A 40484-nucleotide genomic window follows, 5' to 3' on the forward strand; every position below is an offset into this window, starting at 1 on the left:
ACCCCCACCCCTTATAACGACCCGCCTCCGGCGTAGGGCTCTGCTTGCAAACTACGTGCGATCATGTCCAGCCGGGTGACGACCGTCCCGCGGACTGCTCTAGGCGCATGGTCGGGGATTCTGTGGCTCAGCGTGCGCTCGGGGCGCGAATGCACGGCGCTGTCCGAGGACTCCTAGGCGGTCTGCTCCCGGGCGGTCGGCGGGCAGCCGCAAGCGGCGCCCGGAGCCGAGCGAGGCTAGCAGACCGCCCCTCAGACACCGCGCAGTCGCGCCCCGTAGGGTTAAGCCCTCGCCGGGAGAAACCCCCGCCGAGCAGGAAGAAGTGTCACAATCCGATGACAGTCTTGCCCGCGCCGTTCGGGCCGACCAGGCCGTAGAACGATCCGGCGGGCACCGTCAGGTCGACGTCGTCGACCGCGACGTGGTCGCCGAACGCTTTGCGGAGCCCGGTGGCGGTGAGCGCGGCGGGCCGTCGTGGTTCCATGCCCCGAGCATCGCGCCGGGCGCGGCTGCCGGGATCGCCCGCGCGGCGGCCGCGACGGTGGACGCCCGCCCGACGATCGGTCGCGCTACCCGTCGACGCGGCGCCGGAGCAGGCAGAACTCGTTCCCCTCCGGGTCCGCGAGGACGTGCCACGACTCGTCGCCGGTCTGGCCGACGTCGGCGTGCCGCGCGCCGACGGCGAGGAGGCGTTCGAGTTCGGCGTCCTGGTCGCGGTCGGTGGCGTTGACGTCGAGGTGCAGCGGCAGCTTGCCCCTGCGGGGATCGTCGCTGCGGCTCAGGACCAGGGTGGGCGGTCGGTTGCCGGTTCCCTCCGGCGGGCCGATCTCGATGACGCCGTCCTCCTTGTCCAGCTCCACGTAGCCGAGCACCTCGCACCAGAATCGGGCGAGTTCCTCGGGGTCGCGGCAGTCCAACACGAGTTCTGTGATGCGGCAGGCCATGAGCCGTGCTTACCCCAGCCGGTTCTCCGCACGCAATCTCTTTCCCTGCGGACGGCCGCCGGTGCGTGGTTCCGCGGGCTCCGGCGCCCGGTCGCCCACCGGGCGCCGGAACCGGGCGTCACCGCACGTTCACGTCGATGCAGGCGTAGAAGGCGTTGGCGGTGTCGGCGACGTTCCACACCGCGAGCACCTTCTGCCGTCCGCTCACGCCGCCGAGGTCGACCGTGTGGGTCACGGTGGCGGGCGGCTGCTGACCGTGGCCGTCGACGACCGCGACCCGCCGTCCGCCGACGTAGTACTCGTAGGTCGAGGTGCGGTGCCGCGCGGTGAACGTCCAGGTGAACGTGGTCGTGCGGCCGACGCTCGCGGCCTGCCACGGCCTGCCGTCGTCGTCGAGTTCGGCGAAGCGCGCGTTGCCGCCGCTGCAGCTGCGCAGCCCCTTCGGCCCTTCGACGCTCTGCGGCTCCCACTTGATGGGGCCGCAGTCGACGATCCCGGCCGCGCACTGCGCCTGGCGGCTCATCGGGGCGGAGACGTAGCCGTGGGCGAACGCCGAACTCGCCGGGACGACCGCGACGAGCGGGGCGATGCCGATCCCGGCCGCGACGGCCGTGAACCTGCGTGTCGATTTCTTCATGCGGGGGGTCCTTGTCTTGCGAGGGGTGGCTTTCCGCCGCGTCACGGAGGTTGGGAGCGCCGTGGCGCGGGGCGGGGACGTGACCGACGGTGCGGGCCGCGGCGTCCGCTCGGGCGCGGCCGCTTCCACCGGCGGCGGAGGGGAGCGGGCCATCGGATCTCCAGTGGATAGGAAACTTTCCTATCGGTTTCTCGGGACGCTAATCCGGGCCCCCGGCGGCGGTCAATACCCCGCCGGATCCGCGGCGGACGCCCGGATCGACCAGTGCAGATCGGCGACCGAACCGGCGACGGGCCGTCCGGGAAAACGTGAAGAACCGACAACGGCCCCGCCGGACCGTCGGCGACATATGCCCGTGGCCCCTACCGGTCGAGGATCAGGTCGGCGCCGCGGGCGATGACCTCCGTCCTACGCCACCGCGCCCAGAACGGTCCTCCCATCCCCGCATCCCTTCGGTGAACCCACACCCCTTTGACCACGTCAGATGGCCATGCGCCGCCATCTCTTCACCTGTTCCCTCGTCGTCGGCTTCGCCGTGTGGGGTTTCTGGCCGGCCGTTTACGCGTACACGTTCGCGTACGGCGAGCGGGCCTCCGCCACCGTTGAACGGTGCGAGCGGCACGGGTCGGGAAGGTTCACCGGGGTGACCTGCCACGGCACCTGGCGCACCGGGGACGGCGAACGCGGTGCGGGCGAGATCTACGGGCTGAAGGGCGAACAGCGTGAGGGGACCGTTCCGGTGCGCATCGGGCCCATGGGCCCTTACGCGAACGGGTGGGACCGCGCGTGGCCGCTTCCGGTGGTGACCGGGGCCCTGACGCTGATCCCGATCACGGTGTTCGCCTGGGTTCGCCGCAGGTACGTGCTGCCCGCCCGAAAACTCTCCGAGGCCCTGCAGGCGGTTCCGGGCGACATTTTCGTGATTTCGTCGCGGGACGGGGTGCGCCGCCCCGACGGCTCCTCGTACGCCGTCCCCGTCGGTATCGGGCCGGAGCCCCCGCCCGGCCACCGTTACCTGGATTTGCCGGGCCGCCCCCGCACGGACCGCGCGCAGCCCGCACTGGCCTCGAGGGAAAGCCTGCACCGGTTCGAGACGATCGCGGACACCGCCGGACGGCCGCTGATGCATGTGGAGCACCGTTCGGACCGTGGCCTGCATCCCGAGCATGTGCTGCTGGCCCCGTCGGGCGCCCCGTCGATCCTGGTCCGCACCGATCCCGGGCGGGCTCACGCGTACCGCCTGCTGGACGGCGCCGGCACCGTCATCGCATCCGCCGGGCCGGTCGAGGGCCGCAACGTGTTGACGCTCGGGCTGTCCGACGCCGCCGGCAGGCCGGTCGCCACCGCCGCCAAGAAACGGGGCCGGTGGGTACTGCGAGTCGAACCGGAGACATCGCCGTTGTGGCGCGACGCCGCCATCGCCCTGGTCCTCATCCGAATGCTCGTCATCAACTGACCGCCCGCCGGGAGGCCCCCGTCTTCGGTGAGGAAGGCCGGATCGGCGGGACGGGGGGCGGCGACGGGAGTGAAGATCGCCGCGGAACCGGAGGATCCACGGCCGCGTCCAAGCTGGACAAACGACGCACAAGTAGCAAAGAGGGGCCAATGCGCCAAGCAACACGGAGCCGGATGGCCCATCGAGCCGCAGCGGGAATGCTGGCGGCGCTGTTCGCCGCAGGCTGTTCATTCAGCGTGGGCGGCTCGGAAGCGGTGAGCAAGGACGAGGTCGCCAAGCAAGCCGCAACGGCTCTGGGGGAGCAGGTCGGGCGAGAGCCCGACGACGTCACCTGCAAAGACGACCTCAAAGCAGAGGTGGGGGCGACCGTACGCTGTGAACTCACGGTGGACGGCAGAAAGCTGGGCATGACGGCGACCGCGACCGCGGTCGACGGCGACAACGTGAAGATGGGCTTCAAGGTCGACGACGCTCCCGGGGGCGCCCCGTCCGCCGCGCCTTCCACTCAGCCCGTCCAGCCCACCGATGTGCCGAGTTCCGGTGGCGGGGCGGGGACGGTGGACAAGGCGGAGGTCGCCCGCCAGGGCAAAGCCGCCCTGGCGGCCCAGGTAGGCCAGCAGCCTGACGCCTTCATCTGCCGTCAGGACCTCGCGGCCCGGGTGGGCGCCACCGTGCGATGCCAGCTCGCCGCGGACGGCAAGCAGTACGGCGTGACGGCCACCGTGACGTCGGTCAACGGCGGTAAAGTCCAGATGAACTTCAAGGTCGACAACAGCCCGAACGGCGGCTGACGTCGACCTTGCGCGCGAGGCCGGTCGGGCCCTCAGCGACCCGACCGGCCCTCCGTCGTCACGGCCACCAACGATCTAACCCCGGCGGCCGGGTGCGGCCGGGGGGTAACGCTCAGCGTTGCTTGAGGTCGTTCACGAGTGCGCGGAACGCGCTCCGGTCGAGGACGAGCTTGGGTCCGTCCGGGTCCTTGGAGTCGCGCACCCCCACGCCGCCCGACAACGCTGCCAGCTCCGCGCACTCGTGGCCCTGGTCGTTGCTCTGCTCAGCCTTACGCCACTGGCCGGGGGCGATGCGCGCGACCTCCACGCAAGCACCGCCCTTGTCGTCACTGTAGTGGGACACGCGCCACTGCTCAGGGGAGATGCGGGCGACTTCGCCGCAACTGCCGCCATGCTCATTGCTTTGGGTGGCTTTGCGCCAGGTGATGGGGTCCATGCTGGCCCGTCCTCGCGAGTTGCCGACGATGAGTCGAGCGTAAGCGGGACATGGGGGTGGGGCCAGAGCCCCGGCCGGGTGCGGCCGGGGCTGACGCTCAGCGCTGCTTGAGTTCGTTCAAGAGCGTGCGGAAGGCACTGCGGTCGAGGACGAGCCTGGGGCCGTCCGGGTCCTTGGAGTCCCGCACTCCCACGCCGTCCGCTAGTCCCGCCAACTCCACACAGGAACCGCCGTGGTCGTTGCTCTGACGAGCTTTCCGCCACTTCAAGTTGGGCTGTTCCATCGCTCCAACGCAACCTTCCGTATGGTTTCGCGCGACTCGCTGACGTTCAGGGTCGCGGGCGGCGGCAAGGTCGTGTGGGCGCTGCTGCCCGAGGAGGACGGGTGACCGACATCCTCCCCGTCCTGCACCTGGCTCCGGCGAGCGGCGGGAGCGGGACCGACGCCGCGGATGTCGTCCCGATGCTGAATGATCCTCGGGACCGATCGTCGCCGCCGTCTCCGAGGAGCGCCCATGCAGCCCACGTTCGCCGACTTCTCCAGCGATCCCGCACTGCTGGCCAACGGCGAGGCGGAGTACCGCGGCTGCGTGTTCGGCGGGAGCCACCTCAAGCTCGAAGCGGGCGGGTCCGTCGGGTTCGTGTTCGCGGTGGAGGAGGGCGAGGAGATCCTGGAGGCGACGCTCAAGGTGACGGCGCTCGTGTCCAAGATGGGGCCGTCGCCGGGGCACGCGCCGCTGAGCATCCTCGTCAACGGCGAGCCGCTGGTGGCGCAGATGACGATCCCCGGCGGCGGGGACCTGCCGCAGACCTGCGTGTTCGCCGTCCCGGGCCGGTGGCTGCGGCCGGGACGGAACCAGGTGCAGGTGCGCAGCGTCGTGGACGCCCGCACGATGCTGTGGCTGTACCGGATCACCGTCGACTCCGTCTACGAGCGGGACCGGTCGGAGCGGGCGCTCGCCGCGGCGTCCGCGCGGCGTTCGGTGTTCGCGTTCACCACCGAACGGCAGGCGCACGGTTCGGCCTCGGGGGCGCCCGGCTGGACGCCCGCGGGCAGGCTGCTGGTCCACATCGACCGCGGTGAGGAGGCGCTGCCCGCGCAGGTGTCGTGGCGCGCCGCGGACGGGGCGGAGGCGGCGATCAGCTTCCAGTCGGCGATGACCGACTTCCACGGCTACCGCCGCGACCCGGACGGCGGGCTGGCCGAGTTCCGGGGCCGCCTCGCGGACCGCTGGGAGTACCCGGACGGCGTCCAGGGCGCTCCGCTGCACCGGTTCCGCACGCAGGAGGGCTGGGGCGGCCGCTGGCACACCTCCGGCGAGCTGCGGCTGCTCGTGGCGGACGGCGGCGCGCCGGTGGAGCGGATCACCTGGCGCGACCAGCGGGAGAACTCGGGGTCCGTCGCGTTCGAGCCGGGCGCCGCGGGCTTCCTCGGCTACTACCAGCGCGTCAACGAAGGGCCCATCGGCTACCGCGGGACCGCCGCGCACTGAACGTCGGGCGGACGGGCGGGAACCGATCGGGCACGCCGATCACCTCGCTCGGTGACGGCGCTGGGCTGGACGGCTCGTGGAAGAGCACGTTCTATCGCCATCGGCGGCGGTGGGGAGACCGGCCGCCTGTCGCTGGGTGCGGGGCCGGCCGCTGTCGGTGCCCGCCCCTACGGTGGGCGCCATGGACGATCTTCCCCCCGCTCTCCCGCGCGTGCTCGCCGAACCGCCCTGGTCACGGGCGCGCGGCGCCGCGACCGCTCCGGCCCCCGTCCCCGGCCTGACTCCGCCGGAGCCCGGCCCGCTCAGGTGGGAGGAGAACGAGCAGGACGGCTGGCGCGAGCGGGCTTCGCTGCTGGTCTTCGTGAAGCGCCCGGACGATCATCCGTTCTGGGACGACGCTCGCGAGCGGTTCCTGTCGGGCGAGACGGACTTCCGCCACCAGGCGAAGGAGCTGGTGATCGGCCCGGAGCGGGCGTTCGGCGACCTGCTCCCGCTGTGGCTGGAACGCGCCGACGAGCCGTCCCCGTACGGCACCCCCAACCTGGACGGACTCGGCGACTACGAGATGACGCCGCTCGTCGCCCACTTCGGCGTGCGGGTGCGCGATCTGGTGCTCCGGGCGGCCCGGAAGCGCCCCGCGGACCTCGGCGAGGCGCTGCTTCCCTACCTCGACGCCGAGGTCGCGCGGCTGATGGCCGACTGGCTCGTCCGGCTCAAGAAGGCGGGCGAGACCGCGCGGCGGTGGCTGCTGCGGCACGGGGCGGACGCCGTCCCCTACCTCGTCCCGGACGCGCTCGGCACGGCCCGCGCGGCGCGGGACCGGGCCGCGGCCGGGCTGCGGCTGGTCGCGGAGCAGTACGGCCGGGACGCGGTCGTCGAGGCGGCGCGCGTCCACGGCGAGGCGGCGGCGGGCGCGGTGGCGGAGCTGGTGGCCGCCGGGGGGCCCGTCGTCCCGGTCAAGGAGCCGCGTATCCCGCGCTGGCTGGACGCCGCGTCCCTGCCCCGTCCGGCGACCGCCGCGGGCGCCCTGGACGACGCCGCGTTCGGCAACCTCGTCAAGCTGCTGATGCTCCCGGAGCCCGATCTGGACGGCGTCCGCGCGGCGTGCACCGGGCTCCCGGAACTCGCCTGGGCGGTTTTCGAGGCGTGGCGCGCCGCGGACGAGCCGAACGGCCACGGCTGGGTGCTGACCCGGCTGGGCGACCTCGGGGACGACGGGACGGCGCGGTCCGCGGCGCCGCTCGTCCGGGAGTGGACCGCGGCGCGCAAGCGCGCCAAGGCCGACCGGGTGGTGGAGGTTCTCGCGCGGATCGGCACCGACGCCGCGCTGGAGCAGCTGAACCTCATGACGCGCCGGTCGTTCCCGGGCGGGGCCCGCGAGGACGCGCGGCTCGCGCTGCTGGACGCGGCGCGGCGGCGCGGCCTCACCGAGGGGCAACTCGCCGACCGGCTCGTCCCGGACCTCGGCCTCGGCCCGGACGGGACGCTGACGCTGGACTACGGCCCGCGCCGGTTCACCGTCGGCTTCGACGAGCAGCTCAAACCGTATGTGACGGATGAAAGCGGCAAGCTTCGCAAGACGCTCCCCAAGCCGGGCGCGAAGGACGACCCCGAGCTGGCGCCCGCCGCGCACCGGCGGTTCGCTGCGCTGAAGAAGGACGCCCGCACGGTCGCCGCCGACCAGATCGTCCGGCTGGAGGCGGCGATGGCGACCGGCCGCCGCTGGACGGCGGAGGAGTTCCGGACGTTCGTGGCGGGGCACCCGCTGATGCGGCACCTCGCGGCCCGGCTGGTCTGGACGGCCGACGCCGACGCGTTCCGCGTCGCCGAGGACGGCACCTTCGCGACCGTCCGGGACGACGTGTACACCCTCCCGGCGGACGCGTCGGTCGGCGTCGCGCACCCGCTGCACCTCGACGTCCCGGCGTGGTCGGAGGTGTTCGCCGACTACGGGATCCTGCAGCCGTTCCCGCAGCTCGGACGTCCGGTGGCGGTGCCGGACGAGCGGGAGCGGGCCGCGCGGCGGCTGGTCCGGTTCGAGGGCCGCACGGTGCCGTTCGGGGCGGTGCTGCGGCTGGCGCGGCACGGCTGGGAGCGGACGTCCCCGCAGGAGAGCGGGATCGAGCCGGGAATCTTCCGGCCGGTCGGGGAGAAGGCGTACCTCGCGGTGGAGCTCGACCCGGGCATCGCGGCGGGCGAGCCGGGTTACTACCCCGAGCAGCGGATCCGGCGCGTGCAGGTCGTCACCGGCCTCGACGCCTGGTGGTGGGCGGGAGACGGCGTCGAGGACCCGGCCGCCCCGCTCCTCGGCGACCTCGACCCCGTGATCGTCTCAGAGGTCCTGGTCGACCTCGCGACGCTGGAGTAGCCGCCGCGGGCCGCGGGCCGAATGCCGCCCGCGGCCCGCGCGACGCCGACTCGCACGGCTCCCCTTCACACGACGTCGAAGACGTTCTTCTGGATGCCGTTGGAGTAGACCTCGTGCTCGACGAGCCGCAGCTTCTGCGTGTCCTTGTCGGTGTCGCTGAACAGGCGCTTCCCGGCGCCGAGCAGCAGCGGGAACACCAGCAGGTGGTAGCGGTCGATCAGTCCCGCGTCGGCGAGGCTCCGGTTCAGCCGCGCGCTGCCGTGGACGATGATCGGCCCGCCGTCGGTCTTCTTCAGCTCCGCCACGTCGTCGAGGGACCGCAGGATCGTGATGTCGCCCCAATCGCCGACCAGGTCGTCCTCGGCGAGCGTCGTGGAGACGACGTACTTCGGCATGGCGTTGTAGCGGGGGAACTCGGCGGTCATCGACGGCCAGACGGCGGAGAACGCCTCGTAGCTGACCCGCCCCAGCATCATCGCGGCCGCCTCCTCCTGCTCGCGGGCCTTGAGCTCGTAGGCGTCCTCGACGAAGTCGACGTCCTTCACCGTCCAGCCGGAGTTGCGGTAGCCGGGCTCGCCGCCGGGGGCCTCCATGACCCCGTCGAGCGAGACGAACGCGGTGCTGATCAGGGTGCGCATGGGAACTCCTGCCACGTGAGCCGTCGGTCACTCCATCGGTGCCCGCTGAGGCAGTGCTACCAACCGCCACCGACAAATCCCGAAGCGCGGGAAGCCGGGTTCGGCGGAGCATCGCGGTGCCATGATCGGATCATGACGTTGGCGCGCATACGGCTCGGTTCGGGTCGTGAGATCGGCTTGGACCGGTTGCAGATCCATTCCACGTACGGCGGTCTGCTGGAGGGCTACCCGAACCCTTCGATGAACGATCGGATACTGACGTCATTGGGCGAGCGCCGCGAGTTCCGGTACCGCACGGCGCCGCCCGTCCATCTGATCGACCCGCCGCGCACGAACCCCTACCCGGACGAGAGGCCCCTGTCCTTCGGCCCGGTGGAAGTGCTCCCGCCGGTGTGCTGCGTCGGCTTCTTCGACTCGTCGCGCATCGCCGCGGACCTCGATGAGGTCCTCCACCGGTCGTGGCTCGACGTGGTCTGGTTCCAGGACGACATCGCCGGTCCGACCGTCGAGTCCGTGACGGCCGCGGTGGTGGATCTGCCGTGGGACGACCTCGCGGAGGACTACGAGCTCTGACGGGCGTCCGGCCCGTCCGGGGACGGGGCGGTCACGCGGGCGGGGCGGCCCGGTCGACGACGAGTTCCATGAGGAGCATCCGCGCCGGCGGGTCCGTCCGGGCGGTGCCGGACAGGCGCATGGCGCCGTCGGCCGCGGCGGCCCGCAGCCGCGCCATGGCGGCCTCGGGGTCGCCTTCGATCTCGTAGTGGGCGATGTAGGTGTCGCCGTCGACGGGCGCGTAGCGGCGCGCGGCGACGATGCCCTCGATCGCCAGCATCTCGGGGATGTGCACCTCGTCGTACCAGCGGTTGTACTCGTTCGCGACGTCCGGGCCCGCCGGCCCGGACTCCACGTGCAGGATCGTCCTCTTCGGCATGCGCGTCCTCCGATCGCGGCCCCGGCCGGACGCCGGGCGGGCGGTGCCGCCGGCGGCGTCCGCGCCGGGGAGGGAGCCGGTCAGGCGTCGAGCTCCTTGACGAGTTCGAGGATGTGCATCTGCGGCGGCGGGTCGAGCTGGATCTTGTCCGAAAGGTTCATGGACCCGTCGCCCATGGCCGCGTTCAGCCGCTTCACGGCCGCCTTGGCGTCGCCCTCGATGTCGTACACCGCGACGTACGGGTCGCCGTCCTTGGTGGGGGCGTAGCGGCGCGCGGAGACGAAGCCGTCGAGCGCCAGGACCTCGGGGATGTGGACGTCCTCGTACCAGCGGTTGTACTCGTCGGCCACCTCCGGGCTCGCGGGCCGGGTGACAACGTGCAGGATCGACTTCGCGGACATGCGCGTACTCCAATCGCGTGGCTCCGACCGGATGCTATATGCGCGGACAGTGCCGACCGGCCGGTGGGTCCGCTCGGATGGTATCCGTATTCTCGAAAAATGAGAATGATGTTCGCGGCCGGTCCTTGCCGACGAGGGTGTCGGGCCCGGTCTCGAACCGGGACGAGCGCGCGCCGTAGACGGCGTAGTGGTCGACGAGCGGCTCGTACGGTTCGCCCTTCCACGACAGGCGGATGCGCCCGATCCCGGGCTCGGCGCGCAGGGCGTGCACCGGGCGGGGCCGTCGGTTCGCGGCCATGCGTTCAGACCTCTCGGTTCAGTCCGGGACGGCCGGCCTCGGTGACGAAGCGGGCGGTCGTGCGGATCGGGGCGCCGGGACGGGTGACGTACTCGACCGTCTTAACCCGCGCGGTCAGCCGGTCCGGGGTCAGGGCGCAGCTCAGGTAGCCGCGGCGCGCGTTGTACAGCTCGACGTGCGGGTTCGCCAGCCACAGCTCGCCGACGGAGTCGGTCTCTGCGCCGTCGCCGTCCGAGGCGATCGAGCCGGTGATCAGCTCGGTGCCGACGGTGCGGGAGTCCGGGTCCTTCCAGTCGGCCTTCAGCTCGGCGGCGACGTGGCGGTGGATGTCGCCCGACAGCGCCACCGGGTTCGCGATCCGGTACCGCTCGAACGCCGTCCACAGCCGGTCGCGGTTCGCGGGGAAGCCGTCCCACATGTCGTTGCTGTACAGCTCGCCGGAGCCGGGGTCGCGGTCGATCTCGGCCATGACGACGCCGGTGCCGAGCAGGTTCCACGTCGCGTCGGAGCGGCGGAGGCCGTCGTACAGCCACTTCTCCTGCCGGGCGCCGAGGAGGGAGCGGCGCGGGTCGTGCCGCTCGGCGGAGTCGTCGATGACCTGCCCCGCCGGGTAGCGGTCGCGGAACTGCCGGTTGTCGAGCATGTCGATCTGCGCCAGGCGTCCCCACCGGTAGCGGCGGTAGAGGGGCAGGTCGGGACGCGTCCTCGGCCACCTCGTACCGGACCGAGTACGGGCGCGCCGGCATGCCGCCGTGCCCGTCCGGGGCGAGCGGGTCCGGGGCGAGCCGGGTCCACAGGACGACGCCGTCGGGCAGCGGGTCGCCGGACGCGACGCCCAGCGCGAACGGGTCGGACGGGACCCTGCCGCCCACGGTCTCGCCGGCGGCGGCCTGTCCGGTGCCGAGCGCGAAGGCGGCGGCGCTGACGCCGGTCATCGCGAGGAACGTGCGGCGGGTGGGCGGGGGCAGGGCCGGGCTCATGCGCGTACTCCGGGGAGGCAGGGGGCCGCAGAGGATCCTGGCTCCCCGGAGTGGACGGCGGCCGTCCGGCGGCCCAACCGGTGATGATCAGAGAACGATCATGGAGTGGCGGGCCGGTTCGCGGCCTCAGGAGGACGGGTACGGGAGGAGTCCGGCGCCGATCTCCTCCCGGCGCGGCGAGGCCGGCCTGCTGGGTGCGGCGGGGCGAGGGGTGCCCGCCGTCGGGGGTTCGGTGCGCTTTCGGGGAGGTCGGCGGCGCTGCGCGGGCCGCGCCGGAGGCTCGATGTGCAAGTAACTCGATATCGAGATAAATTGGAGTTAGCTTGACGTCGAGAGAAATCTTGTCGAAGTTGGGCCGCCCCGATTCCCGGCCGATGGCCGGGCTAAGGCAGGATCAGGGGAGATGAGCTTTCCGTCCCGCCCGGGCGACGCGGGTCACGGGGACGGGATTTCGACGAACTGAGAAGACAGCGCCGCGCGCTCATGTCCCGGACCGGACGCGCGGTGACGACGGAGGAGGAGTCCGTGTCCGCGAACAGCTTCGGCAGCCTGAGCAAGCTTCAGGTGGGCGACAAGTCGTACGACATCTACCGGCTGGACGCCGTCGAGGGCTCGGCACGTCTCCCGTACAGCCTCAAGGTGCTGCTGGAGAACCTGCTGCGCACCGAGGACGGCGCGAACGTCACCGCCGACCACATCCGCGCGCTCGCGGGGTGGGACGCCAAGGCGCAGCCGAGCAAGGAGATCCAGTTCACCCCCGCGCGGGTGATCATGCAGGACTTCACCGGCGTGCCCTGCGTGGTGGACCTGGCGACGATGCGCGAGGCCGTCCGCGACCTCGGCGGCGACGCCTCCAAGATCAACCCGCTGGCGCCGGCCGAGATGGTCATCGACCACTCCGTCATCGTCGACTACTTCGGCTCGCCGGACGCGTTCGAGCGCAACGTGCAGGTCGAGTACGAGCGCAACAAGGAGCGCTACCAGTTCCTGCGCTGGGGCCAGACGGCCTTCGACGAGTTCAAGGTCGTGCCGCCCGGCACCGGCATCGTCCACCAGGTGAACATCGAGCACCTGGCCCGCGTCGTGTTCGACCGCAACGGCGTCGCCTACCCCGACACGTGCGTCGGCACCGACTCGCACACCACGATGGAGAACGGCATCGGCGTCCTCGGCTGGGGCGTCGGCGGCATCGAGGCCGAGGCCGCGATGCTCGGCCAGCCGATCTCGATGCTCATCCCGCGCGTCGTCGGCTTCAAGCTGACCGGCGAGCTGCCGGCCGGGACGACCGCCACCGACCTCGTGCTCACGATCACCGAGATGCTCCGCGAGCACGGCGTCGTCGGCAAGTTCGTCGAGTTCTACGGCGAGGGCGTCGCCGCGCTGCCGCTGGCCAACCGCGCCACGATCGGCAACATGAGCCCCGAGTTCGGCTCCACCTGCGCGATCTTCCCGATCGACCAGGAGACGACGAAGTACCTGCGCCTCACCGGCCGCAGCGAGGAGCAGATCGCGCTCGTCGAGGCGTACGCCAAGGAGCAGGGCATGTGGCTCGACCCGTCGGTCGAGCCGGAGTTCTCCGAGTACCTCGAGCTCGACCTGTCGACGGTCGTCCCGTCGCTGGCCGGCCCGAAGCGCCCGCAGGACCGCATCGCCGTGTCGGAGGCCAAGGAGACCTGGCGCCGCGACGTCCAGAACTACGTCAGCAGCGTCCAGGGCCCGGCCGACGAGGCGTCCAACGAGTCGTTCCCCGCGTCCGACTCGCCGGCGATCAGCCGCAGCGGCAACGGCGACAAGCCCCGCGAGCACGCCACCAACGGCGCGTCCCGCCCGCACAACCCCGTCCAGGTCACCCTGGAGGACGGCACGACCTTCGAGCTCGACCACGGGCACGTCGCCGTCGCGGCCATCACCTCCTGCACCAACACCTCGAACCCGTACGTCATGGTCGGCGCGGCGCTGCTGGCCAAGAATGCGGTCGAGAAGGGCCTCACCCGCAAGCCGTGGGTGAAGACCTCGCTGGCCCCCGGCTCGCAGGTCGTCACCGACTACTTCGAGCGCGCGGGCCTCACCCCCTACCTCGACAAGATCGGGTACAACCTGGTCGGGTACGGCTGCACGACCTGCATCGGCAACACCGGCCCGCTGCAGCCGGAGATCTCCCGGGCGGTCAACGACAACGACCTCGCGGTCACGGCCGTCCTGTCCGGCAACCGGAACTTCGAGGGCCGCATCAGCCCGGACGTGAAGATGAACTACCTCGCGTCCCCGCCGCTGGTCATCGCCTACGCCCTCGCCGGGACGATGGACATCGACATCCTCAACGACCCGATCGCCGACGGCACCGACGGCCCGGTCTACCTGCGCGACATCTGGCCCGCGCCGGAGGACGTCGCCGCGATCGTCGAGTCGTCCATCGGCCAGGACATGTTCACCAGCAGCTACGCCGACGTCTTCAAGGGCGACGACCGGTGGCGCGGCCTCGACATCCCGACGGGCGACCTGTTCGAGTGGGACCCGGCGTCCACGTACGTCCGGAAGGCCCCGTACTTCGACGGGATGGCCGCCGAGCCGGAGCCGGTCGCCGACATCCACGGCGCGCGCGTCCTGGCGAAGCTGGGCGACTCGGTCACCACCGACCACATCTCCCCGGCCGGGGCGATCAAGGTCGGCACGCCCGCCGCGCAGTACCTGCAGGACAACGGCGTCGCGGTGAAGGACTTCAACTCCTACGGCTCGCGCCGCGGCAACCACGAGGTGATGATCCGCGGCACGTTCGCCAACATCCGGCTGCGCAACCAGCTCCTGGACGACGTCGAGGGCGGCTACACCCGCGACTTCACCCAGGAGGACGCGCCGCAGTCCTTCATCTACGACGCCGCGCAGAACTACGCCGCGCAGGGCACCCCGCTCGTCGTCATCGCGGGCAAGGAGTACGGCTCCGGCTCGTCCCGCGACTGGGCCGCGAAGGGCACCGCGCTGCTCGGCGTCCGCGCCGTCATCGCCCAGTCCTACGAGCGGATCCACCGCTCGAACCTGATCGGCCTCGGCGTCCTGCCGCTGCAGTTCAAGGAGGGCGAGTCGGCCGAGTCGCTCGGGCTGACCGGCACCGAGACGTTCGACATCACCGGCGTCACCGCGCTCAACGAGGGCGGCGTCCCCGAGGAGGTCACGGTGAAGGCGGACGGCAAGGAGTTCACGGCCGTCGTCCGCATCGACACCCCCGGCGAGGCGGACTACTACCGCAACGGCGGCATCCTCCAGTACGTCCTGCGGAGCCTCCTCCGCAAGTAACGCGATCCGCGCGGCCGCACGGACGGGCCGCACGGACGGGCCGCACGGACGGGCCGCCTCCTCCGGGAGGCGGCCCGTTCCGCGTCCGCGGGCTCTAGTACTCCGGAGCTAGACGCGAGGTCGGCTCCCGGGAGGGAGGCGCCCGGCGCGGCCGTGGCGCAGGATTCCTTCTGCGGCGGCCGCGAGGCCGCGGAGGGAGGGCGCATGATCGAGGCGCGCGAGCTGGTCAAGCGCTTCGGGGACCGGACGGCCGTCGACCGGCTGTCGTTCACGGTGCGGCCCGGCACCGTCACGGGGTTCCTCGGCCCGAACGGCGCGGGCAAGTCCACCACCATCAGGATGATCATGGGCCTGGACGCGCCGGCGTCCGGGCGCGCCCTGGTCGCCGGGCGGGAGTACCGGCGGCTGCGCGAGCCGATGCGGACGGTCGGCGCCCTCCTCGACGCCCGCGCCGCCCACCCCGGCCGCTCGGCGCACGACCACCTGCTGTGGCAGGCGCACGGCAACGGCATCGGCCGCGCCCGCGTCCGGGAGGTGCTCGACCTGGTCGGGCTGGGCGGCGCCGCGTCCGGTCGGCGGGTCGGCGGGTTCTCGCTCGGGATGGCGCAGCGGCTCGGCATCGCGGGCGCGCTGCTCGGCGACCCCGAAGTGCTGATCCTGGACGAACCGGTCAACGGCCTGGACACCGAGGGGATCCGGTGGGTGCGCGGGCTGCTGCGGGGGCTCGCCGACGAGGGCCGCACCGTGCTGCTGTCGAGCCATCTGATGAGCGAGATGGAGCAGACCGCCGACCGGCTCGTCGTGATCGGCGGCGGGCGGCTGCTGGCCGACACGACCGTCCGCGCGTTCATCGACCGCCACGCGCGGGACGCGGCCGTGGTGGCGTCCCCGGACGGGCCGCGGCTGCGGGCCGCGCTGGAGGCGGCCGGCGGGCGGGTGCGGCTCCGGCCGGACGGCGGCTGGCACGTGGCCGGGCTCGCGGCGCCCGAGGTCGGCGCGATCGCCGCGCGGGCGGGCGCCGAACTGCACGAGCTGCGGCCGGAGCGCTCGTCGCTCGAAGAGGTCTACCTGGGGCTGACCGAGACCGAGGCCGAGTACCGCGGGACGGGACGGGGCGAGGAGGCGACGGCCCGATGACCGGGACGGCGGACGGGACGGCGGCCGCCGCGGCGGGCCGGACGGAGGGCGGGACGCTCGCGGGGTTCGGAAGGGCCGTCCGCGCCGAGTGGACGAAGGCCCGGACCGTCCGGGCGACCGTGTGGACGCCTGCGGCGATGGCGCTGCTCGTCCCCGCCCTGGCCGTCTTCGTCGGCGCGACCGGCAGCCTCCGGCCGGACGACACGGTCCTGGGCGGCAGCCTCACGGGGGCGCTGCTCGGCCAGCTCGCGGCGGCCGTGTTCGGGACGCTGGCGATCTCCGGCGAGTACGGCACCGGCATGATCCGGGCGACGTTCGCCGCGTTCCCCGGGCGGGGCGCCGTGCTGGCGGCGAAGGCGGTCGTCGTCGCGGCCGTCGCGTTCGTGCTCGCGCTGGCGTCGTGCACGGCCGCGTTCGGCGTCGGGACGGTGATGCTGTCCGGCGAGGGGTACGCGACCGGGCGCCCGATGCCCGCGCTGATCGGCGTGGCCCTCTGCCACGCGGCGACCGCGCTGCTCGGGCTGGCGCTGGGCGCGCTGCTGCGGCACGCGGCGGGCGCCGTCACCGCGGGCGTCTGCCTGGTCCTGGTGCCGTCGCTGGTGGCGCCGCTGTTCGGCGACCTGGAGCGGTGGATCGCCGGCGCGTCGCCCGCGGCGGCGCTGCAGAAGCTGTCGCAGACGTCGGACGCCTCGGCGGAGGCCGTCGGGAGCCTCGGCGGGTGGCCGTCGCTGGGTCTGCTGCTGGCCGCGGCGGGCGTCCTGCTCGCGGCGGCTACCGTCGTGGTGAGGCACCGGGACGCGTGACGGATCGGACGGACGGACGGGGGCTGCGATGACGGTCGGGTCGGTCGTGCGGAACGTGTGGCGGGACCTCTCCCCGGCCGCCGGTCCCGCGCTGCTGCCGCTGGACGTCCCGTCCCGTCCCCGGTTCGCGGCCTGGCTGCCGCACGCGCTGGTGTTCGGGGCCGCGGCCGTGCTCGCCGGGTCGTCCTGGCACATCCTGCTCACCGACTACGCGGTGCCGAACGGGTGGGCGGCGGCGCTGGGCGTCGTCCACGCGTCGGCGCTGGCGGTGTGCGTGGTCCGGCCGATGGCCGCCTGGTGGCTGTCGCTCGCGCTGGTGGCGGTGACCGCGCTCGCCGCCGCGTCCGCCCGCCCGGACGGCGGGCCGCTGTGGGCGGGGCCGAGCCTGTCGGTGCACCTGGCGGTGCTCGCCCTGGTCGCGCTGCGGGTGCCCGCGCGCGTGGCGGCGCTGATGTGGGTGCTCACCGGCGCCGTCGCGGCCGCCCTGGCGGTCGCGCTGCCCGGCCGCGACGAGTTCCCGAGCCTCACCGAGGTGCTGTTCGTGTCCGGCACGGTGCTGCTGGCGGCGGCGGCCCTGCGGGGGAGGGGCGACGCGCTGCGCGGGCTCGCGCGGGAGCGGCAGCGGCGCGCGCTGCTGGAGGAGCGCGCCCGGATCGCGCGGGAACTGCACGACGTGGTCGCGCACCACATGTCCGTCGTCGCCGTCCAGGCCGAGGCCGCCCCCTACCGGGTGCCGGACGTGCCGGACGAGCTCGCGCGCAGCTTCACCGTCATCCGCGAGAACGCGCTGGAGGCGATCGACGAACTGCACCGCGTCCTCGGGCTGCTCCGGGAGGGCGACGGCCAGGCGGGCCCGGCCGCCGACGCGGCGCCGCAGCCCACCCTGGACGGACTGGACGGCCTCGTCGACGGCCTCCGCGCGGCCGGCCTGGACGTCGAGCTGCGGGTGTCGGGGCCGCGGCCCGCGACGACGCCCGCGCTGGAGGTGTCGGCGTACCGGATCGTGCAGGAGGCGCTGAGCAACGTCCTGCGGCACGCGCCGGGCGCCGCCGCCCGGGTCGCGGTCGCCCACCGCCCGGACCGCGTCGAGCTGACGGTCGACAACGGCCCGCCCGCGCGGCCGCCGGCGCCGCCGGCGGGCCGCACCGGCCACGGGATACTGGGGATGCGGGAACGGGCCGCGATGCTGGGCGGCGAGCTCGCCGCGGGCCCGCGCCCGGACGGCGGCTTCACCGTGACCGCCGTGCTCCCGGCGGGAAAGGAGGGTCCCCGGTGACCGTCAGGGTGCTGCTCGCCGACGACCAGGACATGGTCCGCGAGGGGTTCTCGGTGCTGCTCGGCGCGCAGCCCGGCATCGAGGTGGTCGGCGAGGCCGCCGACGGGCGCGAGGCCGTCGCGAAGACCGCCGAGCTGGCGCCGGACGTCGTCCTGATGGACGTCCGCATGCCCGGCATGGACGGGCTGGAGGCGACCCGGCGGATCTCCGCGACGACCCGGGTCATCGTCCTCACGACGTTCGACCTGGACGAGTACGTGTACGGGGCGCTGCGCGCGGGCGCCGCCGGGTTCCTGCTGAAGAAGGCGTCCGCCGGGGCGCTGGCCGAGGCGGTGCGGGTCGTGGCGGCCGGGGAGGCGCTGCTGGCGCCGTCGGTCACCCGGCGGCTGATCGCCGAGTTCACCCGGCTCGGCGGGCCCCGCGCGCCCCGCCGCGAGCGGCTCGGGCGGCTCACCGGGCGGGAGACCGAGGTGCTGACGCTCGTCGCGCACGGCCTGTCGAACGCCGAGATCGCCGCGCGGCTGGTGCTGGCCGAGCAGACCGTGAAGACGCACGTCAGCAACATCCTCGCCAAGCTCGACCTGCGCGACCGCACCCAGGCGGTCGTCCACGCCTACGAGACCGGCCTCGTCCGGCCGGGCCCCGAGGCGCGCTGACCGTCCGGCACCTCAGTGGCCGGCGGCGAGGCGCAGCCCGAAGCCGATGAACGCGACCCCGGTGACCTGCTGGAGGCGGCGCTTCACGGACGGGCGCGCGAGCGTGCGGCGCGCGGCGCCCGCGGCGCACACGAGCAGGGCGCACCACGCGAGCCCCTCGGCGATGTGGATGACGGCGAACAGCATGCTGGTGCCGAACACCGGGGCGTCCGCGGGGAGGAACTGCGGCAGCAGGCTCATGTAGAACACGCCGATCTTCGGGTTGAGCAGGTTCGTGACGAGCCCGGTGCGGTACGCGGCGGCGCCCGCGGGCTGCGGCTCCGGGACGTCCCCGCCCGCGCCGGCCTTCCGGCGGGCCCGCCAGAGCGCCTGCCCGCCGAGCCACAGCAGGTAGCAGGCGCCCGCGATGCGCAGCACGTCGAACGCGAACCGGGACGCCGCCAGCAGCGCCGTCAGCCCCGCCGCGCTCGCCGCGCCCCAGCACAGCAGCCCGGACGCGATGCCCGCCGCGGCGAGGAGCCCCGTCCGGCGCCCGCCCGCGACGGTGGTGCGCAGCACCAGCATCGTGTCCAGGCCGGGCGTGATCGTGACCAGGGCGGCGACGGCCGCGAAGGCCAGACATGCGCTGAGCATTCCGACATTCTGCCAACGATCCGCGGGTCGCGCGGGCATCGTCGCCGCCCGCACGGTTACATCGCAGGCATGGCTGACACCACGAAGAAGATCGGCGACCTGGACGTCTCGGGGCTGTGCCTCGGCGGCAACGTGTTCGGCTGGACGGCCGACCGCGACACCTCCTTCCAGATCCTGGACGCCTACGCGGCGTCCGGCGGCACCTTCATCGACACCGCCGACTCCTACATGGCCTCCGCGCCCGGGAACAGCGGCGGGGAGTCGGAGGAGATCATCGGGGAGTGGACGGCGGCGCGCGGCACCCGCGACGACGTCGTCATCGCGACCAAGGTCGGCAGGCACCCGCGGCGGGAGGGGCTCTCCGCGGCGAACATCGAGGCGGCGGCGGAGGACTCGCTGCGGCGGCTGCGCACCGACCGCATCGACCTCTACTACACGCACTTCGACGACGAGTCCGTGCCCGTCGAGGAGATCATGACGGCGCTGGACGGCCTCGTGCGGGCCGGGAAGGTCCGGCAGATCGCCGTGTCGAACATCGGGCTCGACCGGCTGGAGGCGTCCCTGGAGTTCAGCGAGCGGGAGGGGACGGCCAAGTACGTCGGCATCCAGCCGCACTACAACCTCGTGTCCCGCGACACCTACGAGGGGCCCCGGCGCGACATCGCCCGGCGGCACGGCCTGGCCTGCATGCCGTACTACGGCCTCGCCTCCGGGTTCCTCACGGGCAAGTACCGTCCGGACACCGAGGTCGACAGCGCGCGCGCCGGGAAGGCGGCGAAGCACCTGGAGACCGAGCGCGGACGCAGAGTGCTCCAGGCCCTCGACGAGGTCGCCCAGGAGTCGGGCAAGTCCCACGCGACCGTCGCGCTCGCGTGGCTGGCCGCCCAGCCGACCGTCGTCGCGCCCATCGCCAGCGCCCGCACGATGGAGCAGCTCCCGCCGCTGCTGGACGTCCCGGGCACCGTGCTCACCGAGGACCAGCTGAGCCGCCTCACCGAGGCGTCCGCCTGACTTGTATCGTTCCACGGCGTGAATCCCGATTTCTTGATCATCGGGGGAGCGGCGGCGCTGCTCGGCGCGATCGTGCAGGGCAGCGTCGGCCTCGGCGTCGGCCTGGTCGCCACCCCGGTCGTGACGATGCTGTACCCGTCGCTGATGCCGGGCGCGATCCTGGTGGTCGCGGCCGTCCTGCCCCTGGCGACCCTCGCGCACGAGGCCCGGCACGTCGAACTGCGCGGCCTCGGCTGGGCGTTCGGCGGCCGCGCCGCCGGGACGCCGCTCGGGGTGTGGCTGGTGGCCGCCGTGCCCGCCCGCGCCCTCGGCGTCGCCGTCGGTCTCTTCGTGCTGGCCGCGCTCGCCGCCACCGCCTGGACGCGGGACGTGCCGCGCAACCGCCGCACGCTGACCGCCGCGGGCGTCGTCGCGGGCACCGCCGGCACCGCGTCCGGCATCGGCGGCCCGCCGATGGCGCTGCTGTACCAGCGCGAGAGCGGCCCCCGGGTCCGCGCCACCCTCGCGCTGTTCTTCGTCGGCGGGTGCCTGCTGTCGCTGGCGACCCTCGCCGCGTTCGGACGGCTCCCCGGCGAGCAGGTCGCCGCCGGGTGCGCGCTCGTCCCGTTCGTCCTGGCCGGGTTCCTCGCGGCGGCCCCGCTCCGCCGCTACCTGGACGCCGGGCGCCTCCGCCGCGCGCTGCTGGCGGTCGTCGGCGCGTCCGCGATGCTGCTGATCGTCCGTAATCTGATGTGATGCGCCCGACGAAGGCCGATCTGGAGGCCGCCCGCGACCGTGTCATCCCCGACGTCCTGCCCGCCCCCGGCGGCGCGCTCCGCGTGCTGTTCAGCGGCATCAACCCCGGCCTGTACTCCGGCGCGACCGGCCACCACTTCGCCCGTCCGGGCAACCGCTTCTGGCCCGCGCTGCACCGCTCCGGCTTCACCGACCGGCTCCTCGACCCGTCCGAGCAGCACCTGCTGCCCGCGTTCGGCCTCGGCATCACCAACCTCGCGCAGCGCACCACGGCCCGCGCCGACGAGCTGACCGCCGACGAGCTCCGCGACGGCGGCCGCCGCCTGCGGGCCCTCGTCGACCGGTACCGCCCCGCCTACCTCGCGGTCGCGGGCGTCACCGCCTACCGCACCGCGTTCGGACGTCCGCGCACGGAGATCGGCCCGCAGGACGACCTGTTCGGTTCCGCCCGCGTGTGGGTGCTGCCGAACCCGAGCGGCCTCAACGCGAGCTGGTCCCTCGACCGGATCGCGGGCGAGTTCGCCCGCCTCCGCGAAGCCGCCGACGCGGCCGCCGACGAAGCCGCCGGCGCGGGTTAACCGGCCGGGTTCGCCGCGGCCGCCGTGAGCATCGTCTCAACCTCGGCGACGAGCGACGCCGACGGCTCCCACAGGTCGGTGCGGCCGAGCGCGACGATCGGCCGGGGCAGCGCCCGGACGTCCGCCAGGTGCCAGTGGTGCCTGCCCGGCTCGGCCCACGGGCCGCACGCGCACGCGTCCGCGCCGCCGCGCGGCCGCCCGGACGGGCCGCCGGCCGGGCCGACGGTCGCGGAGCAGACGGCGGCGAGGTCGGCGACGGCGATGGCCGCGCCGATCGCGGCGAGCGGGTCCCGCGGGTCCCACCCGGCGGCCTGCACGAGCGGGGAGTCGCACGCCGACAGGTCGACCCGCATGGACGCGTGGATCAGCAGCGGCCCGCGGTAGGCGGTCGGCGCGCCCTGGTTCGAGACGCTCTTGCCGCCGCGCGCGATCGCGAACGCCCAGGGCTGCTGAACACTTATCGCCTGCACGCGGTCACCTCCAGTGCTCGACCGTCTCCGTCTCCGGCATCGTCTCCGGCGGGGACGCCGCGCGGCAATGCCCGAGAGGCTAGGCGCATCGGGGCGGTTGCGCCAACGGAGGAGGTGAGCGGTTCGCTCATTCCCGATCCATCCCGATCATCTGTACGACGCGCGAGTTCGTAAAGTGGTTGACGGAACAACTGTGTGCGAGTGACAAAGCCGCCCCGGGCGATCCGTCTCCGAGTCCACATTCAGCCCTTGAGCGCGCCCGCCATGAGCCCCCGCATGAAGAACCGCCCCAGCAGCAGGTAGACGAGGATCGTCGGCAGCGACGCCAGCAGCGCCGACGCCATCTGCACGTTGTACTGGACGGCGACCGCGCCCGAACCCGCCGTGTTGTTCAGCATCACCGTGACGGGCCACGAGTCGGGCGCGCCGAGGAAGACGGCGAACAGGAAGTCGTTCCAGATCGACGTGAACTGCCAGATCAGCGTCACGGCGAACGCGGGCGCCGACAGCGGCAGCACGACCGACGCGTACGTGCGCAGCATCCCCGCGCCGTCCACGCGCGCCGCCTCGATCAGCTCGTCCGGGATCGACACGTAGTAGTTGCGGAAGATCAGCGTGCAGATCGGGATGCCGTAGACGACGTGCACGAGGACCAGGCCCCGGATCGTCCCGACGATCTGCATCTCGGTGAGCAGGCCCGCCAGCGGGATCATGACGGCCTGGTACGGGATGAACATCCCGAACAGGAACAGCGTGAACACCGCCTCGGACCCGGGGAACCGCCACTTCGACAGCACGTAGCCGTTCAGCGACCCCAGCACGGCCGCGATCGCCGCGCCCGGGACCGCGATCCGGAAGCTGTTCAGGATGCCCGGGCGCAGCTCGTCCCACGCGGCCGTCCAGCCGGACACGCTCCACTGCTCGGGCAGGTTCCACGCGGTCGCGGGCCCGGCCTCCTGCAGCGGCTTGAAGCTGGTGACGAGCAGGACGTACGCCGGCATCAGGAACAGCACGACGAACACCAGCAGGACGGCCGGGCGGCCGAACCGGAGCGCGCGGCTCACCGGGCCCGCTCCTGCCGGACCGTCCACACCAGGTACGGGACGACGAGCACGGCGACCGCGACCAGCAGGTACGCGGCGATCGTCGCGCCGTTCGCCGGGTCGTGCCGGTCGAAGATCTCGACATAGGCGGCGACCGCCGGGACGTAGGTGATGATCTGCTTGCCCGCGATCGCCATGATCAGGTCGAACACCTTCAGCGAGATGTGGCCGAGGATGATCAGCGCCGCCAGCGTCACCGGGCGGAGCTGCGGGAACACGACGTAGCGGTACACCTTCCACTCGGACGCGCCGTCCACCCGGGCCGCCTCGCGCAGCTCCTCGGGGACGCCGCGGAACCCCGCCAGGTACAGCGCCATGACGTAACCGGACATCTGCCACACCGCCGGGAGCGCCATCGCGGCCATGCCCCAGTCGGGATGCTGCCACCACGTGTTCGCCAGCGCCCCCAGCCCAGCGTCGTGGAACAGCTGGTTGAGCCCGACGGCCCGCTCCGCGGGCGCCGGGTTCAGCAGCCACCGCCACACCACGCCCGCGGCGATGAACGACACCGCCATCGGGAACAGGTAGACGACCCGGAACGACGCCTCCGCGCGGACGCCCTTGTCCATCAGGAACGCGAGGAACGCGCCGAGCAGCAGGGCGCCCAGCACGAACACCGCCGTGAACACCAGCGCGTTGCGCACCGCGCCCGGCCAGCTCGGCTGGTCCCACAGGTCGACGAAGTTCCGCCCGCCGTCGAACCCGAGCGGGGACACCTCGTCGTGCTTGCCGCTCAGCGCGACCCTCGTGTTCCAGAAGATCAGCCCGTAGACGAACAGGCCGATCGCCACGATGGACGGCGAGACCAGCAGCAGCCCCGGCAGCCACCGCCGGACGCGGCGCGCCCTCACTGCCCGCTGTTCCGCGCCGCCTGCACCAGCGCCTGCCGGAGCTTCGCCGGGTCCTTGTGCTGGAGGAACAGCCCGACCGCCGTGTCGATGTCGGTGTGCCACTTGTTGTTCGCCGTCACGCCGTGCCAGAACGAGCCCGCGAGCTTGACGTCCGGCTTGCTCCACTCCGCGAAGGCGTCTCCGAGGTAGCCCTTGTAGAGCGACTCGTCGCCGTCCGTGCGCGCCGGGATCGAGCCCTTCTTCGGGTTGAACGCGTCCTGGCCCTCCTTGCTGGACACGGTCTTCAGCCAGGCCAGGGCGCCGCCGCGGTGGGGCGCGTTCTCAGGAAGGGTGAAGCTGTCCGACAGCCACATGTACGTGCCGTCGGTGCCGGGCGCGGGCGCGTGGCCGAAGTCCGTGCCTTCCTTCTTCGCCAGCCCGTTCGGCGCCGGGTTCACGAAGTAGCCGTACGCCCAGTCGCCCATGATGTTGAACGCGGCGCGCCCGTCCACGACGGCCTTCGCGGCGCCCTGCCAGTCCGTCGACGCGGCCTCCGCCGTCGTGTACTTCATGATCTCGGCGAAGTCGTCGAGGGCCGCCCCGACCGCCGGGGTGTCCCAGTTCGCCCCCGGCTGCCACAGCGCGTTGTACGCATCCGGGCCGAGCGAGCCCAGCAGGACGTTCTCCAGCAGGTGGTCGGCCGTCCACTGCGCGCCGAGCGACAGCGGCACCTTGTCGGTCTCGGCGTCGACCGCCTTCAGCGCCTCGATGAACGCGTCGATCGACTCCGGCGGCCCGTCGACCCCGGCGTCCTCCAGGATGCCCGGGTTGTACCAGAGAACGTTGGACCGGTGGATGTTCACCGGGACCGAGTAGATGCTGCCCTTGTAGGTGATCTGGTCGAGGAGCTGCTTCGGGTATACGTCCCGCAGCCCGTTCTCGTCGTAGAAGTCGTTCAGCGGCTCGATCTGCCCGGCCTTGATGTAGTCGAGCAGCTCGGCGCCCGCGTGCCCCTGGAACGAGTCCGGCGGCTTGCGGTTCTGGAGCCGGCTCGAGAGCACCGCCTTGGCCTGCGTGCCGGACCCGCCGGCGATGGCCGCGTTGACGAACTCCGTTCCCGGGTTCTGCTTCTCGAAGAGGGCTTGCAGCGCGGTCAGCCCCTCGGCCTCGCCCGGGCCCGTCCACCACGAGAACACCTCGACCTCGGAGCTGTCGTCCGAGCCGCCGTCGCCGCCGCAGCCCGCGAGGGCCAGCACGCCGGCCAGCGCGGCCGCGGCGAACGACGTCGTCCGGCTCCGGCCGGAGGCCTTCCTTCGAGTACGTCCGAACATCGCCCGTCCCTTCGGTCGCCCGAAAAACAAGCGTCTGCTCGGTGATCAACACCGTCAACACCCGTACAGAACAGTGACCGCGCGGTTACGTCGGCCTGTACGGGCGGCGGGTCACCAGCCGACGGCGGGCGGCAGCGGACCCGCCCCCGCGTCCGGCCAGTCGAGCGGCGCGCCCAGCGGCGCCAGCTCCGCCATCTGCAGCCGGTACCACGGCGACGACTCCGGCCGCGCCGTCAGCTCCAGGCAGCGGTCCCACGACCACCACTCCGCGGCCTCCACCTCCTCCGGGTTCGGCGCGACGGCCCCGCCCGGCGCGACCGTCGCCCGCACCACCGGGCACCGCTCGTGCTCGACCGTCCCGTCCTCGGCGACCGCCCGGTACCGGAAGCCCGGCAGGACGGACGTCAGCGACGCGCTCCCGATGCCCAGTTCGTCCCGCAGCCTGCGCTGCACCGCGTCCCGCAGCTTCTCCCCGGGAGCCGGGTGCCCGCAGCAGCTCCCCGTCCACACCCCCGGGAACGTGCGCTTGTCGAGCGCGCGTTGGGTGATCAGTACGCGACCGTCCGTGTCCACCACATAGCATGAAAAAGCCAGGTGGTAGGGCGTCTCGCTATGGTGGCTCGCGACCTTCGGGGCCGTCCCCACGGCCTCGTCGTCCGCGTTGAGCAGCACAATCTCTTCCTCGACCATGAGTTCTTCCTACCCCATCCCCCTCACGCGGATAGGCCGTTCGCCTCGGGGAGCTCACCTTTGGTGAGCGGTTTCGCACCCGCGGGGGAGACTCCCTCCGGCATGTCACGATCGAACCGGGATTAGACTCGGAACGGTTCGAGCCAGGGGAGCCCGTCGTCCCCCATGAGGAGTTGAAATCGCGTGAGCCTGCTGGAGTCGATCAAGGACCCCGACGACCTCAAGCGACTGGACGCCGCTCAGCTGTCTCGGCTCGCGGAGGAGATCCGCGAGTTCCTCGTCCACGCGGTGTCCAAGACCGGCGGTCACCTGGGTCCGAACCTCGGCGCCGTCGAACTGACGATCGCGCTGCACCGGGTCTTCGAGTCGCCCAAAGACAAGATTCTCTTCGACACGGGCCACCAGGCCTACGTCCACAAGCTGCTCACCGGCCGGCACGACTTCGAGAAGCTCCGCCGCCGCGGCGGCCTCTCCGGCTACCCGAGCGCCGCCGAGTCCGAGCACGACATCATCGAGAACTCCCACGCCTCCACCGCCCTGTCGTACGCCGACGGGTTCGCCAAGGCGTTCCAGCTCCGCGGCGAGGACGACCGCGCGGTCGTCGCCGTCGTCGGCGACGGCGCCCTCACCGGCGGCATGTGCTGGGAGGCGCTCAACAACATCGCCGGCGCCGCCGACCGCCCGGTCATCATCGTCGTCAACGACAACGGCCGCTCCTACTCGCCCACCATCGGCGGCCTCGCCGGGCACCTCGCCGACCTGCGCGTCACGCAGGGCTACGAGCAGGCGCTCGACCTCATCAAGAAGACCGTGCCCCGCGCGCCCGTCGTCGGCTCCATGGCCTACGAGACGCTGCACGGCATCAAGAAGGGCCTCAAGGACGTCCTGCAGCCGCAGGCCATGTTCGAGGACCTCGGCATGAAGTACGTCGGCCCCATCGACGGGCACGACGAGGACGCCGTCGAGAAGGCGCTCCGCCGCGCCCGCGGCTTCGGCCGCCCGGTCATCGTGCACTGCATCACCACCAAGGGCCGCGGCTACGCGCCCGCCGAGAACGACACCGAGGACTGCATGCACGGCGGCGGGGCGTTCGACCCCGAGACCGGCAAGTTCCTCCCCAAGAAGGGCGGCACCGCCTGGACCAAGGTGTTCGGCGAGGAGATGGTCGCGATCGGCCGCGAGCGCCGCGACGTCGTCGCCATCACCGCCGCGATGCTGTACCCGACGGGCCTCGCGCCGTTCGCCGAGGCGTTCCCCGACCGCGTCTACGACGTCGGGATCGCCGAGCAGCACGCCGTGACGTCCGCGACGGGCCTCGCCATGGGCGGCCTCCACCCGGTCGTCGCCGTGTACGCCACGTTCCTCAACCGCGCGTTCGACCAGGTCCTGATGGACACCGCGCTGCACCGGCAGCCCGTCACGTTCGCGTTGGACCGGTCCGGCGTCACCGGCGACGACGGCGCCAGCCACAACGGCATGTGGGACATGTCGATCCTCCAGATCGTCCCGGGCCTGCGCATGGCCGTCCCCCGCGACGGCGCGCGCCTCCGCGAACTCCTCCGCGAGTGCGTCGCCGTCACCGACGGCCCCACCGCGATCCGCTACCCGAAGGGCCCCGCCGCCGACGACATCGAAGCCGTCGACAAGGCCGGCGACATGGACGTCCTCGCCCGCCACGACGGCTCCAACGGCACCCGCGTCCTCCTCGTCGCCGTCGGCTCGATGGCCACCCCCGCGGTGGAGGCCGCGAACCTCATCGCCGCGCAGGGCATCGGCGTCACGGTCGTCGACCCCCGCTGGGTCAAGCCCCTCGACCCCGCCCTGCTCGACCTCGCCCGCGACCACGCGCTCGTCGCCGTCGCCGAGGACAACGGCCGCACCGGCGCCGTCGGCGACGCCGTCGCCCGCCTCCTCCGCGACGCCGAGGTCGACGTGCCCCTCCGCACGTTCGGCATCCCCCAGGAGTTCCTCGACCACGCGTCCCGCAACGAGATCCTCGCCGACATCGGCCTCACCCCCCAGTCCCTCGCCCGCGACATCACCGAGTCGGTCGCCCGCCTCTCCTCCCTGGAGGCCCACGAACCCGCCCCCACCCCCGACTGCCCCCCGGGCCGGGGCCCGGCCGACGTAGCGCGGCCTCCGGGCGCAGAGCGCCCTACGGCCGCGCTGGGGGAGCGCCCCCGTTTCGCGTGTGCCGCCCCGCCCCCGTCCGGGCTCGGGACACCGCTGCGCGGCCTCCGGGCGCCGGGCGCCCTACGGCCGCGCTGGGAGTGCCCCCCGGTTTCGCGTGTGCCGCCGCCCCGTCCGGGCTCGGGACACCGCTGAGTGCCCTCCGGGCGCAGAGCGCCCTACGGCCGCGCCGGTGGGTGTGTGCTGCGCGTCGGGTGTGCCGCCGGTGCCGTGCGGGTTCGGGATGGGTTGCGCGGCCTCCGGGCGCGGGGCGCCCTACGGCCGCGCTGGTGGGGCCGATCGCGTGAGGTGTGCGCCGTCAACCCTGTGCGGGCTCGGGTGGGGTTGCGTGGCCTCTGGGCGGGGGCGCCTTCCGGTCGCGCTTGGGGCGGTGTCTTCCGCGTTGACGTTGTCGCCGGTGCTGTGCGGGCTCGGGATGAGGTTGCGCGGCCTTCGGGCGCCCTGCGGCCGCGCTGGTGGGTGTGGTGCGCGTGAGGTGTGGCGTCAACCCTGTGCGGGCTCGGAGGGTCAGCCGCCTTCCGCGGAGTGGAGTTGCCAGAAGTGGCGGACGGACGCGGCCGCGGTGCCCAGCTCGCGGCCCGCGTACGTCCAGCGGCCGCGTAAGACCCAGAGGCGGCCGGCGCCGTCCTGGACGTAGACCTGGAGCGGGAAGCAGGCGTCGTGGGCGCGGATGACGCCCGCGTGGTCCACCGCCGGACGCAGGTCGGGGGCGCCCTCGCAGCGGACGCCCATCACGGACGTGCGGGGATCCTGGCGGAGGAGCCCTCGCGTCAGGTCATGCACGAGTACGGACACGTAGTCGGGACCTAGCCACCCGAGGTCGGGCACAGACTCGGGTGGGGGGAACCCGTACAGTTCTGGACCGCCGGTCACAGGCGGCACCGTAGCGCCCCCGTCACTCTCCCGTCACTACCCGGCGGACGGTTTGTTGCGGCAGGCGGTCGTCATCGCCTCCCAGCGGCCGAGTTTCACCCGGTCGCCGCGGTCGAGGCTTCGGGCGAGGGCGATTTCGGCGGCGTCCAGATTGAGCCAGTCGGCGTACGTGACGACGGGCAGCCCGCGGGACTCGAGGAGCTCCTCGACGGTGTGCTCGGGCGCGGTGCGGTCGGCGGGCAGGTCGGCGAGGAGGTTGCGGACGGTCTCGGCGGCGTCGGACTTGTTCGTGCCGACGACGCCGCTCGGGCCGCGCTTGATCCAGCCGGTGACGTACTCGCGGGGGACCCGCGCGCCGTCCGGGCCGATGATCCGGCCGCCCTCGTTGGGGACGACGAAGGAGCGTTCGTCGAACGGGACGCCGTCCAGCGGGACGCTCTGGTAGCCGACCGAGCGCAGCACCATCCCGACGGGGAGCGTCTCGTGCTCGCCCGTCCCGGTGACGCGGCCGTTCTCGTCCAGGTGGGTCCGCTCGAGCCGGAGGCCCTCGACGCGGTCGGTGCCGAGGATCTCGACGGGGGCGCGCCAGAACCGGACGTCGATGCGGCGGGGGCGGGCCGGCGGCTCGGCCGTCCACGCGTCGAGCACCTTGATGTTGCCGCGCACCTTGCGGTCGGTCTCGGCGAGTTCGGCGCTCGCGGGGTCGAGCTCCATGTCGGCGGGGTCGACGTGGATGCCGGCGTTGGCGAGCTCGCCGAGCTCGCGCGCCTCCTTCGTGGTGAACTTCGCCTGCGCGGGGCCCCGCCGGCCGATCATGTGGACGCGGCGGACGCGGCTGCGGGACAGGGCCTCGATGACGTGCTCGGGCACGTCGGTCGCGCGAAGTTCGTCCGACGTCTTGGCGAGGATGCGGACGACGTCGACGGCGACGTTCCCGACGCCGATGACCGCGACCTCCTCGACGGACAGGTCGAACGCGTGGTCGGCGGCGTCGGGGTGCCCGCAGTACCAGTTGACGAAGTCGGTGGCGGCGACGCTGCCGGGCAGGTCCTCGCCGGGGATCCGCAGCTGGCGGTCGACCATCGCGCCGGTCGCGTAGACGACGGCGTCGTAGCAGCCGAGCAGGTCGGCGCGGGTGATGTCGCGGCCCAGCTCCACGCAGCCGAAGAACCGGACGGCGGGGTTCTCCAGCACCCGCTGCAGGTAGTTCGCGATCGCCTTGATGGACGTGTGGTCGGGGGCGACCCCGTAGCGGACGAGCCCGTAGGGCGTCGGCAGGCGGTCGAACACGTCGACCCGGACGTCGCCGTCGGCCTGTTTCACCAGGGCCTCGGCGGCGTAGATGCCCGCGGGGCCGGATCCGATCACCGCGACTCGCACAGGGGAAGCCATGCGGGCCATTGTGCACACCGTCTCATTCATTGAACACCGTGAGACGGGTCACTTGACCGGTTCGGCGCGGTTTTTACCGAGGCGGCTGTGCTTGCGGCCGTAGAGGAAGTAGACGACGAGGCCGATCGCCATCCACGCCAGGAACCGGTACCAGGTCTCCAGCGGCAGGTTGATCATCACGAACAGGCAGGCGATCACCGACAGGATCGGGACGAGCGGGACGAGCGGCGTCCGGAAGGCGCGCGGCAGGTCGGGCCGGGTGCGGCGCAGGATCGGGACGCTCAGCGAGACGACGACGAACGCGAACAGGGTCCCGATGTTGACGAGCGTCGCGAGTTCGGTGAGCGGGATGAACCCGGCGATGACGGCGGCGACGACGCCCATCAGGATCGTCGAGCGGTACGGCGTCTTGTAGCGCGGGTGCACGCTGGACAGGAACGGAGGCAGCAGGCCGTCGCGGCTCATCGAGAAGAAGACGCGGCTCTGCCCGAGCAGGAGGATGAGCACGACGGACGTGAGCCCGACGACCGCGCCGATGTTGATGATCGTGGCGTAGGCGGTCGCGCCGTTCTGCGCGAACGCGTCGGACAGCGGCGCGTCGACGTGCAGTTCCTTGTAGTTCTGCATGCCGACGACGACGGCGGAGACGGCCGCGTACAGGATCGCCGTGATGACGAGGGAACCGATCAGCCCGATCGGCAGATCCCGCTGGGGGCGGCGGGCCTCCTCGGCGGTGGTCGCGACGATGTCGAAGCCGATGTAGGCGAAGAAGACGACGGCGATGGCGGAGAAGATGCCGAGCCAGCCGAAGTTGACCGGGGTGATGCCGAAGATCACCTGCATCAGCGGCGCGTCGGCGCCGGACACTTCGGGGGACGACTCCGACGGCGGGATGAACGGGTCGTAGTTGTCGCCCTTGATGTAGAACAGCCCGGCGAAGATGACCAGCAGGACGATCGTGACCTTGATGGCGACGACCACGGCGTTGACCCGCGACGACACCTTGATGCCGAGGACGAGCAGCACGGTGACGGCGAGGACGAGCGCGATGGCGGGGACGTTGACGACGCCGCCCTCGCCCGGCGGCGCGGCGATCGACTCGGGGATGTCGACGCCCGCGTCGCCGAGCAGGGACGCGAAGTAGCCGGACCAGCCGACGGAGACGACGGCGGCGGCGAGCGTCAGTTCGAGGATGAGGTCCCAGCCGATGATCCACGCGGGGAACTCGCCGAGGGTGGCGTAGGAGAACGTGTAGGCGGAGCCGGCGACCGGGACGGTCGAGGAGAACTCGGCGTAGCAGAGCGCGGCGAGGCCGCAGACCACGGCGGCGAAGATGAAGGAGAGCGCGACCGCGGGGCCGGCGTTGTTGCGGGCGACGACGCCGGTGAGCACGAAGATGCCGGTGCCGATGATGACGCCGACGCCGAACACGACGAGGTCGAGGGCCGACAGGCCCCGCCGGAGGCTGTGCTCCGGATCCTCGGTGTCGCGGATCGACTGCTCGACCGATTTCTTGCGCAGCAGGTTCATGCTCGGCTCCCCGGGGCGGTCCGACCGTCGCGGGGGCTATGCCCGCTCGATCGCGAATTATGATCAGCCGAAACCGGGGGATGCCCGTGACGTGGCGAAATGCCGGGAAAGAGGCGTCCCGAAGCGTGTTCGGGACGCCTCTTCCGGGTCAGCGGGGCAGCGAGGCCGTGCCCGGCTCGAGGAACCGGCGCCCGGTGACGCGCTCGGAGACGCCCGCGCGGTCCAGGTACGGGGTGATGCCGCCGAGGTGGAACGGCCAGCCCGCGCCGAGGATCATGCACAGGTCGATGTCCTCGGGCGCCGCGACGACGCCCTCGTCCAGCATGATCCGGATCTCGTCGGCGAGCGCGTCCAGCGCCCGGGCGAGGACCTGCTCCTCGGTGGACGGCGACGTGCCGCCCGCGAAGATCTCCACGACCTCGGGGTCGAGCGTGAAGTCCGGCCGGTACACGCCGGACTTGCCGGCCGCGACCATCTTCGCGAGGTTCTCCGAGAGCGGGAACCGGTCCGGGAACGCGCCGTGCAGCGTCTCGTTGACGTGCAGCGCGATGGCCGGGCCGACCAGCCCCATCAGGACGAACGGCGGCATCGGCAGCCCGAGCGGCGCGGCGGCCCGCTCGGCGGTCTCGATCGGGGTGCCCTCGTCCACGGCCCGGACGATCTCCGCGAGCAGCCGCAGCAGGACGCGGTTGACGACGAACGCCGGGGCGTCCTTCACCAGCACGCACGACTTCTTGAGCTTCTTGCCGGTGGCGAACGCGGTGGCGAGCGCGGCGTCGTCCGTCCGGTCGCCCCGGACGATCTCCAGCAGCGGCAGGACGGCGACCGGGTTGAAGAAGTGGAAGCCGACGACCCGCTCCGGGTGCCGCAGCTTCGACGCCATCTCCGTCACCGACAGCGAGGAGGTGTTGGTCGCGAGCACGCAGTCGGGGGACACGTGGTCCTCCAGCTCGGCGAACACCTTCTGCTTGACCGACATCTCCTCGAACACCGCCTCGATGACGAAGTCGGCGTCGGCGAAGGCGTCCTTGGTGAGCGACCCGGTGATCAGCGCCTTGAGGCGGTTGGCCTGGTCGGGGGAGACGCGGCCCTTGCCGAGCAGCTTGTCGATCTCCCCGTGCGCGTACGCGACGCCCTTGTCCAGGCGCTCCCGGTCGAGGTCGGTCAGGACGACCGGGACCTCCAGGCGGCGCGCGAACAGCAGCGCGAGCTGCGAGGCCATCAGCCCGGCGCCGACGACGCCGACCTTGGTGACCGGGCGGGCGAGCGCCTTGTCGGGCGCCCCGGCGGGCCGCTTCGCGCGCTTCTGCGTCAGGTCGAACGCGTACAGGCCGGCGCGCAGCTCGTCGCTCATGATGAGGTCGGCGAGCGCCTCGTCCTCGGCGGCGAAGCCCTCGTCGCGCGTCCGGTCCTTGGCGGCGGCGACCAGGTCGAGCGCCCGGGTGAACGACGGCGCCGCGCCGTGCAGCTTGCCCTCGAGGTTCCAGCGGGCGGCCGCGATCGCGTCGTCCCACGCCTTGCCGGTGTCGACGGCGGGACGGTCGACGACGATGTCGCCCTTCAGCACCCGCGCCGTCCAGGTGAGCGACTCCTCGAGGAAGTCGGCCGAGTCGAAGATCGCGTCCGCGATGCCCAGCTCGTGCGCCTGCCGCGCCTTCAGCATCCGGTTCTGCGCGAGCGGGTTGTCGATGACGACCTTGAGCGCCTTCTCCGCGCCGATCAGGTTCGGCAGCAGGTAGGTGCCGCCCCAGCCCGGCACCAGGCCGAGGAACGCCTCCGGCAGCGCGAACGCCGGGACGCCCGCCGAGATCGTCCGGTAGGTGCAGTGCAGGCCGACTTCGACGCCGCCGCCCATCGCCGCGCCGTTGTAGTAGGCGAACGACGGGACGTCCAGTTCGCCGAGCCGCCGGAACACGTCGTGGCCCAGCTTGCCGATGGCCAGCGCGTCCTCGCGGCTGCGGATGAGCGGCACGCCCTTGAGGTCGGCGCCGACCGCGAAGATGAACGGCTTGCCGGTGACGCCGACCGCCGCGATGTCGTCGCGGGCCGCGACCGCGTCGATCGCCGCGTCCAGTTCGGCGAGCCCGTTCGGGCCGAACGTGTTGGGCTTGGTGTGGTCGTGCCCGTTGTCGAGCGTGATCAGCGCGAGGGTGCCCGCCCCGTGCGGGAGCGCCACGTCGCGGACGCGGGCGTGCGTGACGACCTCGTCGGCGAAGATGTCCTTGATGTTCGCGCTCACTTGGCGCCCTCCCAGTTCGCGTTCTCCCAGAGGACGGTCCCGCCCATGCCCATGCCCACGCACATCGTGGTCAGCCCGTAGCGGACGTCCGTCCGCTCCTCGAACAGCCGCGCGAGCTGGTTCATCAGGCGGACGCCGGACGACGCCAGCGGGTGGCCGAGCGCGATCGCGCCGCCCCACGGGTTCACCCGCGGGTCGTCGTCGGCGATCTTGAAGTGGTCCAGGAACGCGAGCACCTGCACGGCGAACGCCTCGTTGATCTCGATGAGGCCGATGTCGTCCATGGTCATCGCGTTGCGGGCCAGCAGCCGCTCGGTCGCCGGGACGGGCCCGACGCCCATCACCTCGGGCTCCACGCCCGCGAACGAGAAGTCGACGAGCCGCATCTTCGGCGTGAGGCCCAGCTCGCGGGCGACGTCCTCGGCGGCCAGCAGGCACGCGGTAGCGCCGTCGTTCAGCCCGGCGGCGTTGCCCGCCGTCACGTTGCCGTGCACGCGGAACGGCGTCTTCAGCGCGGCGAGGCTCTCCATCGTGGTGCCCGGGCGCGGCGGCTCGTCCTGCGTCGCGAGGCCCCAGCCGTGCTCCGCCGACCGGACGGCCGTCGGCACCAGGTCCGGCTGGATCTTCCCGGCCTCGTACGCGGCGGCGACCTTCCGCTGGCTGCGCACGGCGTAGGCGTCCGCGCGCTCCTTGGTGATCTGCGGGTACCGGTCGTGCAGGTTCTCCGCGGTGGAGCCCATGACCAGGGCGGACGGGTCGACGAGCTTGTCGGCGAGGAACCGCGGGTTCGGGTCGACGCCCTCGCCCATCGGGTGCCGGCCCATGTGCTCGACGCCGCCCGCGATGGCGACGTCGTAGGAGCCGAACGAGATGCCCGCGCCGGACGTCGTCACGGCGGTCATCGCGCCCGCGCACATCCGGTCGATGGCGTAGCCCGGGACGCTCTTGGGCAGCCCGGCCAGCACGGCGGCGGACCGCCCGATGGTCAGGCCCTGGTCGCCGGTCTGGGTGGTGGCGGCGATCGCGACCTCGTCCACCCGCTCCGGCGGGAGGGACGGGTTGCGGCGCAGCAGCTCGCGGATCGCGCGGACGACCAGGTCGTCCGCCCGGGTCTCCGCGTACAGGCCCTTGGGGCCGGCCTTGCCGAACGGCGTGCGTACGCCGTCGACGAAAACGACGTCGCGTGCGGTGCGAGGCACGGGTGCGCCCTCCCTGGTTCAGGCTCGGTGGTCGCACCCAATGCTACTCGTCAGTAACTACTGATCCGGGTGGCCGGCGCCGACGGCCCCGAGCACGATGCCGATCATTACCACCCGGAGACGTATCCGCAGGACAGAGCCTTGAACACGCGCCCCGCACCCGGACGCGCGCGCACGGTCGTCAGCGCGGCGGCCGCGCGGGCAGCCGAACCGTGACCGACAGCCCGCCCTCCGGCCGCGGCGCCGTCTCGACCGCGCCCCCGTGCGCGGTCACCACCGCCCGCACGATCGACAGCCCGAGGCCCGCGCCGTCCGCCGACCCCACCCGGTCCGCCCGCAGCCGCCGGAACGGCTCGAAGATCCGCTCGACCTCGTACTCCGGCACGGCCCGACCCGTGTTCTCCACCCGCACGAACGGCCGCCCCCCGTCCGTCCCCGTCCGCACCCACACCCGCCCGTCCGGCACGTTGTACTTCACCGCGTTCTCCAGCAGGTTCCCCACGCACCGCTCGAGCAGCACCGGGTCCCCGGCGACCGGCGCCGGCGCCAGCCGCGCGTCGACCTCCCGGTCGACCTGGCCGAGGGCGCCCCGCGCCACGTCCGCCAGATCGACCTCCGCGGGCGCCGTCGGCTCCCGCTCCGACCGCGCCAGCAGCAGCAACCCGTCGATCAGCCGCTCGTGCCGCGCCGTGTTGCCCAGCAGCACGTCCGCCAGCGCCTTCGTCTCCGGCGGGTGCCGCCGGCTCGCCAGCGCGACCTCCAGCACCGTCCGGTTGATCGTCAGCGGCGTCCGCAGCTCGTGCGACGCGTTCGCGACGAACCGCCGCTGCGCGTCGAACGCCCGGTGCAGCCGGTCGAGCATCCCGTCGAACGTGTCCGCCAGGTCCTTGATCTCGTCCTGCGGGCCCGCCAGCCCGATCCGCTCGTACAGGGTGCTCTCCGACAGCCGCCGCGCCGTCGCCGTCACCGTGTGGATCGGCCGCAGCATCCGCCCCGCGACCACGTACCCGATCGCCACCGCGACGACGCCGAGCACCCCCATCGTGACCAGCGCGCCCTCCAGCAGCCGCTCCAGCACGTTCGCCCGGCGGGCCGCGAGCGCCTCCTCGGCCCGTTCCCGCAGCCCCATCAGCGCCTCGACCCGGTCGCCCTCCGACAGCGCCCGCAGGTCGGCGGCGGTCACCACCGGGTCGTCCTCCAGGGCGAACCCCGAGTCCATGCTCCGCACGGTCATCAGGTACATGACCCCGACCAGCACCGCCGACGTCACCAGGAACAGCGACCCGTACACCAGCGTCAGCCGCGTCCGGACGCTCAGCCGCGGCCTCACCGCGCCTCCAGCCGGTACCCGGCGCCGGTCACCGTCTCGATCACCGGCGGCGCCCCCAGCTTCCGCCGCAGCGTCGCCATCGTCACCCGCACGATGTTGCTGAACGGGTCGATGTTCTCGTCCCACGCCCGCTCCAGCAGCCGCTCCGCGCTCACCACCCCGCCCCCGGCCCGCAGCAGCTCCTCCAGCACCGCGAACTCCTTGTTCGTGAGCCGCAGCTCCCGCCCGTCCCGCTCCACCCGCCGCCGGTGCGGGTCCAGCCGGATGCCCCGCCCCTCCAGGACGGGCGGCACCGGCGGACCCGATCGCCGCGCCAGCGCCCGCACCCGCGCGACCAGCTCGCCGAACACGAACGGCTTCGGCAGGTAGTCGTCCGCCCCCAGCGCCAGCCCGTCCACCCGGTCCCCGACGTCCCCGGACGCCGTCAGCATCAGGATCCGCCCCGCGTAACTCCGCGCGACGATCTCCCGGCAGACGTCGTCGCCGTGCACCGCCGGAAGGTCCCGGTCGAGCACGACCACGTCGTACTCGTGGTACGACGCCCGCTCCAGCGCGGCGTCCCCGTCGTAGGCCACGTCGACGGCGATCGCCTCCTCGCGCAGCCCCTCGGCGATCGCGTCCGCCAGCACCCGCTCGTCCTCGACGATCAGAACCCGCATGCCCGCGAGCATGCCGCCCGGCGCGTTAAACCCGGATAAGCGCTGCCCGGAACCGGTGGATTTCCAGCGCCACTTCCCGGTCCCGGCTCTCGACGGCCGACCCGAGCACCGACGGATCCGAGGGGTAGGCGACCTGGCCGAGCAGGTGGGAGACCACCACGACGGCGCCCGCGAGCAGGACCGTCGGCGGATCGTCCAGGCGGGAGAGCGCCGCCCACTCCGACCGCACGGCGACATAGACCCCGAAAAGCAGATAGAGCACCCGGGAATGGCATAGGCGATATGTTCATAGGGTTAAGGCGTTCCGCCGCCGGTGGGAGGGAGGCGCATGGACGCGGGCATCGCCGCGTTGATCGGCACCGGGATCGGCGCCTCCGCCACCCTCGCCGCGGCCTTCGTCAACGGCAGGGTCCAGGCGCGCCTCCAGCGGAACCAGTGGAGCCGCGAGCAGCGCCGCGCCGCCTACGCCGCCTACCTCACCGCCCTGTACGACCGCGACGTCGCCCTGGACGCCGTCCGCGAGGCCCTCGGCCGCGACGACCCCGACCTGCGGGACGTCGACGAGCGGCTGCACCGCTTCGTCGACCTCGCCCGCAACGTCCACCGCACCGTGGAGATCGTCCTGCTGGAGGGGCCGCCGCCCATCGCGGACGCCGTCGACCGCGTCGAGCACGCGTCCCGCGACCTCTCGCAGGTGGTGCGGCGCCTCGTGGACGACGCCCGCGCCGGCGACGCGTCCCGCAGGTCCGCGGACCTCGCGGCGGCCGCCGAACGCGAACGCGTCCTGTACCGGGCGGTCGTGGAGTTTCGTGGGGCCGCCCGGGACGCCCTCGCGCCCTAGGACGGATTCCACCACGTCAGGTTCGCCGTGGCCCGCGCCGTGGGCTCGATGATCTCCCAGCCTTCGGCGATCAACCCGTCCTCGATGCGCCAGATGTCGACGACCGTGATCTCCGGCCCGTCCGGGAGCCGGCGCCGCGAGTGCATCACGACGTGGTCGCCGTCCGCCAGCACGTGCCGCGTCTCGACCTCCATCCCCGCGAGCGGCGCCAGCGCCGCCCGCACGTTCGCGAGCCATTCGTCCTTCGTCGACGACGTCGCGTCCGGCCGGCGGTGGACGAAGCCGTCCGCCAGGTATTTCCCGAGCGCCTCGACATCGCCCGTCCCGATCAGTTCCGTGAGCGCCCGCTGGACGAGTTCCTTGTTCTCCGTGGTCATGGGCGGCAGTTTTTCGGCGGCCGCGCCGATTGTCGATGAAATGGCATTTCATTGCGTCCGGCGCCGCGGTGGGTACCCTCATCGACCATGCACACGGTCGGGGCCCTGCTTCGCCACTGGCGGCACCGCCGCCGTATCAGCCAGCTCGACCTCGCGCTCGCCGCCGGGGTCTCGGCCCGGCACGTCAGCCTCGTCGAGACCGGCAGGTCGAAGCCGAGCGCCGAGATGGTCCTCCGGCTCGCCGAGCACCTCGACGTCCCGCTCCGCGAGCGCAACACGCTGCTGCTCGCCGCGGGCCACGCCCCCCGCCACCCCGAACGCCCCCTCGACGACGGCGCCCTGTCGGCGGCCCGCGACGCGGTCGCGCGGGTGCTCCGCGCGCACGAACCGTACCCGGCGCTCGTCTTCGACCGCCGCTGGAACATCGTCCTGACCAACCGCGCCGTCGACGCGTTCTTCGCGCACGTCGCCCCCGACCTCCTGCGCCCCCCGGTCAACCTCGTCCGGCTGGGCCTCGACCCGCGCGGCCTCGCGGGCATGGTCGTCAACGTCGCCGACGTGCGCGCGACCTTCCGCTCCCGGATCGGGCGCCAGCTCGCCGCCGCGCCCGACCCCGAGCTCGCCGCGCTCTACCGGGAGCTGCTCGCGGACGACCGTCCCGACGACGCGGGCCGGTCGACCGACTCCGACGCCGTCCTCCCGATGATCGTCCGCCTCGGCGGCCGGGAGCTGCGGCTCTTCTCGACCACCACCACCTTCGGCACCCCGATGGACATCACGCTGGCCGAGGTGGCGATCGAGTCCTACTACCCGGCCGACGACGAGACCGCCGCCCGCCTCACCGCCCTCGGGACGCCCCCGCCGGACCGGTGAGCGACTCGGCCAGCCGGTCCGCGAACCCCGTGAGGCGCTCCAGCGACGGGCCGCCGCGGGCGATCCCGAACCCGTGGCGGCGGCCGTGGAACGCGGCCTGGACGGCGTGCAGCTGCGCCCAGCGCCGGACGCGCACCCGATCGAGTTCCGCGGCCTCGGCGAAGACGTCCAGGAACCGGCGCACGGCCCGGTGGGGATCGTCCGCCGCCAGCATCGACAGCCCCCGCGCCATGAGCAGCGTGCCGCCGTCGTAGGCGGGGTCGCCCATGACGCCCTTCGGATCGACCGCCAGCCACGGCTCCCGCTCGGCCCGCAGGACGTTCCCCGCGTGCAGATCGCCGTGGACGAGCGTGTCCGGCTGGTCGCGCCCCAGTTCCCGGACGGTCGCGACCGCGGCGTCCACGACCGCGCGCGGCATCGTGTGCGGCAGCTCCGCGGCGTCCTCGCGCAGCAGCGCCTCCCACTCGTCCGCCCGGTCGCGCAGCCGCGGCAGGCCGGGCCGCGCCGGGACGGCCAGCCGCCGCGCGAGCCGCCCCCCGACCGCCGCGACCTCGTCGTCGTCCTCGACCTCCGCGAGCGTCGACGTCCGGGCCCGTTCGAGCAGCATCGCGAACCGCGCGTCGTCGCGTTCGTGCAGGTGCACGGCGCCCCGGCCGTTCCACACGGCGAGTGCGTCCGGCTCGTGCACGTTGCCGGGGTGGGGGAACGACACCTTCAGCACCGCGGTCCCCGCGTCCCGCTTCACCGGGACGATCACTGCGACGCGTCCGTGCGTCGCCGCGCCGTCCGGCACGCAGCCCCGGCTCTCCAGCAGCTCCTCGACGATCCCGGGCAGGTCGGCGAGCCACGCCGCCCCGGCCGCCCCCTCGCGTTCGACCGTCCCCCGCGCGAAAGCGTCCGGTACCTCGATCATCCGAGCACCCTACGCGGACCCGGCCGCCGCTAACGCGGGTTTAACCCCTCGGGATGTCCCATGGCTGCCGTCGGGGCAGGGTGCTTCGGCGGGAAGGGTGCCATGGGACGTCGAGTGGTGTGGGCCGTGGCGGCGGCCGTGCCGATCGTGGT

General features: G+C 72.9%; 42 protein-coding genes and 1 pseudogene. 17 read left to right on the top strand and 26 right to left on the bottom strand.

Annotated elements, in window-relative coordinates; genetic code table 11:
- Positions 1-325: 325 nt before the first annotated feature.
- The 3 genes from DMH08_RS18720 to DMH08_RS18730 all read right to left on the bottom strand — a co-directional run bounded on the left by DMH08_RS18720 (position 326) and on the right by DMH08_RS18730 (position 1581).
- On the bottom strand, positions 326-484 hold the full coding sequence (locus DMH08_RS18720; protein ID WP_442778643.1) for an ATP-binding cassette domain-containing protein: 159 nt from the start codon (positions 482-484) through the stop codon (positions 326-328).
- Between the two features lie 85 nt (positions 485-569).
- The gene (locus DMH08_RS18725; protein ID WP_125616387.1) at positions 570-944 is read right to left on the bottom strand and encodes a VOC family protein; all 375 of its coding nucleotides are present in this window, start codon (positions 942-944) and stop codon (positions 570-572) included.
- Positions 945-1062: 118 nt separating this feature from the next.
- Complete coding sequence (locus tag DMH08_RS18730; RefSeq protein WP_026400556.1) at positions 1063-1581, bottom strand: lytic polysaccharide monooxygenase auxiliary activity family 9 protein; 519 nt, start codon at positions 1579-1581, stop codon at positions 1063-1065.
- Positions 1582-2065: 484 nt separating this feature from the next.
- Here DMH08_RS18730 and DMH08_RS18735 point away from each other — a divergent pair, with 484 nt between their 5' ends.
- Both DMH08_RS18735 and DMH08_RS18740 read left to right on the top strand, forming a co-directional pair.
- Positions 2066-3037 (top strand): hypothetical protein, encoded by a 972-nt coding sequence (locus tag DMH08_RS18735; RefSeq protein ID WP_125616390.1) that lies wholly within the window; start codon positions 2066-2068, stop codon positions 3035-3037.
- 197 nt (positions 3038-3234) lie between these two features.
- Positions 3235-3828 (top strand): DUF4333 domain-containing protein, encoded by a 594-nt coding sequence (locus DMH08_RS18740; protein WP_233617676.1) that lies wholly within the window; start codon positions 3235-3237, stop codon positions 3826-3828.
- A gap of 112 nt (positions 3829-3940) precedes the next feature.
- Here DMH08_RS18740 and DMH08_RS42640 read toward each other — a convergent pair whose 3' ends face one another.
- Together DMH08_RS42640 and DMH08_RS18750 are read right to left on the bottom strand one after the other, a co-directional pair.
- On the bottom strand, positions 3941-4264 hold the full coding sequence (locus DMH08_RS42640) for a DUF397 domain-containing protein (RefSeq protein WP_125616394.1): 324 nt from the start codon (positions 4262-4264) through the stop codon (positions 3941-3943).
- 97 nt (positions 4265-4361) lie between these two features.
- Entirely contained in the window at positions 4362-4547 is a 186-nt protein-coding gene (locus tag DMH08_RS18750; RefSeq protein ID WP_125616397.1) for a DUF397 domain-containing protein, read from the bottom strand.
- On the opposite strand from DMH08_RS18750, the gene DMH08_RS41060 reads away from it, so the two are divergent.
- The 3 genes from DMH08_RS41060 (at position 4497) to DMH08_RS18760 (ending at position 8124) form a co-directional block, all read left to right on the top strand.
- On the top strand, positions 4497-4652 hold the full coding sequence (locus DMH08_RS41060; RefSeq protein ID WP_199747888.1) for a hypothetical protein: 156 nt from the start codon (positions 4497-4499) through the stop codon (positions 4650-4652). The genes DMH08_RS18750 and DMH08_RS41060 overlap by 51 nt on opposite strands.
- 126 nt (positions 4653-4778) lie before the next feature.
- Entirely contained in the window at positions 4779-5756 is a 978-nt protein-coding gene (locus DMH08_RS18755) for a hypothetical protein (protein WP_125616400.1), read from the top strand.
- Between the two features lie 181 nt (positions 5757-5937).
- On the top strand, positions 5938-8124 hold the full coding sequence (locus DMH08_RS18760) for a DUF4132 domain-containing protein (protein WP_125616403.1): 2187 nt from the start codon (positions 5938-5940) through the stop codon (positions 8122-8124).
- A gap of 65 nt (positions 8125-8189) precedes the next feature.
- Here DMH08_RS18760 and DMH08_RS18765 read toward each other — a convergent pair whose 3' ends face one another.
- Positions 8190-8762, bottom strand: coding sequence for a dihydrofolate reductase family protein (locus tag DMH08_RS18765; RefSeq protein ID WP_125616406.1), 573 nt, complete (start codon positions 8760-8762; stop codon positions 8190-8192).
- 132 nt (positions 8763-8894) lie between these two features.
- On the opposite strand from DMH08_RS18765, the gene DMH08_RS18770 reads away from it, so the two are divergent.
- Positions 8895-9335 (top strand): hypothetical protein, encoded by a 441-nt coding sequence (locus DMH08_RS18770; protein WP_026400550.1) that lies wholly within the window; start codon positions 8895-8897, stop codon positions 9333-9335.
- A gap of 31 nt (positions 9336-9366) precedes the next feature.
- Here the strand turns inward: DMH08_RS18770 and DMH08_RS18775 are convergent, their stop codons facing one another.
- The 4 genes and pseudogenes from DMH08_RS18775 to DMH08_RS41700 all read right to left on the bottom strand — a co-directional run.
- A complete protein-coding gene (locus tag DMH08_RS18775) occupies positions 9367-9693 on the bottom strand; it encodes a DUF4286 family protein (RefSeq protein WP_125616409.1) in 327 nt (108 codons plus the stop codon).
- An 80-nt stretch (positions 9694-9773) separates the two neighbouring features.
- Positions 9774-10094, bottom strand: a complete 321-nt coding sequence (locus DMH08_RS18780; protein ID WP_125616412.1) for a DUF4286 family protein — start codon at positions 10092-10094, stop codon at positions 9774-9776.
- A gap of 302 nt (positions 10095-10396) precedes the next feature.
- Positions 10397-11083: an alkaline phosphatase D family protein gene (locus DMH08_RS18785; RefSeq protein WP_325052931.1), complete on the bottom strand. Its 687-nt coding sequence runs from the start codon at positions 11081-11083 to the stop codon at positions 10397-10399.
- A 58-nt stretch (positions 11084-11141) separates the two neighbouring features.
- Positions 11142-11372, bottom strand: a pseudogene (locus DMH08_RS41700) (PhoD-like phosphatase N-terminal domain-containing protein); the annotation flags it as partial.
- 525 nt (positions 11373-11897) lie between these two features.
- Here DMH08_RS41700 and acnA point away from each other — a divergent pair.
- From acnA to DMH08_RS18810, 5 genes are all read left to right on the top strand, one after another.
- Positions 11898-14663: an aconitate hydratase AcnA gene (acnA, locus tag DMH08_RS18790; protein WP_026400548.1), complete on the top strand. Its 2766-nt coding sequence runs from the start codon at positions 11898-11900 to the stop codon at positions 14661-14663.
- Positions 14664-14867: 204 nt separating this feature from the next.
- On the top strand, positions 14868-15800 hold the full coding sequence (locus DMH08_RS18795; RefSeq protein WP_125616415.1) for an ATP-binding cassette domain-containing protein: 933 nt from the start codon (positions 14868-14870) through the stop codon (positions 15798-15800).
- The gene (locus tag DMH08_RS18800) at positions 15797-16603 is read left to right on the top strand and encodes an ABC transporter permease subunit (protein ID WP_125616418.1); all 807 of its coding nucleotides are present in this window, start codon (positions 15797-15799) and stop codon (positions 16601-16603) included. The genes DMH08_RS18795 and DMH08_RS18800 overlap by 4 nt, the downstream gene beginning before the upstream one ends.
- Before the next feature lie 28 nt (positions 16604-16631).
- Positions 16632-17879: a sensor histidine kinase gene (locus DMH08_RS18805; protein ID WP_125616421.1), complete on the top strand. Its 1248-nt coding sequence runs from the start codon at positions 16632-16634 to the stop codon at positions 17877-17879.
- The gene (locus DMH08_RS18810) at positions 17876-18535 is read left to right on the top strand and encodes a response regulator (protein ID WP_026400546.1); all 660 of its coding nucleotides are present in this window, start codon (positions 17876-17878) and stop codon (positions 18533-18535) included. Before DMH08_RS18805 ends, DMH08_RS18810 begins: the two co-directional genes overlap by 4 nt.
- A gap of 12 nt (positions 18536-18547) precedes the next feature.
- Here DMH08_RS18810 and DMH08_RS18815 read toward each other — a convergent pair whose 3' ends face one another.
- On the bottom strand, positions 18548-19168 hold the full coding sequence (locus DMH08_RS18815; RefSeq protein ID WP_125616424.1) for a LysE family translocator: 621 nt from the start codon (positions 19166-19168) through the stop codon (positions 18548-18550).
- A 69-nt stretch (positions 19169-19237) separates the two neighbouring features.
- Here DMH08_RS18815 and DMH08_RS18820 point away from each other — a divergent pair, with 69 nt between their 5' ends.
- Genes DMH08_RS18820 through mug form a run of 3 tightly spaced genes read left to right on the top strand, consistent with a single transcriptional unit; the run spans position 19238 to position 21492 of the window.
- Positions 19238-20179, top strand: a complete 942-nt coding sequence (locus tag DMH08_RS18820; protein ID WP_125616427.1) for an aldo/keto reductase — start codon at positions 19238-19240, stop codon at positions 20177-20179.
- An 18-nt stretch (positions 20180-20197) separates the two neighbouring features.
- Complete coding sequence (locus tag DMH08_RS18825; RefSeq protein ID WP_026400544.1) at positions 20198-20914, top strand: sulfite exporter TauE/SafE family protein; 717 nt, start codon at positions 20198-20200, stop codon at positions 20912-20914.
- On the top strand, positions 20914-21492 hold the full coding sequence (mug, locus tag DMH08_RS18830; protein ID WP_199747887.1) for a G/U mismatch-specific DNA glycosylase: 579 nt from the start codon (positions 20914-20916) through the stop codon (positions 21490-21492). The genes DMH08_RS18825 and mug overlap by 1 nt, the downstream gene beginning before the upstream one ends.
- Here the strand turns inward: mug and DMH08_RS18835 are convergent.
- The 5 genes from DMH08_RS18835 to idi form a co-directional block, all read right to left on the bottom strand.
- Positions 21489-21962, bottom strand: coding sequence for a hypothetical protein (locus tag DMH08_RS18835; RefSeq protein ID WP_026400542.1), 474 nt, complete (start codon positions 21960-21962; stop codon positions 21489-21491). The two genes, mug and DMH08_RS18835, sit on opposite strands and share 4 nt — an antisense overlap.
- A 242-nt stretch (positions 21963-22204) precedes the next feature.
- Positions 22205-23026: a carbohydrate ABC transporter permease gene (locus tag DMH08_RS18840; protein ID WP_425248237.1), complete on the bottom strand. Its 822-nt coding sequence runs from the start codon at positions 23024-23026 to the stop codon at positions 22205-22207.
- Positions 23023-23916, bottom strand: coding sequence for a carbohydrate ABC transporter permease (locus tag DMH08_RS18845; protein ID WP_233617677.1), 894 nt, complete (start codon positions 23914-23916; stop codon positions 23023-23025). The genes DMH08_RS18840 and DMH08_RS18845 overlap by 4 nt, the downstream gene beginning before the upstream one ends.
- Positions 23913-25226, bottom strand: coding sequence for an ABC transporter substrate-binding protein (locus tag DMH08_RS18850; protein ID WP_125616429.1), 1314 nt, complete (start codon positions 25224-25226; stop codon positions 23913-23915). The genes DMH08_RS18845 and DMH08_RS18850 overlap by 4 nt, the downstream gene beginning before the upstream one ends.
- Positions 25227-25337: 111 nt before the next feature.
- Complete coding sequence (gene idi / locus DMH08_RS18855) at positions 25338-25916, bottom strand: isopentenyl-diphosphate Delta-isomerase (RefSeq protein ID WP_125616432.1); 579 nt, start codon at positions 25914-25916, stop codon at positions 25338-25340.
- Positions 25917-26099: 183 nt separating this feature from the next.
- On the opposite strand from idi, the gene dxs reads away from it, so the two are divergent.
- Positions 26100-28241, top strand: a complete 2142-nt coding sequence (gene dxs / locus DMH08_RS18860; protein ID WP_233617678.1) for a 1-deoxy-D-xylulose-5-phosphate synthase — start codon at positions 26100-26102, stop codon at positions 28239-28241.
- Between the two features lie 372 nt (positions 28242-28613).
- Here the strand turns inward: dxs and DMH08_RS18865 are convergent, their stop codons facing one another.
- From DMH08_RS18865 to DMH08_RS18900, 8 genes are all read right to left on the bottom strand, one after another.
- A complete protein-coding gene (locus DMH08_RS18865; protein ID WP_233617679.1) occupies positions 28614-28901 on the bottom strand; it encodes a hypothetical protein in 288 nt (95 codons plus the stop codon).
- Positions 28902-29015: 114 nt separating this feature from the next.
- The gene (locus tag DMH08_RS18870) at positions 29016-30371 is read right to left on the bottom strand and encodes an FAD-dependent oxidoreductase (protein WP_125616435.1); all 1356 of its coding nucleotides are present in this window, start codon (positions 30369-30371) and stop codon (positions 29016-29018) included.
- A 48-nt stretch (positions 30372-30419) separates the two neighbouring features.
- On the bottom strand, positions 30420-31901 hold the full coding sequence (locus DMH08_RS18875) for an amino acid permease (protein ID WP_125616438.1): 1482 nt from the start codon (positions 31899-31901) through the stop codon (positions 30420-30422).
- 148 nt (positions 31902-32049) lie between these two features.
- Positions 32050-34140: a 3-hydroxyacyl-CoA dehydrogenase NAD-binding domain-containing protein gene (locus tag DMH08_RS18880; RefSeq protein ID WP_125616441.1), complete on the bottom strand. Its 2091-nt coding sequence runs from the start codon at positions 34138-34140 to the stop codon at positions 32050-32052.
- Positions 34137-35339, bottom strand: coding sequence for a thiolase family protein (locus DMH08_RS18885; RefSeq protein WP_026400532.1), 1203 nt, complete (start codon positions 35337-35339; stop codon positions 34137-34139). Before DMH08_RS18885 ends, DMH08_RS18880 begins: the two co-directional genes overlap by 4 nt.
- Positions 35340-35520: 181 nt before the next feature.
- Positions 35521-36669, bottom strand: a complete 1149-nt coding sequence (locus DMH08_RS18890; protein ID WP_233617680.1) for a sensor histidine kinase — start codon at positions 36667-36669, stop codon at positions 35521-35523.
- Positions 36666-37328, bottom strand: a complete 663-nt coding sequence (locus DMH08_RS18895; protein WP_026400531.1) for a response regulator transcription factor — start codon at positions 37326-37328, stop codon at positions 36666-36668. Before DMH08_RS18895 ends, DMH08_RS18890 begins: the two co-directional genes overlap by 4 nt.
- Positions 37329-37353: 25 nt before the next feature.
- A complete protein-coding gene (locus DMH08_RS18900; RefSeq protein ID WP_026400530.1) occupies positions 37354-37590 on the bottom strand; it encodes a hypothetical protein in 237 nt (78 codons plus the stop codon).
- Between the two features lie 66 nt (positions 37591-37656).
- Between DMH08_RS18900 and DMH08_RS18905 the strand changes: the two genes are divergently transcribed.
- Entirely contained in the window at positions 37657-38169 is a 513-nt protein-coding gene (locus DMH08_RS18905) for a proline dehydrogenase (RefSeq protein WP_125616444.1), read from the top strand.
- Here the strand turns inward: DMH08_RS18905 and DMH08_RS18910 are convergent.
- A complete protein-coding gene (locus DMH08_RS18910; RefSeq protein WP_125616447.1) occupies positions 38166-38546 on the bottom strand; it encodes a nuclear transport factor 2 family protein in 381 nt (126 codons plus the stop codon). The genes DMH08_RS18905 and DMH08_RS18910 overlap by 4 nt on opposite strands.
- An 87-nt stretch (positions 38547-38633) precedes the next feature.
- Between DMH08_RS18910 and DMH08_RS18915 the strand changes: the two genes are divergently transcribed.
- Positions 38634-39419, top strand: coding sequence for an MmyB family transcriptional regulator (locus DMH08_RS18915; protein WP_125616450.1), 786 nt, complete (start codon positions 38634-38636; stop codon positions 39417-39419).
- Here the strand turns inward: DMH08_RS18915 and DMH08_RS18920 are convergent.
- Entirely contained in the window at positions 39385-40332 is a 948-nt protein-coding gene (locus DMH08_RS18920; RefSeq protein WP_125616453.1) for an aminoglycoside phosphotransferase family protein, read from the bottom strand. The genes DMH08_RS18915 and DMH08_RS18920 overlap by 35 nt on opposite strands.
- Between the last annotated feature and the right edge of the window lie 152 nt (positions 40333-40484).

The organism is Actinomadura sp. WAC 06369 (genome assembly GCF_003947565.1).
GTDB lineage: Bacteria > Actinomycetota > Actinomycetes > Streptosporangiales > Streptosporangiaceae > Spirillospora > Spirillospora rifamycini.

Bases quoted from the DNA above. Each gene is read 5' to 3' on its own strand.
- DMH08_RS18720 (WP_442778643.1), bottom strand. From the start codon at position 484: ATGGAACCACGACGGCCCGCCGCGCTCACCGCCACCGGGCTCCGCAAA.
- DMH08_RS18725 (WP_125616387.1), bottom strand. From the start codon at position 944: ATGGCCTGCCGCATCACAGAACTCGTGTTGGACTGCCGCGACCCCGAG.
- DMH08_RS18730 (WP_026400556.1), bottom strand. From the start codon at position 1,581: ATGAAGAAATCGACACGCAGGTTCACGGCCGTCGCGGCCGGGATCGGC.
- DMH08_RS18735 (WP_125616390.1), top strand. From the start codon at position 2,066: ATGGCCATGCGCCGCCATCTCTTCACCTGTTCCCTCGTCGTCGGCTTC.
- DMH08_RS18740 (WP_233617676.1), top strand. From the start codon at position 3,235: ATGCTGGCGGCGCTGTTCGCCGCAGGCTGTTCATTCAGCGTGGGCGGC.
- DMH08_RS42640 (WP_125616394.1), bottom strand. From the start codon at position 4,264: ATGGACCCCATCACCTGGCGCAAAGCCACCCAAAGCAATGAGCATGGC.
- DMH08_RS18750 (WP_125616397.1), bottom strand. From the start codon at position 4,547: ATGGAACAGCCCAACTTGAAGTGGCGGAAAGCTCGTCAGAGCAACGAC.
- DMH08_RS18755 (WP_125616400.1), top strand. From the start codon at position 4,779: ATGCAGCCCACGTTCGCCGACTTCTCCAGCGATCCCGCACTGCTGGCC.
- DMH08_RS18760 (WP_125616403.1), top strand. From the start codon at position 5,938: ATGGACGATCTTCCCCCCGCTCTCCCGCGCGTGCTCGCCGAACCGCCC.
- DMH08_RS18765 (WP_125616406.1), bottom strand. From the start codon at position 8,762: ATGCGCACCCTGATCAGCACCGCGTTCGTCTCGCTCGACGGGGTCATG.
- DMH08_RS18770 (WP_026400550.1), top strand. From the start codon at position 8,895: ATGACGTTGGCGCGCATACGGCTCGGTTCGGGTCGTGAGATCGGCTTG.
- DMH08_RS18775 (WP_125616409.1), bottom strand. From the start codon at position 9,693: ATGCCGAAGAGGACGATCCTGCACGTGGAGTCCGGGCCGGCGGGCCCG.
- DMH08_RS18780 (WP_125616412.1), bottom strand. From the start codon at position 10,094: ATGTCCGCGAAGTCGATCCTGCACGTTGTCACCCGGCCCGCGAGCCCG.
- DMH08_RS18795 (WP_125616415.1), top strand. From the start codon at position 14,868: ATGATCGAGGCGCGCGAGCTGGTCAAGCGCTTCGGGGACCGGACGGCC.
- DMH08_RS18800 (WP_125616418.1), top strand. From the start codon at position 15,797: ATGACCGGGACGGCGGACGGGACGGCGGCCGCCGCGGCGGGCCGGACG.
- DMH08_RS18805 (WP_125616421.1), top strand. From the start codon at position 16,632: ATGACGGTCGGGTCGGTCGTGCGGAACGTGTGGCGGGACCTCTCCCCG.
- DMH08_RS18815 (WP_125616424.1), bottom strand. From the start codon at position 19,168: ATGCTCAGCGCATGTCTGGCCTTCGCGGCCGTCGCCGCCCTGGTCACG.
- DMH08_RS18820 (WP_125616427.1), top strand. From the start codon at position 19,238: ATGGCTGACACCACGAAGAAGATCGGCGACCTGGACGTCTCGGGGCTG.
- mug (WP_199747887.1), top strand. From the start codon at position 20,914: ATGCGCCCGACGAAGGCCGATCTGGAGGCCGCCCGCGACCGTGTCATC.
- DMH08_RS18850 (WP_125616429.1), bottom strand. From the start codon at position 25,226: ATGTTCGGACGTACTCGAAGGAAGGCCTCCGGCCGGAGCCGGACGACG.
- idi (WP_125616432.1), bottom strand. From the start codon at position 25,916: ATGGTCGAGGAAGAGATTGTGCTGCTCAACGCGGACGACGAGGCCGTG.
- DMH08_RS18870 (WP_125616435.1), bottom strand. From the start codon at position 30,371: ATGGCTTCCCCTGTGCGAGTCGCGGTGATCGGATCCGGCCCCGCGGGC.
- DMH08_RS18875 (WP_125616438.1), bottom strand. From the start codon at position 31,901: ATGAACCTGCTGCGCAAGAAATCGGTCGAGCAGTCGATCCGCGACACC.
- DMH08_RS18895 (WP_026400531.1), bottom strand. From the start codon at position 37,328: ATGCGGGTTCTGATCGTCGAGGACGAGCGGGTGCTGGCGGACGCGATC.
- DMH08_RS18905 (WP_125616444.1), top strand. From the start codon at position 37,657: ATGGACGCGGGCATCGCCGCGTTGATCGGCACCGGGATCGGCGCCTCC.
- DMH08_RS18910 (WP_125616447.1), bottom strand. From the start codon at position 38,546: ATGACCACGGAGAACAAGGAACTCGTCCAGCGGGCGCTCACGGAACTG.
- DMH08_RS18915 (WP_125616450.1), top strand. From the start codon at position 38,634: ATGCACACGGTCGGGGCCCTGCTTCGCCACTGGCGGCACCGCCGCCGT.
- DMH08_RS18920 (WP_125616453.1), bottom strand. From the start codon at position 40,332: ATGATCGAGGTACCGGACGCTTTCGCGCGGGGGACGGTCGAACGCGAG.